The organism is Paenibacillus sp. HGF5 (assembly GCF_000204455.1).
GTDB lineage: Bacteria > Bacillota > Bacilli > Paenibacillales > Paenibacillaceae > Paenibacillus_AQ > Paenibacillus_AQ lautus_A.
This window is the reverse complement of the sequence record NZ_AEXS01000042.1, coordinates 1-56364: the sequence shown is the minus strand read 5'-3', so window position 1 is coordinate 56364 and position 56364 is coordinate 1. Positions and strand designations below refer to the sequence as shown.

The following is a 56364-nucleotide window of genomic DNA, read 5'->3' as shown; positions in this document are numbered from 1 at the left end:
ACGATCTGCATGCTATTCTCATTGTGCGTATCGGGCTCGTACTGGGAATGGCATGATGCGGCGAATGTAAGTGATTTCGAGTCGGTCCTTGCAGCGGAAGAGTCGACTGAACCCATGCCTGTTACTGCGTTCGGGGTGATTTCTTCTCCTGTCGAGGTGGATGGCGACCGGGCTGATTTCCAGGTAACCTTACAGCGGGCTGATCTGGTCAAAAACAAGCACCCGGCGGTGCAAAAACAAGCCGATCCGAATGGCAGCATGATGCTGAATACAAACGATATCATTATGGTCCAAGTAAAACTGCTGGATAAAACGGAGCTGGAGATTGTAAACCAATGGCAGCGCGGGGACCGCATACAGCTGAGCGGGGAAATGCAAAAGCCTGGAGTGGCCCGCAATTTTGGCGGATTTGATTACCTTCAGTATTTGCGTACTCAGAAGATTCATTGGATCGTCAAAGTGAAGGGCTCAGACCAAGCGGTGGTCGAACCGCCCGACAGCTGGAAATTAAGCCATGTTCTCAGATGGAATGATGCCCTTCGCGACAAGCTTGGAAGCAAGCTGGATCAATTGTACGGCGGCATCCATGCGGGTTATATGAAGGGACTCGTCATTGGCAATCAGGATGATCTGGATCCCGATACATTCATGGAGTTCTCGCGTTTGGGATTGACTCATATTCTTGCGATATCGGGCATGCATGTGGCCGTGGTTGTAGGTTGCCTGCTATTCGTATGCACAACCCTTCGAATGACGAGGGAGGCCTCGCTGACTGTGGTGATGTGGCTGATTCCCGTATATGTCCTGCTGACCGGGGCGAGTCCTTCCATAGTGCGCGCAGGCATCATGGGAATGATCGGTTTGTATGCTGCGCGGCGGCGGCTTTTGAAGGATGGGCTGCATATCCTCAGCGTGGCCGCGCTTGCCATGCTGGTGTGGAATCCGTATTTTCTCGTGAACGTCAGCTTTCAGCTGTCTTTCATCGTGACGGCGGGCTTGATGATATTCGTGCCGAAGCTGATGCCGCTGCTGACATTCTTGCCCCGCTGGCTGGGGGGAACCGTCGGCATAACGGTCGTGGCGCAGCTGATTTCATTTCCGCTCACCATCTATTACTTCAACCAGGTCTCGCTTATCTCCGTTTTCGCCAATCTGATCCTCGTTCCGGTCATTAGCCTGGTCGTCCTGCCTTTAGGCATGGTGTCTCTGTTGATGGGGTGGGTATGGATGCGCGGGGCGGGCTGGCTGGCCGCCGTGACCGAATGGTTAAACCATATCACGTTCCGGATCGTTGAATGGATGAATGGTTCCTCGGTTTTTATGACATTGTGGCCGTCTCCGTCGTTAGCCTGGATACTGTGTTATTTCGTTGTCCTGTATGCATTGCTGTCCATCCTGAACAAAAGATTCAAGAATCCCGAGGGAGGGCAGAACGCTTCGAATGATACGGAGCCGTTGGACGGACGCCCGCCATGGGGCGATAGAGCAAATTTGTCCGGCGTGGGCACGCTGCCGATCGTGGGCCGTTTGGCCGGTGCATTGCGATGGAGAGGGTTCCTTCGCGTCAGTGATGATATCGAACGGTATGCCCCGGGAGCTGCGATAGCCCTGCTGTCCGGGGTTTTAATTGTTTTGCTGTACGGCGGCTATCAGTCACCGTCTACACAAGGGGCTGGACTGGTGCAATTCCTGGATGTGGGACAGGGAGATTCGATATTGGTAACAACGCCTTCGGGCAAGCATGTTCTCATTGACGGTGGCGGGACGGTGAATTTTCGCAAGGAGAAGGACGCCTGGAAGGAAAGGAAAGCTCCGTACGAGGTAGGAGCGAAAGTAGTGGTGCCTTTGTTGAAAAAACGGGGCGTGCACCAGCTTGAAGCCGTCATCATGACCCATGGGGATCAGGACCACATAGGGGGACTCCTGGCTGTATTGCAGGAAATCCCCGTGAAATCCGTCGTGTTTAATGGGACCTTGACCGAATCCGCCTCCTTCCGAAAGCTGATGTTATCCGCGGTTGAACAGCGCATTCCCGTATATCAGGCAGGAGCGGATTCCGTATGGAGACTTGACGGTCATACGGAGATCCGATTTTTATCCCCTCTTTACCCAGAAAGTGGAGAAGTCATCAAACCATTACCGTTGATTAAGGAGCAAAATCATGCTTCACTAGTATTTGTTCTTCAGATAAACGGCAGCCGGGTCTTATTTACGGGGGATACGGATCAAGCAGCCGAACGGAAAATACTGCAGCACCTGGAGGGGCAATCCCAAGATGATGCTGCCTCACGGCTTACAGCTGCCGAAGATCGGATCGACGTCATGAAGGTGGCCCATCACGGAAGCAAGACATCCACATCCGCGCCATGGCTGAATGCATGGAAGCCGAAGGCTGCGGTAATTTCTGCCGGCGTCAACAATATGTACGGCCACCCTCATCCGGACGTGGTCGGCCGCTTGGAACGTTTTCGGTCCATCATCTATCAAACCAATCTTCATGGCGAAATCCAGATGAGGATCAAGAACGGGCATATTGAGACGCGAACGAAGATTCAATGAAGACGCCCGCTGTTCCTGGGACCGGGTTTCGTAGTATGATCTTTATAGGAAAATGCAGCGGATGACTATAATCTTTATATTTGGTATAGTTAGATGAAGTTTCCTGAAAAAATTAATAGGTTACATACTGCAACATTTTTTAATTCTATCCGTCTGTATGTATGCAGGGAGAGGGGGATCCACTGTGGTGGAGCAGGGACTCATAAGAGCCGCTCAATCGGGCGATCGCGACGCTCTAATCACCCTATTGCGAGAAATTGAGCAACATGTTTACCGAACTGCTTATTACATTTTAAACAATGAACAGGATGCCATGGATGCAGCCCAGGAAGCACTGATACGTGTATATACGAAGATCAACTCCTATGAGGAGAAAGCCCAGTTCAAGACTTGGGTCCAGCGGATCGTTACCAACATATGCATCGATAAATTCCGCAGAACGAAGCCGACGGTTTCCATCGATGAGCATGACATGGTGTTTCGGGATCATCTCGACGTGGAAAGGGAAGTGATGTCGGGCTATCTGGCCCAGGATATCCAGGAGGCCATTAACCAACTGCCGGATCATCATCGCACGGTCATTGTCTTAAGGTATTTGCAGGACCTGTCCTACAACGAAATCGCTGATTGTCTGAACCTCCCGCTCAATACGGTGAAATCCTATTTGTTCAGGGCCAGGCAGCAGCTGCAGAATATGCTCCAAGAGCATCAGAAAGGTGGTGTATCAGGATGAATTGCCAAGAGGTGGTGGAACGCATGCACCGCTATTTGGACCGGGACCTTACTTCCGATGAGACGGCCCAAATGTATCAGCATATTGCCGTGTGTCCCGAGTGTGCGGAGACCTTTAACATATTAAAGTCATTAAACAGAGAGCTTGAAGATCTTCCGGCCGTTACCCCGCCTGTCAGTCTGGTAGACGCTATCATGCCTAAACTGGATGCCATCGACCGTGATCGCGAGAGCCTTATCGCACCTCCGGCCGTGAAAAGCCAGGAGCCTGCCGAAATGATGCCGGACATTCGGCGTCCGCGGCGTGCGGGCAGCTGGTGGAGCACGGTTGGCGGAAGAACGGCGATCGGGGCTGCCGCCGCTGTACTTATTCTCGGCGTCGCTATTTTTAATTATGAACCGAAGATGTTGTCCGATGCGGAGATTCCGTACGAAGAGGCGAGCACGACCAGCGCGGGAGCGAATGAGGATTCGGCCGAGACGGAGATTCAGGATATGGTTCAGCCGTTTGCCGCCGATGGCGGCGCGGAGACTGGCAGTACGGCGAACGAGGGGAGCGATCCTTCCGCAGGTTTGCGGAGTTCGCCGCCGGAATCGTCGGAATCCGATCCGAATCCGGGCCCGAACGACGAATCGAAGGAGAAGACAGAGCCAGCGGATGGGGCTAAAGACACCAGGGAAGATGCAGCAGCCCCCGATGCTCCGGTTAAGAAGAACAATGACGGGGAGCCTCAAGCGCCAGACCAACCTGCAACAAGCAGCAATGAGGTACCCAAAAAAAATGACGCAAGCCCTTCGAACCCTCCGGCCGACGAGCCTGGGCAGAACTCGGAGAGCATGAGCATCCAGACTTCGCCTAATAATCATGAAGCAATGGACGTCCAAACCGAGATGGTGCCGCCGATCAGCGACCCTGCTGGCGATGCAGGCGCTGGAAACGCGGAATCTTCCGACCGTTCCACCGGATCGTACCAAGGGCTGGCGATGGTGCCGGAGCAATGGCCGTCCCCGGATGGTCTGTACAGAGCCTCCCTGGAGGCCGAATATCTGGTGATCTATCGCCTGCCGTCGGGAGACCAGACTTCAGCTGAAGCGGTCGAAACGGTCGAGAGGATTCCGCTTGGCGGAAGCTGGGTATCCGGTCAATGGTCCGAGGACGGCTTAACGTTCAAGTACAAGGTACAGACGAACAAAGAGCTGGTTGAATCCGTCTACTCCATAGAGAAGGCTCAGCCGCCGGCGTCTGCGGGGCAGAAGCAGCCTAAACCATAGAATTATACAGATATAAATACATTCGGCGCACCAATGCCGGGAGATATGAATACAATATATTAGAGAGAGCAATATACCAACTACAGTCGTATGACCGGCGGCGAGTTGTTTCTAGAGCATGCTTGCCGGCGTTTATATAGATGTGTTGGGACGAAGGGACCTTGCCGCTGCCTACAGCCGAGGTCTCTTTGTTTTCGCGTGGGCGATTTCGTTTTTTATGTTTGACGTCTATCGCATTCGGACACTGTTTTTTGGTATAGTGTACAGAGTAGAAAGGGGGGACGCCGATGGATGCCAAAGCGGCGGCCAAGGCGGTCAAGCAGGGAGATGTGTCTTCCGTCTATTTGCTGTACGGCAGCGAGAAATTCCAGATGAAGGAGTTCGCCGAATTTCTGAAAGCTCAGCTGATCCCGAAAGAAGACCGGGATTTTGCGCTGGTTCACATGGATTTAGGGGAAGTTCCGATACAAACCGTGGTAGAGGAAGCGGAGACGGTTCCTTTTATGGTTCAGAAAAAACTGATTTTCGTCCGGGATACGGCTTTTTTTACGGCTGCAAAAGATAACGGGAAAGTGGATCATCGTCCAGAGGCTTTGCTGGATTATTTGACCGATCCCGCAGATTATAGCGTGATTGTCTTTATGGTGGGGCAGGAAAAACTGGATGAGCGCAAGAAGGTAGTCAAGGCGGTCAAGAAGTCGGGGGTTGCCCTCTCCTTCATGCCTTTGGGCGGGGATGAACTTCTTCGCTGGGTGGACAAGCAGGTGAAGAAAGGCGGCTGCACGTTGCGCGCAGGCGCGGCGGAAGCGCTTGTTCGGAATGCGGGAACCAGTCTTCAGTCTTTATCGGGTGAAATCGAGAAGCTGTGTTTGTATGCGGGAGCCGACGGAGCCATTGATGTTGCAACCGTGGATATGCTGGTGGCGCGCAGCACGGAACAGAATGTGTTTGCGCTCGTGGAGGATATCGCCAATCTCCGATTGGACAAGGCGCTCGGGATCTATTATGAGCTGCTGAAGCAGCGTGAGGAGCCCATCAAGATTGCGGCCCTGATTACCAGACAGTTCCGAATCATTCTGCAGGTGAAGACGTTATCCACCCAGAGCTACTCGCAGCAGCAGATTGCTTCCCAAATCGGGGTGCATCCTTATGCGGTGAAGATTGCTGGCGAGCAGGCCCGCAAGTTTCAGACGGCACGTCTTGAAGGCATATTGAACCATCTCGCCAATCTGGATTACCAGATGAAGACCGGGGCCGTGGATAAGGTGCTCGGAATCGAGTTGTTTCTGCTGCGGCTTGGCGCGTAAGCGAACCGAAATAAGTCAAGAGCGTACGGGGACGCGCGAGCGGCCGTACGCTCTTTTTCATCTGGAGATCAGAAAGTATGACCGGCAGAGGTAAACCAACTTGATCTCGCAAGAAAAAACATCCGCTATAAGCGGTCAATCCTCGGAAGAGTGTGCATCGACGAACGTTTTCTAATCACAAAAAGCCCTGAGCAGCGTGAACTGTTCAGGGCTTTTTCCATGTCGTATTCAACAAACGTTTCTTACGCTTGGGACGTAAGAGCGTTTAGTCTTTTCGCCAGACGGGATTTCTTGCGGGCAGCTGCGTTCTTATGGATCAGGCCCTTCGTTACGGCTTTATCAAGCTTCTTGGAAGCAGCTTGGAAAGCTACTTTAGCAGCTTCGATTTCTGTACCGTTCAACGCTACGTCAGCAGTTTTAACAGCTGTGCGAAGCGCGGATTTTTGAGAAATGTTAAGCGCGTGGCGTTTGTCATTTGTCTTTACACGTTTAATCGCGGATTTGATGTTTGGCATTACATTCACCTCCTGTAAGGCATTTCAATAGAGCGAAATGATTCACAACTTAAAATATTTTAGCATGGGGGTGGACAAAAAGCAATACTCATTCGGACTTCTGCATAATCTCTCCCATACTCTCGCACACTACTAACAATATGAGGAGGAGTGTGAATTTAGATGGATCTGGATCTGCAAAAATACTCGGTCCGAACGGATCTGGCCGTGGAATCAAGAGAACTGGCTGGAGGCACAGGAAGCGCGCCCATTCCCGGGGTTATGGAGGATGTGGTGCAGGAGGACGGAATCAAGATTACAAGGCTGGATGTGGAGAACGATGCTGCCTCTCAGCAGATCGGAAGGGTGAAGGGGCATTACGTCACGTTGGAGGTACCTGATCTTCGCAAGGGCGATACGGGGCTTCAGGATCAGGTGTCCGTTGTCTTCGCCCGCGAGTTTGAAGCGTTCATGTCCCGGATCGGGATTGGACCCAAGGCAAGCGTGCTCATTGTCGGGCTCGGCAACTGGAACGTGACGCCGGATTCGCTTGGACCGCTCGTGGTGGAGAACGTGATGGTGACCCGCCAGTATTTCGAGCTCATGCCGGATCGGGTGGCGCCAGGCTACCGTCAGGTCAGTGCCGTAGCGCCGGGCGTTCTCGGCCTGACAGGGATTGAGTCGAGCGAAACGGTCCAAGGGATCGTGGAACAAATCCGTCCCGATCTGATCATCGCCATCGACGCCTTGGCTTCTCGTTCGCTGGAGCGTGTGAATACGACCATTCAGATCGCGGATATCGGCATCCATCCCGGCTCCGGCGTTGGCAACAAGCGCAAAGGGTTGACCCAAGAAATTCTTGGGGTGCCGTGTATTGCGATCGGCGTTCCGACCGTCTGCTACGCTTCCACCATCGTCAATAATGCGATAGAGCTGATGAAATCCCACTTCGGGGAAGGCGCGCCGGAGACGGGCAAGATTATGGGAATGCTGCACGATATCCCCGAAGGCGAGCGCCTCGCCCTGGTGAAGGAGGTTCTGGAGCCGCTGGGCCATGACCTTATCGTAACGCCTAAGGAGATTGACGAATTTATAGAAGATATCGCCAACATCGTGGCGACCGGCCTGAACGCGGCGCTCCATGAAGCCGTGGATCCCGGCAATGTAGGCGCGTATACCCACTGACCCATAGTAAAAGCTCCGAATCTATCGGAGCTTTTATATTTTTCCAGGATCTAGTTCTATCGAATCTCCCCGGTTCATAGATTTGAAGTATAAGAGATTACAGAGTCGCGGGAACGGCTGGATGAGGTCGGCATCTCCCGGCGAACCGAGGAGGACATCGCTATGAACAATCGCAAGTTCCGCATCTGGAATATTGCCAGAATGAAACGGAAGGTCATGGAAGGTCTGAGCATGGGGCGTACGTTAATTATACTGATGCTAGGCTCTCTTATATTTTTTATTTTGCTAGGGCTCGGGGGAATGGCGGAACAGCGGATGAATTCCTCGCCCGTGTCGTCGATGAAAGGATTGGCCGCTTCGTTATCCAGCCATTTTTTCATCGATATGATCGGCATGGAGATGCCGCATATGACGGCTTCCAAAGAGACCTCGAGCTTCTCCGGCGAGAAAATGTCCACGTTCGTCTTTGAGCTCCTGACGAGCGTAAACCCGAAGGATCCGAAGAGCCTCCTTGCGGGAGAGCTTCCCGGCATGAAGGCTAATCAACCGGTTCAGCTGTCGCACGGCTCCGGTAACGAGGATGGCGAGGCGCCGGCCGATTACCGGCCGGATCCGGCGGAAGGGCAGGCAGAGGGAGAGCCCGCCGAGACCGGGGAAGAGCCGACGCAAGGCGAACAAGGGAACATCGGCAATGAAGGAAAGGGCGAGGAAGCTCCGGATCAGGGCGCGAAGGACGAGCCCGGCAGCAAGAATGAACCCGGAAGCACCTCCAAGGACGGAAAGACAACGAACGGGAAGAAATCCGTCCTCATCTATCATTCCCACCCGCAGGAAGCGTATAACCCGCTGCTCTCGCATCCATCCGATAATCCGGGGGCGGTATCCCCGACCAAGAACGTCATGCTGGTGGGCAGCTTCCTGAGCAAAAGGCTTGAAGCCAACGGAATCGGCACCCTTCACGACAAGAGCGACTATCAATCTACCGTGGAAGGATATAACTATAACTATTCTTATAAATACTCGCGCCAGATGGCCATGGAGGCCATGTCCCAGAACGACGGCATCAACTATCTGATCGATATCCACCGGGATTCGCAGCGCTACAACAAAACGACGGCTACCGTAAACGGCGTCAATTACGCCAAGGTGTACTTCATCATCGGACATGCGAACGAGAACTGGAGACAGAACGAGGCGTTTGCAAGCAAAATCAATGCCAAGCTGGAGAAGTCCTATCCCGGCGTTTCCCGGGGCGTGTGGGGCAAATCGGCGGACCAGGGGAACGGAGAGTACAACCAATCCTTGTCTCCGAACAGCATCCTGATCGAAATCGGCGGCATCGACAATACGAAGGAAGAATTGCAGCGAACGGCCGAGGCGCTGGCCGACATCATCGCCGACGTGTACTGGCAGGAACAAGAAGCCGAGAAGGCCAGCGTGAAAAAAGAGAGTGATCCAGCGAAGAAGCAGTCGGCTTCAGCAGCCAAGGACGGCAGCGAAAAAGGTGCGGAGGATAAAGCGTCCAAAGCAGGTTGAAGGTTTGAAGGTAAGGGGTCATTTACGCAGCAGGAATGAAGGGGTAAATCAAGGAGGGGCTTATGATGTCGAGATTGGGAAAACGGTTTGTGGCGCTTATCATATGGACAGGCATCGGCATATTGGTCGGCATGCAGCTTGGAGGGGCCAAAGGGCCGGTGCCGGCCGACGGTACCGGGGGAACGCAGACCGTGGTGCAAGGCCAAGTTCAGGATCCTCAAGGCGGAACGTCTCAGGGGAATGGATGGGGAGGGACGCGCAAGCATCCTCCCGCCCCTGAATCCGCCGAGCAGGAACCAGACGCCCGTAAGACGGCTGTGCAAGAATACGAGCCGTCGCCCAGCGACATTCTGCTCCCCGAACGCTCCCAGCCGCCTGCCGATGTGCTTGCCGACAAAACGGCCGGACTGCTTCAGCAGCTCTCTGACCAAAGCATCCGCTGGGTCGTGTCGATGTTCGGATCGATTACGGAATAAATTTCGCCTTTATTCTCAGCATTGCTGTGCATCCCCTCAACTGGTATAATAAGTTGATTCAAACATCTGGTGGTTGTTGGGGGTTAGGCATGACAGACGTACAAGTAAGACAACAAAAAATTCGTAATTTCTGTATCATTGCACATATAGACCATGGGAAATCGACGCTTGCCGACCGTATTTTGGAATTTACGGGCGCATTAACTTCGCGTGAAATGCAGGAGCAGGTACTGGATCAGATGGATCTGGAGCGAGAGCGCGGAATTACCATCAAGCTGCAGGCGGTTCGCCTGAACTACAAAGCCGATGACGGCGAGGAGTATATATTGAACCTGATCGATACTCCGGGACACGTCGACTTCACGTATGAGGTATCTCGAAGCCTGGCCGCTTGCGAAGGCGCGCTGCTCGTTGTGGATGCCGCGCAGGGAATCGAAGCGCAGACATTGGCCAACGTATATCTGGCATTGGATAACAATCTTGAAATTTTGCCTGTCATTAACAAAATCGACCTGCCGAGCGCCGATCCCGAACGGGTGAAGCAGGAGGTCGAGGATGTGATCGGGCTCGATGCCAGCGATGCCGTTTTGGCTTCCGCGAAAGCGGGCATCGGAATCAAGGAGATCCTGGAGCAGGTGGTTCAGAAAGTGCCTGCGCCAACGGGCAATTCCGAAGATCCGCTGAAAGCGCTGATTTTCGACTCCCATTATGATCCTTACAAGGGCGTCATCGTATATGTCCGCGTCATTGACGGCAGCATCAAGGCCGGCTCCAAGATCAAGATGATGGCCACCGGCAAAACCTTCGAGGTGATCGAGGTGGGTGCCTTTAAGCCGCGCATGTCCATCGTGGACGAGCTTAACGTCGGCGATGTCGGTTTCATCGTGGCGGGCATCAAGAGCGTTGGCGATACGCAGGTCGGGGATACGGTAACGGATGCCAAGCGTCCGACGGCCGAGCCGCTCCCGGGTTACCGCAAAATCAATCCGATGGTGTTCTGCGGATTGTATCCAATCGAAACATCGGACTACAACGATCTGCGCGAGGCGCTCGAGAAGCTGCAGCTGAACGATGCATCGCTCAGCTTTGAGCCGGAGACGTCCAGCGCGCTCGGATTCGGCTTCCGCTGCGGATTCCTGGGCCTCCTTCACATGGACGTCATTCAGGAGCGGATCGAACGCGAGTTTAACATACCGCTGATTACGACCGCGCCGAGCGTGATTTACCGCATTACGCAGACGAACGGAGAGCAGATTCAAATCGATAACCCTTCCCATTATCCTGAGGTCGGCAAGGTCGATTATGTCGAAGAGCCTTATGTTAAAGCAGCCATTATCGTGCCGAATGATTATGTCGGAGCGATCATGGAGCTTTGCCAAAACAAACGCGGCGAATTCGTCAACATGGAATACCTGGACACGACGCGAGTCACCATTACCTATGAAATTCCGCTGTCGGAAATCGTGTACGATTTCTTCGATCAGTTGAAATCGAGCACCAAAGGATATGCTTCATTCGATTATGAGCTGTCCGGATACCGCCGGTCCAATCTGGTCAAAATGGACATTCTGCTTAATGCCGAGCAGGTGGATGCCCTGTCCTTTATCGTGCACAAGGACCGCGCATACCACCGCGGCCGGGCGATTTGCGAGAAGCTGCGTGAGCTGATTCCTCGCCAAATGTTCGAGGTGCCGATTCAGGCATCGGTCGGTACCAAGGTTGTGGCCCGCGAAACGGTTAAAGCGATGCGCAAGAACGTGCTTGCCAAATGTTACGGCGGCGACATCTCCCGTAAACGGAAGCTTCTGGAGAAGCAGAAGGAAGGTAAGAAGCGGATGAAGCAGGTGGGCAGCGTCGAAGTGCCGCAGGAAGCCTTCATGGCCGTTCTGAAAATCGACGACAAGTAATTAGGGAGCCAATGGCAGGGGAAGGCCTTTGAGTTAAAGAGCCGCTCCTTGCGTGTATAGCCTTCACGATGTAAATGATGGGAAAGCCGATTCTCGGCTTTCCTTTCTTTCATTCCAAGAGGCATAGCGTTATAGTAGAGAAGGAACTTTCAAGAAGTTACTTAAAGTAAGTCATGCCAGAGCGGTATATGAGGGGGCAAGAAAAGAATGACGGCAAACGATCAACGGACGGAAGCGGTGTACATCCACATTCCGTTCTGTACCAATAAATGTTTTTACTGCGACTTCAATTCCTACGTGTTAAAGGATCAGCCGGTAATGGATTATCTGCGAGCGCTGGATAAGGAAATGGAGCTGACCGTTCAGGCTAATCCGCCGGGACGAATCAAAAGCATCTTTGTAGGCGGCGGGACTCCAACCGTGCTGAAGCCGAACGAAATGGAATACTTCTTGCAGAGCGTGAAGCGCCATTTTCCGGAATGGTCCGATAGCATCGAATTTTCAATGGAGGCGAATCCCGGCACCACGGATCTGGAGAAGCTGTCCGTCATGCGCCAAGGCGGGGTGAATCGGATCAGCTTCGGGGTGCAGGCCTTCCAGAACACATTGCTGACCGGCATCGGCAGAATTCACGATACGGATGACGTATACCGGAGTCTCGATAACGCCAGAAGAGCAGGCTTTGACAACATGTCCATCGATCTGATGTTCGGTCTCCCGAATCAAACCTTGGACATGCTTGCGGAAAGCGTGGATAAAGCATTGGAGCTCGAACTTCCGCATTATTCAATCTACAGCCTGAAGGTCGAAGAGAATACGCTGTTCCATACGATGTACCAACGAAACCAGCTTCCGCTTCCGGATGAGGAGGATGAGCTGAATATGTACCTTCTTTTAATGGAACGGATGAAGGCTGCCGGATATAAACAGTACGAAATCAGCAATTTTGCGAAACCCGGCTTCGAGAGCCGGCATAATATGACGTATTGGCGCAATGAAGACTATTACGGCCTAGGCGCGGGAGCGCACGGATATGTCGGCCGTCAGCGCCATGTGAACATCAAAGGGGTCAATCCCTATAATGAAGCAGCCAATAAAGGCCTTCCAAGATTGGAGAGCTTTGAGATATCTAGGGAAGAAGCGATGGAGGATTTCCTGATGGTCGGGCTGCGCGTGCTGGACGGCGTCTCGCGCAGCCGCTTCCGGGAGCAGTTTGGGATCACCATGGAGGAGGTTTTTGCCGGTCCGCTGAATAAAATGGTAGGCGCGGGCCTACTCGATGCCACCGAAGACGGGTATAAGCTGAGCAGCAAAGGAATTTTGTTTGGCAACGATGTGTTTGGCGAATTCATAGGAAGCCTGACGACAAATTAATCTATTGAACTTATATGCGCTCTGTTGTATATTTATTCATAACATGACGGAGCGTGTAAAGGGGAGACGGACAACATGTCGGCGGTATGCAGAAAAGCAAAGTTAGAGGATGTCGAGCCGCTGTATCAGATGATTCAGGGTTATGCCGAGAAGGGGATTATGCTCCCCCGGTCCAAAAAAGTGCTGGAGAAACAAATTGGAGAATTCGTTGTAGCTGAATCCGAAGGGCACGTCATTGGCTGCGGTTCATTGTGTCAGCTGGGAAGCGATTTGGTCGAGATCCGTTCGCTCGGCATCTCGGAAGGATATAAAGGGCAAGGCATCGGCTCCATGCTGGTGGATAGCCTTCTGGAAGAAGCGAAACGCCGCGAGCTTCCGAAAGTGATGGCCTTGACGTATGAGGTATCCTTTTTCATCAAAAACGGCTTTGCCGTCGTAGAGAAGGAGATTTTTCCGGAGAAGGTATGGACCGACTGCATCCACTGCAAGAAGCAGCATGCTTGTGACGAAATAGCTGTTCTTAAAGTACTGAACTGACTTGACAATCCTCAGGTCGGTTTGGTATTTTTGTTATATCGGTTAGCACTCGATGACGATGAGTGCTAACGAAAGCGAAAATGAGCAGTCAGCAAGGAGGGAAGCGACATGTTAACAGATCGTCAGCGCATGATTTTGAATGCCATTGTGGATGACTATATCCGTTCTGCCGAGCCGGTAGGTTCAAGAAGCATTTCCAAGCGAGGGGACGTCGGCTACAGCCCGGCAACCATTCGTAACGAGATGGCTGATCTGGAGGAGCTCGGGTTTCTGGAGCAGCCCCATACTTCAGCCGGACGAATACCGTCGCATAAAGGATATCGATATTATGTTGATCATCTCACGTCGTCGTTTTCCTTGAACCCTGCGGAACTGCATATGATGAAATCATTTTTTGCAGAAAAGCTGAACGTGATGGAGCAGATGATACAGCATACAGCCGGCATTCTGTCTCAAATGACTAATTACACTTCCATCCTGCTGGGACCGGAAGTTTTTCATACGTCTTTGCGCCATTTCCAGCTTCTTCCTCTCCATGAGGATCAAGCGGTGGCCATCATCGTTACCAGCACAGGGCAAGTCGAGAACAAGGTTGTTTCGATTCCGCAGGGCGTGTCCGTAACGGAACTGGAGCAAGTGGTAAATCTTCTGAACAAGAAGCTGGTCAACGTGCCTCTATATAAACTCAAGACTCGTTTGTATTCGGAAATTGCCGAGGAAATGCAGCGGCATATTTCACATTATGAGGATCTGATGAGTATGCTGGATATCGCTCTCAACAACGAACCGGATCACCGGGGGGTATATCTGAGCGGCACGACCCACATGCTGAACCAGCCGGAGTTCAAGGATGTTGATAAGGTAAGGGAAATATTCGAGCTTCTGGAGCAGACTCCCGCACTGATGAAGCTCATGGCACCTGCTCCCGGGGAGCACGGTGTCCAAGTGAAGATCGGCACAGAGAATACGCATGAGGCCATTTCGAACTGCAGTTTGATCACTGCGACGTATTCGATCGACGGCAAAGCGCTTGGTTCGATCGGCATTCTCGGTCCTACAAGAATGGAATATGCACGGGTGATCGGCATCTTGAATGTGTTATCCCATGACCTGACGAAGCTGCTGTCACACTGGTACAAATAAAGGAGTGAGACAGATGAGCCAAGGACAACATAGCCAAGTGGACGGAGACGAGCGATATTCCACGCTGCTGAACAACAGCAATGCCGTCCGCGCAGTTACGTCTGCCGTAGAAGGCACGCTTGGCCCCAAGGGGCTCGACGTCATGCTGGTTGGCCCGCGCGGCGAAGTGGTCATCACCAATGACGGAGTGACGATTCTGGATAAAATGGATGTCACCCATCCCGCCGCGCGCCTTCTGATTCAGGTGGCTCGGGCGCAGCAGGAGAAAATCGGCGACGGCACTACAACGGCAACCGTGCTCGCGGGCGCCCTCGTGCAGGAAGGGGTATCCCGCATCACGCGCGGGGTGCCCGCTTCCAAGGTGGTTGAGGGCCTGCGCCAGGGAATCGAGAAGTCGATGCAGCTCTTGTCGAAGCGTGTCCGGCTGATCGGCGGATTGGATGACCCGCTGCTGGAACGGACGGTGCATGTCGCCGGGCGTGAACGGAAGGACATCGTGGAGCTGGTTATGCAAGCCGCGCGAAAAGCCGGAATCGGCCGTCTGCAGGATCCTTCCTACTCGCTCGCAGACAGTATAATTGCCCTGGAGAATGCCGAGAATGAAGTGTTCGAGGGGGTTCTGCTCCGGCAGCGGCCGATCTTCGCCAGGGAGTCCAAGTCCTACGACGATGCCAGAGTGCTGGTGCTGTTTGATTCCCTGGAGCCCGACGACATCGACGAAGAGGCGCTTACAACCGAAGCCGGATTCGCGCAGTATATGGATCTGCGAAAAGTGTTCGCGTCGGATTTGGACAGATTGTCCGAACTATCCGTAAAACTGATCCTGCTCGAAAAGGGCATTCATCCGGATGCGGAGCAGTTTTGCCTGGATCACGGGATGATGGTGGTACCGCGCGTATCGCGTGCGGATCTTCGCAAGGTAAGCGACATGACGGGAGCTACACCGATACGCCGCAAGGCGTTACATAAAGACTCGAAAGAGCTTGCGGCCCTTCTGGGTCATACCCCGCGCGTCGCTTATGATGAAGGCATCGAAAAAATCCGCCTCTCCTGCGGCAGCAAGGACCGCATTGTGACGGTGATCGTCGGGGCAAGCACCTCGGAAGTGGTAGGGGAGGCCGCCAGGATTGCGGGCGATGCCGCTTCGGCACTGCAGGCTGCCGTATCCGGCGGGGTGCTTCCAGGCGGCGGGACAAGCGAACTGGCCGTGTCTTATGAACTGGAACGGATCCGGGAAGCCCAGAAAGGCATGGAAGCCTTCGGCATGGAGGCAGTTTCCGCTGCGCTGCGAAAGCCGATGTCGCAGATTCTTCTGAATGCCGGTTATAATCCGCTTGAGAAGATGGAAGAGGTCCGAGCCGCACAAATCCGAGCCGACTCCGACTGCATGGGCATTGACTGCGACAGCGGGCGGGTTGTCGACTATGAAGAGCTGGGCGTGCTGGATCCGGCCCCGGTCAAACTTCACGGCCTGCGGGCGGCCGGTGAGGTTGCGGCTGCCGTGCTGCGGATTCATCACGTGATCAAGATGAAGGAAATAGGCGAATAACGCTAAGATAGATGAGTTATAGACCGTCTGGTTTAGAATATGAAGGAGGTGAAGGCGTCTTGAATAATGAGCACAAGGATGCTGTTCAAGATACAGTTACAGAAGAAACGATCGAAGAAACTTTGGAAAACACGCCAAACACGGGTGAGAGCGGGTCTTCGGAGGAGGCCGTGAATCCAGAGCAGGAGATTCCCGTAACGGAATCGGCTGATGAAGCCGCAGGTTCGGCCGAGCTTGAGAAGCTTCAGGCCGAGCTGCAGGAGCAGCAGCAGCGTACCCTGCGGGTACAGGCGGATTTCGATAATTTCCGCCGCCGCACGCAGAAGGAGAAAGAGGATCTGGGCAAATATGCTTCCTCCAAACTGATTACGGAGCTTCTGCCCGTCATCGACAACTTTGAGCGTGCCCTCCAGGCATCCGAGGAGAACCCGGAATTTGAATCCTTCTCCAAGGGCGTCAGCATGATTTTCCGTCAATTGGAATCCGTTCTTGCTACCGAAGGCTTGAGCGCAATGAAGAGTGTGGGCGAGCCGTTCAATCCGGAGTACCACCAAGCGATCATGCAGGTGGAGAGCGATGAGTACGAGGAAGGCATCGTGGTTGAGGAAGTGCAGAAAGGGTACATGTTAAAAGATAAAGTGTTGAGACCTGCCATGGTTAAAGTGAGCATGTAAACGACTTTCGATAGTCGTTTATCATATAAAAATGATGAATGTCATGCGGGGATTCGCATGAATGAATAAGGAGGAAAATTTTACATGAGCAAAGTTATTGGTATCGACTTAGGAACAACCAACTCCTGCGTAGCCGTCATGGAGGGTGGGGAAGCGGTAGTTATCCCGAATCCGGAGGGTGCCCGCACAACCCCGTCGGTTGTCGGATTTAAGAAAGACGGCGAGCGCATCGTTGGGGATACAGCTAAACGTCAAGCGATCACCAACCCGGATCGCACGATCATCTCCATTAAACGCCATATGGGTACGAATCACAAAGAATCCATCGACGGCAAAGACTACACGCCGCAAGAAATCTCCGCCATCATTCTGCAGAAGCTGAAATCCGATGCGGAAGCATACCTGGGCCAGCCTGTAACTCAGGCAGTTATCACGGTACCCGCATACTTTAATGACAGCCAGCGTCAGGCAACCAAGGATGCCGGCAAAATCGCGGGCCTTGAAGTTCTGCGTATCGTCAACGAGCCGACGGCTGCGGCATTGGCTTACGGCATGGAGAAATCCGAAGACCAAACCATCCTGGTATATGACCTTGGCGGCGGTACATTCGACGTTTCCATTCTGGAACTGGGCGACGGCTTCTTCGAAGTAAAAGCAACCAGCGGGGACAACCAACTGGGCGGCGACGACTTCGACCAAGTGATCATTGACTACCTGGTAGCCGAATTCAAGAAAGAGCAAGGCATCGATCTGAGCAAAGACAAAGCAGCCGTTCAACGTCTGAAAGACGCAGCGGAAAAAGCGAAAAAGGAATTGTCCGGCGTACTGACAACAACGATCTCGCTGCCGTTCATCACGGTTGCAGACGGCGTTCCTCAGCACCTTGAGATCAACCTGACTCGCGCCAAATTCGAAGAATTGTCCGCTTCCCTTGTAGAGCGTACGCTTGGACCGACTCGTCAAGCGCTCAGCGATGCAGGCTTGACAGCGAACGATATTCATAAAATCGTCCTTGTCGGCGGTTCCACTCGTATTCCTGCCGTGCAGGAAGCGATCAAGAAATTGACGGGCAAAGAGCCTCATAAAGGCGTAAACCCGGATGAAGTGGTTGCGCTTGGAGCAGCGGTTCAAGCCGGCGTATTGACCGGTGACGTTAAAGACGTCGTATTGCTCGACGTGACCCCGCTGTCCCTCGGTATCGAAACCGCAGGCGGCGTATTCACCAAAATGATCGACCGCAACACGACGATTCCTACAAGCAAATCCCAAGTGTTCTCCACTTATGCGGATAACCAGCCGAGCGTGGAAATTCACGTGCTGCAAGGCGAGCGCGAAATGGCAGCCGGCAACAAAACGCTGGGACGCTTCATGCTCGGAGACATTCCTCCTGCACCGCGCGGCGTTCCGCAAATCGAAGTTACCTTCGATATCGATGCCAACGGGATCGTAAACGTGTCCGCAACGGATAAAGGTACCGGCAAGAGCCAGAAGATCACCATCACGTCCTCCAGCGGCCTGAGCGACGCTGAAGTTGAACAAATGATGAAAGACGCTGAGCTTCATGCCGAAGAAGACCGTAAACGCAAAGAGCTGGTGGAGGCTCGCAACAATGCCGACCAACTCGTGTACACGACCGAGAAAACACTCAAGGACCTGGGCGACAAAGTCGATGCTTCCGAAGTGGAAAAAGCAAACGAAGCGAAAGACAAAGTGAAGAAGGCGCTTGAATCCGATAACCTGGAAGAGATTAACGCTTCGGTAGAGGAGCTTACTCAAATCGTACAGCAGCTGTCCGTGAAGCTGTATGAGCAAGCGGCACAAGAACAACAAGGTGCTGAAGGTGCCGAGTCCGGCGCTCCTAAGAAAGACAACGTCGTGGATGCAGATTACGAGGTTGTTGACGAAGATAAAAACAAAGGTTAATCTGAATAGATTGTATGGGAAGGTCAAAGCTGCGCATCTTCGCACTTTGGCTTTCCTTATGTAAAGAGTAATAAAGAGATTGGGGTGAAACCGTGGCTGATAAGCGTGATTATTATGAGGTGCTCGGTGTCGGCAAGGATGCATCGGACGATGAGATCAAGAAGGCGTACCGCAAAATGGCCCGCCAGTATCATCCGGACGTGAACAAAGCGGCGGACGCGGAAGCCAAATTCAAGGAAGTGAAAGAGGCTTACGATGTATTGAGCGATGGTCAGAAGCGTGCGCGTTATGACCAGTACGGTCATATAGATCCGAACCAAGGCATGGGCGGAGGCGGTTTCTCCGGTGATTTCGGCGGTTTTGGAGATATATTCGATATGTTCTTTGGCGGCAATGGACGCCGTGATCCGAACGCGCCTCAGCGGGGAAACGATCTGCAATACACGATGACGGTTGAATTCAAGGAAGCCGTATTCGGCAAGGAAACGGACATTACCATTCCGAGAACGGAGACATGCGATACATGTCACGGCTCAGGAGCGAAGCCGGGCACGCAGCCGCATACCTGCTCGGTGTGTAACGGCAGCGGGCAGCAGGAGGTCGTGCAAAATACGCCGTTTGGACGTATGGTGAACCGCCGCGCCTGCTCGAACTGTAACGGAACCGGGAAGATCATCAAAGACCGCTGCTCGACTTGTAACGGCAACGGTAAGGTGAAGAAACAGCGCAAGATTCATGTTCGTGTACCTGCAGGCGTGGATGACGGAGCTCAGCTGCGCATGACGGGCGAAGGCGAAGGCGGATTCCGCGGCGGTCCGGCCGGCGACCTGTATATCGTAATCCGCGTGAAGCCGCATGACTTCTTTGAACGCGAAGGGGACGACATTTATTGCGAAGTGCCGCTTACCTTTGCCCAAGCCGCGCTTGGCGACGAGATCGAGATTCCGACGCTCACCGAGAAAGTGAAGCTGAAGATACCGGCTGGCACGCAGACGGGGACTTTCTTCCGCTTGAAAGGCAAAGGGGTGCCGCGGCTGCGCGGTATGGGACAGGGTGACCAGCATGTCAAGGTTGTGGTCATTACGCCTAGCAAGCTCAGCGATGAACAGAAAGAGCTGCTTCGTCAATTCGCTTCGCTTGATGGCGAACAGACCCATGAACAGGAACAGTCCTTTTTTGACCGTGTAAAAAAAGCTTTCCGCGGTGATTAATCCACGATAGGGGTAATTCCCTCATAGCATAGCAAAATAGCAAAAAGCAGCAGGCTCTAAAGGTTTCCCTACCTTTGGCCTGCTGTTTTTTGGTTTGTGGCAGAAGAAGCAGAAGGGATATCCCACTGTTTTACAGGTTCGTATCGCTCAAGAATAAAAGGTTTGACAATGAAGCAACCTAGGATAGTTCCATCTCGGAAGATGCAATCTTGAATAGGAAATGCAGGTGAATGAAGTGGCAGAGAAAAACATATTGGCTTATTTCAAAAGTCCGGAAGAAGCCCGGCATGCGGCCCGCAAATTGCAGTCGCTGCGCGTTGCCGATATGTCCATCGACCGGTTTAGCGCCGATCCCGGCGGGGAGCTCAACAATCCGATGAATCCGTTGACAGGCAACATCGCAAGCTTAACAACGATGACCTTAAATGCGGATATTTCGGGGCCGGGGGCCGGAATTCTCGGAGCTGCGGACCCATCGGCCAGCGGGATGAGCACCGGCGGTGAGGATGGAACCGAAGGCCGGGATATTTTGCTGACGGTTGTACTGGACGAAAGCGTCTTCCCGCAAGCCATGCGGTTAATCGAAGAATCCGGCGGCATGATTTAAGGTTCCAGTCGCCGCTCTGAGTGTTTATATCGGAAAGGAGAATAACACCCATGATGAGACGCGTAAAAAAAGGGAAGATCTCGAGCAAAACCGAGAAGATGATTGCGCTGCAGTCTGCCAAGGCGGAGGATGTTGAGTTTTCGGCTATGGAAGCCGATCACGATGATGTGGAAGCGCTTCGCAGAAGCGAGGCAGCGGATGAACGCCAATTGAAGAAAATTTTGGATGAAACCAGCAAAAATGTAGATTAATCGCTACCGATGTGGAATGTGGAAAAGCCCTCTTGCCTTCTTTTAATGGAGGTTATAGCAGGGCTTTTTTGAATTTGATGAATGACTTTGAAAAGTTATCATGGTATTTTAGTGCAAACTTTGTATCCGGGGTCCTCAATATAGTACAATGATACTTACGTATGAAAGAGGAGGAACAATTGCACATGTTATGGCGTGAATTAACGATACATACCACGGAGGAAGCCGTGGAGATGATTACGAATTTCCTGCATGAAGCGGGAGCCGGGGGCGTTTCGATCGAGGAGTCCGGTACTACGAACAAAAAGCGGGACACCTCTCTGGGACAGTGGTTTGACGAGATCGTTCCGTTTAACGATATTCCTGAAGGCCAGGCCGTCATCAAAGGTTACTTCGACGAGACGGTGACCCTGGAAGCGATCCGCGATGAAATAACGCCGCGCGTCAATGAGCTGAAGGAATTCGGTATCGAAACGGGCGAAGTGCGGTATGAGATGAAGACGGTGGACGAGAATGATTGGGCTACGGCCTGGAAGCAGTATTTCAAACCGATCCGCGTCTCCGACAGGCTGACCATCAAACCGACGTGGGAAGAGTACACCCCGGAATCCGAGCACGAGTCCATCATCGAGCTGGACCCGGGCATGGCCTTCGGCACAGGAACGCATCCGACGACTTCGTTATGCTTGCGTACATTGGAGATGGTGATCAAGGGCGGAGAGGAAGTCATCGATGTCGGGACAGGCTCAGGCATACTCTCCATCGGCGCAGCGCATCTGGGCGCTTCACGAATTCTGGCTCTTGACCTCGATCCGGTCGCGGTATCCAGCGCGACGGAGAACACCCGCCTGAACGGCCTGGAAGACCGGATTACGGTGAAGGAAAGCGATCTGCTCTCCGTACTCACGGATTCGTCCGATGACTCGGATCTTGGCGTGACGCTGCCGGTGCAAATCGTGGTGGCAAACATCTTGGCCGAGGTTATTCTGCTGTTCGTGGACGACGTATACCAGGCTCTTCAGCCGGGAGGCGCTTATATCGCTTCGGGCATTTACAAGAACAAGGAAGAGATCGTGGAGAAGGCATTGATTGCTTCCGGTTTCGAAATTGCGGATATTTGCCGCGAGGATGATTGGGTTGCATTCGTGGCGAGGAAGAACTGATTATGGATTTTTTGGACCAACTGCTATTTTACCCGTTGGAGCAGCTTCCTTTTTACCTGATTGCTTTGATCATCGCATTTACCGTGCATGAGTTCTCGCATGCCTATTTTGCCAATAAATTCGGAGACCCGACGGCCAAGCTGCTGGGCAGGGTCACGCTGAATCCGGCGGTGCATTTCGATTTTCTGGGGATTCTTCTCCTGCTGATTGCAGGTTTCGGCTGGGCACGGCCGGTGCCGGTCAATCGGGAGAACTTCAGCAATCCGCGCCGCATGAGCATCATTGTGGCTGCGGTCGGTCCGCTGAGCAACCTTCTGTTGGGAATACTGGGGGCGCTCATTTATGCCATTTTGTATCAAACAGGGATGATTCCTCCTGTCGGATTAACCAAGACGGATCAAGCGGTGCATTTGTTCTTTAATATTTTTATATTGCTCAATTTCTTTCTATGCCTGTTCAATCTGGTTCCACTGCCTCCGCTGGACGGCTACCGGATTCTGGAGAATGCGCTGCCGCCGCGTCTTAGCGCGAGGATTCAGAAGTTTGAGCAATGGTCGATCCTTTTCTTCCTGTTGATCATACTGTTGCCTGTGTTCCAGGATTATACGATCAAACCCCTGTACGATGCGGCACATGCACTGTCTTCCAAATTTTTGGACATGTTCATTATGATGACCGGCGGTTACCGGCTCTGATTTACTCTGGTCAGTTTGCGCGAAAAGTTGTATGATGGGGTTTGGCGATTTTTGAGTTAGGTGAGGATAGAGATGCAGCGATATTTTGTGACTCCCGCACAATTCGAGGGAGACCGTGTTGAGATTACGGGCGACGATGCCCGTCATATTGCCAAGGTCATGCGAGGCAGGCTTGGCGATAAATTGATCGTGAGCGACGGGGTATCCCGCGAGGCCTTGATGGAGATTGAGCGCATCGATGCAGGCAGCGTGTTTGCCGTTGTGATTGAACCCATGGAGATGTCGCAGGAACCGCGTCTGCAAGTGAGCATTGCCCAGAGTTTGCCGAAAGGCGACAAGATGGAGACCGTCATCCAAAAGTGCACCGAGATCGGCGCGGTGTCCTTTGTTCCCTTCCTGTCGGAAAGAACGATCGTTCAGTACGATGCCAAAAAGGAAGGAAAGCGGCTGGAGCGCTGGCGCAAAATCGCGAAGGAGGCGGCTGAACAGGCGCATCGCAACCGGATTCCGTCTGTTGAACAGCCTCTGACGTGGAAAAATCTGCTTGCAGCGTTTTCCGGCTATGATGCCGTATATTTTTGTTATGAAAAAGAGCAGGGCTCCCAGCTGAGGGACGTGCTGAAGCCTTTTGCAGAGCAGGCGCTGCGTGAATCGGCCAAGCCTGCCAGCTTGCTGCTGGTCGTTGGGCCCGAGGGCGGCTTTACGGAAGAGGAATGCCGAGCGGCCGAAGCTGCGGGAGCCGTAGCCGTTGGACTCGGAAGGCGGATCCTTCGCTGCGAGACCGCCGGCATGACGGCGCTGGCCTGCGCACTATACGAATCTGGAGAAATGGGGGGCGTTTGAACATGCCATCCGTAGCGTTTTATACGTTGGGTTGCAAAGTCAATTTTTACGATACCGAGGCCATCTGGCAATACTTCAAGAATGAAGGCTACGACCAGGTGGACTTCGAACAAACCGCTGATGTTTATTTGATTAACACCTGCCACGTTACCAACACAGGGGATAAGAAGAGCCGCCAGATGATCCGGCGCGCGGTTCGCCGAAATCCCGAGGCGATCGTGGCCGTAACGGGCTGTTATGCCCAAACCTCGCCAGCGGAAATTCTGGATATCCCGGGCGTGGATCTTGTCATCGGGAACCAGGATCGCGAGAAAATCATGGATTTCATTCATGACATCGAAAAGACGCGCCAGCCGATTAACGCCGTGCGTAATATCATGAAGACCCGGGTATTCGAGGAAATGGACGTACCGGATTTCGCGGAACGTACTCGTGCATTTCTGAAAATTCAGGACGGATGCAACAACTTCTGCACGTTCTGCATCATCCCTTGGTCCCGCGGTTTGTCGCGAAGCCGTGATCCGAAGAGCATCATCAAGCAGGCGCATCAGCTGGTCGGAGCGGGTTATAAGGAAATCGTGCTGACCGGTATCCACACCGGCGGATATGGGGATGATCTCGAGGATTACAGATTGTCCGATTTGCTGTGGGACCTTGACCGGGTTGACGGTTTGGAACGGATCCGCATCAGCTCCATTGAGGCAAGCCAGATCGATGAGAAGATGCTGGACGTGCTGAACCGCTCCAGTAAAATGTGCCGCCATCTTCACATTCCGCTCCAAGCGGGGGATGATACGGTACTGAAACGGATGCGCCGTAAATATACGACGGAAGAGTTCTATAACAAGATGGGCCTGATTCGTCAAGCGATGCCGGATGTGGGCATTACGACGGACGTCATCGTCGGCTTCCCTGGCGAAACGGAGGAAATGTTCCGGAACGGATATGACCTGATGAAGGCGATTCAGTTCTCGGAAATGCATGTATTCCCGTATTCGAAGCGTACCGGCACGCCGGCGGCACGAATGGAGGATCAGGTGGACGAGGAAGTGAAGAATGCGCGTGTGCACGATCTGATCGACTTGTCGGAGCAGCTCCAGCTTGCTTATGCCGAGCGTTTCGTGGGCCAGATTCTGAACGTGATACCGGAGCGCGAATACAAGGGTGCTCCCAAAGGCGGAAAGATGCAGGGTTACAGCGACAACTACCTGCAGCTTGTATTCAACGGATCGCCTGATCTCGAAGGCAAGCTGTGCCGCGTAAAAGTAACCAAAGCCGGTGTAAATGAATGCGAGGGCGAACTCCTCAGCGTCATGGATCATGGATTAAAGGCAGCTGCCCAGTAATATTCCATAGCGGCCATACCAGACAAGGATTTCATTTCCTGGCTACCGGAAGTGGAGTCCTTGTTGTACATGAAGGAGGAACAGGACATGGCATATACACAAATTTCCGCGGGCGGCGTTGTATACCGTTATCATGAAGGGGCGCTTCAGATCCAGCTCATTTTGGACCGTTATGGAAAAACCTCGCTTCCCAAAGGCAAGATGGAAGCCGGTGAATCCGTCGAGCAGACGGCTCTCCGAGAAATACGCGAGGAGACAGGTATAGTCGGATCCATCACTTCTCCAGTGGACATTATTGCATATAAATACCATCATCCCGAATTCGGCCAGGTCGACAAGGAAGTTCACTACTACCTGGTTAAGGCAGAAGGAGGCATCCTAAAACCCCAAATCGAGGAAATCAACGGGGTGGACTGGTTCGAGCCTCTTGCCGCATGGAGGAAGCAGCGGAGCAACGGGTACAATAACAACGATATCATCCTGCGTAAAGCGCTGATGCTGCTTGAAGTCGCTATTCCGGCGGATGAAGATATGAAATTTTAGGACTGCAACCGCTTATTCCAGAAAGGCAGATAGCATAGAGGTAGCGCGATCAGCGAGCATACGATGTTAAACAGAGTTTGCGCATGGGCGATTTGTCCGGCCGGATCTGCGGCTAACCATCCGGATACGGCGGTTAATCCCGCTGTGAACGGAATAAAGAGCAGGACTCCGCCGATATTAAGCCCCAAATGGGACCAAGCCACGAATCGTCCGGCGCGGCTGCTGCCAATCGCTGCGATGAGCGCCGTCACGCAGGTGCCGACATTGGAGCCCAGCACGATCGCGACGCCGATCTCGGGAGGCAGCGCTCCGCTGGCAGCGAGCCCCATAGCCATGGCGATGACGGCGGCGCTGCTGTGCATCAAAGCCGTCAGGATCGCACCGGCTGCAATGCCCCAGAGGACGCTTTGCGAGGCGTGGTCAAGAAACCATTGGAACAACCCGAGGCTTTGAAGGGTCGGCCCAATGGATTGCATGATTTGTATCGCGAGCAGCACCAGCGAAAATCCGGCGACAGCGAGGCATAAAAATTGGCTGCGGATCAACTGGTTTTTTAACTTGTCGTGACTCGCAGGTACGCGCTCGCTGACAAGAACGGCTCCGACCCACAGCATCAGCGAGAGGACAAGCAGAGGCATGGCGGCTTGTCCGATCTGCAGGCTGATGAGTTCGGTGGTTACCGTCGTGCCGATGTTCGTGCCGAGAATAACGCCCAAGGTACCGGACAGGCTTAACAATCCGGCATTGGCAAAGCCTATCGCCAGCACGGTTACGGCGGTGCTGCTCTGCAGCAGGGCCGTGACCGCCGTGCTGGCAATCATGCCTTTCAGGGGCGTGGATGTCGCTTTATGGAGCCACTTATGCAAGAGCGGTCCGGCCCAGCGTTGGAGGGCGACCTCCATGACCTTCATGCCGAACAGAAACAGGACAAGACCATAACAGACGGGAAACCAGAGCGTGGATAGCATGATGTTCTCCTTTTTGTAAAATAAGGTGGGAGCGGAGTTTCCAGCAAAGCCGAAAGTCATCGATCATCGCAAGAAAACGATCTCTTCACGCGGTCGGGTAACTGTGAAAGCACGTCGGTCGACGTTTTTCTTAATTACGTATATGACCCTTGGCGGACATGCATGCCTATTGCAATAAACCAGGGGATAACTTTAAGGAGTGAAATACAGTGCCATCGGTTATTTTGGAGCGCAGTCGAAAAAAGAGACTGGAGCAGGGGCACCCTTGGGTGTATAAAAGCGAGATTGCTTCTGTCGAGGGCGAGCCCGAGCCGGGCGATATCGTATCGGTGTTCAACCACCAAGGCCGTTTTCTTGCCTCCGGGTATTACAATCCGTTATCACAAATCACCGTGCGCACCGTTTCGTATGAGCCGGTCGAGGCGATGGACAAGGCTTTTTTCGCAGCCAGATTCCAGGAATGCCTGAAACACCGGGAGCGGTTTATCGGAGGAGAGAATGCTTACCGGCTGGTATACGGCGAGGCTGATTTTCTGCCGGGGCTGATCGTGGACCGTTTTGCCGACGTGCTGGTCGTGCAGCTACTGACGCTGGGCATGGATCGATGCCGTGCGGACATCGTGGAGGCGCTTGTCGAAGTGGTACAGCCGAAAGGAATTTACGAGCGCAGCGACGTTTCCATCCGGGAACTGGAAGGGCTGGAACAGCGCAAGGGAACTCTTTACGGGGAGTGTCCCCGCCACGTCATCGTGACGGAGAACGGCTTGAAGATCAAAGTGGATATCGAAGAAGGTCAGAAGACCGGATATTTCTTTGATCAGCGGGAGAACCGGGCATCCATCAAACCGTTAATGACCGGTTGGGGAAGCCGCAGCGGGATTACGCTTCAGCCCGTGGAGCGGGATGGCGAGACGAAGACCCTGCCGGTGAACAAAAGCGGAAAAGAAGTTACGTTCCCGTATTGGGACGGCGCAACGGTGCTGGAATGCTTTTCGCATACGGGCAGCTTCACGCTGCATGCATGCAAATACGGCGCCAAGAAAGTCACCTGTCTCGACATATCGGAGCATGCCATCGAAAGCGCCAAAGAGAACGTGGAATTGAACGGATTCCAGGATCGCGTGGAATTTGTGGTGGATGACGCCTTCCAATATTTGCGCAGCCAGGTAAAGGGTTTGGAAGAGCGCGAGCTGCGTGCACAAGGGGACCAGAAAGTGGATACCTCGAAACCGTTGACCGCGGGCGGGGGGCGATCCTGGGACGTGGTCATTCTGGACCCGCCGGCGTTTGCCAAAACCAGGTCGGCCGTCAAGGGGGCTTGCCGCGGGTACAAGGACATCAACCTCCACGGCATGAAGCTGGTCAACGAGGGTGGATATCTGGTTACGGCAAGCTGCTCGTACCATATGCGGCCGGATTTGTTCCTGGAGACGATCCAGGATGCGGCGAAGGATGCCGGCAAAATTCTGAGATTGGTGGAATGGCGTGCGGCCGGCAAGGACCATCCGCAAATTCTCGGGGTCGACGAGGGACATTATTTGAAATTCGCCGTCTTTGAAGTGCGCAGCAAATCAAAACTGTAGACAACCCCGTTTGGCGGTTCATGTAAAGGATCTTGCAATGGTGGATAACCACGATGGCAGGGTCCTTTTTTATATGTCCGAAATCGTTGGGAATGGGAATGAAATCCAAACGTATGTTCCACCAATCAGGACTTATGTTATACTAGTAATCAGCATCTTTTTTGATAGGGTCGAACCATCACGCAAGATTTGACATACATTTTTGATCTTGAACTACTAGATTCAAAGGGCATGATTTCACCTGATAAGCAGCTGGTTTTGAAGGTGAATGAGTCTCTTTCGGCAAGATGTAAAGGAGGCATAGCATGAGCGTTCAATTTGTTATCGGCAGGTCGGGCAGCGGCAAGAGCACGTCGATCCGCCAAGAGATGATCGAACGGTTGGAGCATAATCCCAAGGGGGATCCGATGATCCTGATCGTTCCGGAGCAAGGGTCCTATGAAGCAGAGCACGCGCTCGTCAATGCGGGAGGCATTCGCGGAATGATGCGCGCGCAGGTGCTTAGCTTCCGCCGTCTGGCTTACCGGGTCATGCAGGAAACCGGCGGAGCCGCGAAAGTGGCGATCAGCGAGGAAGGAAAGCGTATGCTCCTGTATAAAATTCTGCGGAGGCGCAAGGAAGAGCTCCACATGTTCGGTGCCTCGGGAGAGCAGCATGGCTTTGTCGGCAAGCTGAGCGAGCTGTACACGGAAATGAAGCGCTATTGCATTGACGCCTCATGCGTGGAGGAGCAGCTGGGACAGATGGTATCCGGCTCCGGGAATTCACCGATGCTGCGGCGGAAGCTGGAGGACATCGTGACGGTCTTTCGCGATTTCGAGCTTGAAATTTCACGCTTTTACATGGATGAGGAAGACACGCTGGTCTCATTGGCTGAGGGTGTGACCGAATCGGAATATATCAAGCGTGCCGACATCTGGATCGACGGCTTCCACGGCTTTACGCCGCAGGAGTACCGGGTGCTGCGGGAGATCATCGCACACGCCAAGCGGGTGACGATCGCGCTGACGCTGGATAAGCCTTACAAGAACGGGACGGTTCCGCATGAGCTGGATCTCTTTCATCCTACTGCGGTGACGTACATAAAGCTCAAAGGGATTATCGATGAGATCGGGCTGGAGGCGGAGCACCGCATTCTTCATCCCGATGTTCTGCCGCGGTTTCAGGAATCTTCCATGCTTGCCCATCTCGAGCGCGGTTATGATCGGAAGAGACGCTGGGCGGAACCGGATGAAGGCCCAGACACAGCGAGCAGTCCAAACCGCGGGAGGAAAGGTCTGCTTTTACACGCTGCCAGCCATCGCCGGGCCGAAATCGAAGGAGCTCTGCGCGAAATGCTGCGGCTGGCACAGGAGGAAGGGGCAAGATACCGCGAAATGGCTGTTTTCGTCCGGAATATGGGGGACTATGAGCATCTGATGGGTCCTTTGTTCAGGGAATACGGCGTTCCTTATTTTCTCGATCAGAAGCGGAGCGAGCTTCACCATCCGCTGGTCGAGTTCATTCGCTCTGCGCTTGATGTCATCGGTCGCCGGTGGCGTTATGAGGACGTATTCCGCTGCGTGAAGACGGATCTGCTGCTGCCGCTGGACGGTTCGCTTACCCGTGAGGACATGGATCGTCTGGAAAACCATGTGCTGGCCTCCGGGATCCAGGGCACGCGCTGGACGGATGGCCGTCCCTGGAAGGGAATTCCGAGCCTCTCTTTAGAAGAGGGGGAAAGCGAGATCCGCAATCAGGACGGCATGGCCGCGATCGAGTACGCCAGGAAGGTGATAACGGAACCGCTGCATGCGTTCGAGAAGCGGATGAAAAAGGCTGCGAGCGCGATGGATCAGAGCACCGCGGTCTATCGGCTGCTGGAGGAGTGCGCTGTGCCCGAGAAGCTGGAGCTGTTAAGCCGGGCTGCACTGGATGCCGGGCGCCCTGAGGAAGCCCGGGAACATCGCCAGGTATGGGGAGCCGTGCTCGGCCTGCTCGACCAAATCGTCGAGATGATGGGCGCGGAGAAGCTAAGCACCGAATTGTTTACCGGCGTGCTGGGTACGGGACTTACGGAAATGAAAATGGCTCTTGTGCCTCCGTCTCTGGACCAGGTGCTCATCGGCAGCATGGACCGGACGCGGACGGGCGGGGTGAAATATGCTTTTCTCCTCGGCATTAACGACGGCGTGCTCCCTGCCCAGTTCCAGGATGACGGCATCCTGACCGAGCCGGAACGAGTTCGTCTTGAAGACCGCGGGCTGGAGCTTGCCCCGAGCATATCCCGAAGACTGCTGGATGAACGGTTTCTGATCTACAATGCGCTGACTTCGGCCAGCAAACAGCTGTGGGTCAGCTACCCTGCAGCGGATGATGAAGGCAAGCCGTTACTGCCATCCGAGGTGGTGCGGCATCTGAAGATGATGTTCCAGCTGGAAGAGGAGCTTTTGTTTCCAAGACCGCATGCCGGGCAATCGGCCCTTGAGCAGGGGGGTTATGCGGTCCGTCCGGACAAGACGCTTGCTTATTTAGCCGGCCGGCTTCGCGACTGGAGGAATGGGGAGGAGATCCCGGATTTGTGGTGGCATGTTTACAACTGGTATGCGGAGCAGCCGGGTTTGCGGCCCCGCCTTACGACCATGCTCTCCTCCTTGTCTTACCGGAATGAAGCCCGGCCTCTCAAGCTGGAAACCAGCAGACAGTTGTACGGAACGAAGCTGCGGACAAGCGTATCCCGGATGGAGCGCTTTGTTGCCTGCCCGTTCTCCCATTTTGCCTCCCATGGCTTGAAGCTGAAAGATCGGCAGCTGTACAGGCTTCAGGCTCCCGACATCGGACAGCTGTTCCATGCTGCCTTGAGCAGCATGGCCGTCAAGTTCCAATCGCAGCATCGAAGCTGGGGAGACCTGACCGCCGAGGAATGCCTGCGCGAAGCGGAAGCGACCGTGGATCGGCTCGCACCCATGCTGCAGGGTGAAATCCTGCTCAGCTCCAAGCGGTACGGCTATATTTCGCGCAAGCTTAAAAACATCGTGGGCAGAGCGTCGGTCATATTGGGAGAGCAGGCGAGGCGCGGCAAATTCGAGCCGATCGGCCTTGAGCTTGATTTCGGTCCCGGAAAGCCGCTGCCACCCCTGGCGTTTGAATTGCCGAACGGGACCAAGATGGAGATTGTCGGGCGCATAGACCGGGTCGACATGGCCCGAGGCGAGCATGGCATCATGCTTCGGGTCATCGATTATAAATCGAGCCAGAAGGATCTGCGGCTGCATGAGGTCTATTACGGCCTATCCCTGCAGATGCTGACCTATCTGGACGTGCTGCTGACGTTTGCGGAGGAATGGCTGGGCGAGCAGGCCCTGCCTGCGGGAACCTTGTACTTCCACGTGCATGATCCGGTATTGCAGTCCGCCAACGGCATGACGCCGGAGCAGGCGGCGGAGGAGCTGCTCAAGCGCTACAAAATGAAAGGCCTGCTCCTGGCAGACCGCGAAGCGGTGTCCCTCATGGATTCGTTCCTTGAAAAAGGGCACTCTGCCATCCTGCCCGTCGCCGTCAAAACGGACGGCAGCTTCTACAGCAGCGCGGCCGTGGCAACGCCTGACCAGTGGGAGACCCTGTTGTCCGCCGTGCGGGAGAACATGCTGAACATCGGCTCCCGCATCACAGGCGGCGATGTCGCGATTAAACCGTACCGGATACAGCAGGAGACCGCCTGCACGTTCTGTTCTTTCCGGCCCGTATGTCAGTTCGACGACGCGATTGAGGGCAGCGAATACCAGCTGCTGGGCAAACCGGGCAAAGATCAGGTGTGGGATATGCTTGGACATCCGAAGGGAGGAGAGAGCCGGTGAGAGAGATGATAGCAAAACCCGAGGGAAGCATGTGGAGCGACGACCAGTGGAAAGCCATTGCGTTGTCGGGCGACGATATGCTGGTTGCAGCTGCGGCAGGTTCAGGGAAAACCGCCGTGCTGGTTGAACGGATCATTCGCAAAATCCTGGACGATGCCGCCGGGTTCAGCGTAGATCGGCTGCTTGTGGCTACCTTCACGAAAGCCGCCGCTGCCGAAATGCGGGGACGGATCCGGGAAGCGCTGGACCGTGAGCTGGACCGGGATCCGGACAATGAGCATATCCGGCGTCAGCTCGCTTTGCTTGGAAGAGCGTCGATTACAACGCTGCACTCCTTCTGCATGGAAGTCATTCGGCGATATTATCAGTTGATACCGCTGGATCCGGGATTCCGCATCCTGAACGAACATGAGGCGGATTTAATGCGGCAGGATATGCTGGAGGAGCTGTTCGAAGAGAAATACGGAGAGGCGGAGGGGGACCCGGAAAGTCGGTTTCTGCGCTTGGCGGACTGGTTCAGCGGCGAGCGAACGGACGATGCGCTGTACCGTCTCGTGCAGCGTCTATACGATTTCTCCCGCAGCCATTCATGGCCGTCACACTGGCTTAGGGAGACAGCCGCCGGCTTTCAGGTGGCCGATACGGAAGCCCTTGGTAACACGCCATGGGTCCAGAGCATCTTGGCTGATGCACGCCTGGCTTTGAACGGAGCGGCAGGGCTGCTGCAGCAAGCCAAGGCAATTGCCATGCAGCCGGGAGGGCCAACACCGTATGCGGACAATCTCGATGAGGACTTGCGAATGGTGGCTTCCCTGCTGGAGGCCATCGATACTTCGCCGTGGGAATCATTGTACGGCATTTTCCGCGAGGCGTCTTTTGGCAAGCTTAAATCCGTTCGGAAGGATGAGGTGCTGCCGGAGCTGCAGGAGCAGGTCAAGGAACTGCGCGACAACGTGAAGAAAATCGTGAATGAGCTGAAAAATGCATTGTTCGGCCGTCCGGCATCGGAGTTTTTGCGGGAGCTTCACACGGCAGCGCCGCTGATGATGGAGCTGTCCGAGACGGTTATCGCCTTTGGCGAGCGATACCGGGAGGCCAAGGCGGCCAAAGGCATGGTCGACTTTAACGACCTTGAGCATTACTGCCTCCATATACTTCGCCATCCCGATTCCGTGCCGGGACATATGATGCCTTCCGATGCGGCGATGGAATACCGCGAGCAGTTTGATGAAGTGCTGCTGGACGAATATCAAGATACGAACAGCGTGCAGGAAGACATCGTACGATTGATCTCCCGGGAAATGCCGGGCAACCGGTTTATGGTCGGCGACGTGAAGCAGAGTATTTATCGGTTCCGTCTGGCGGAACCGGGACTGTTTCTCGATAAGTACAAGACGTTTTCTTCCGGGACAGGCACGTCCCAAACGGGCATCCGAATTGATCTGGCCCGTAATTTCCGCAGTCGGATGGAAGTGGTGGACGCCGTCAATTTGCTGTTCCGGCAGATCATGAACGAATCGGTAGCCGAGATTGCCTATGATGAACGGGCCGAGCTTGTATGCGGAGCTTCTTTTCCGGAACGGGAAACGAACGGAGGCGCGAATCCCTACATGCCCGAAATGCTGCTGATCGACCGTGCCGGAAAAGGTCCGGAGGAGCAGTCCGATGAATCGGCTTCCGAAGAGGACGGGGTTCAGCTTGAGGCCGAGGCGCTCGAAATGGAAACCGCCCAGCTGGAGGCCCGTGCCATCGCCCGCAAAATCCGCGAAATGACAGGCGAAAGCGGAAAGCCGCTCATGGTTTACGATAAAGGGTTGAAAACGATGCGGCCCGCCGGGTATGGAGACATGGTCATTTTGCTGCGATCCGCCATGGTTTGGGCAACGTTAATTATTGAGGAATTAAGGCAGGAGGGAATACCGGCATTCGGCGAGCAGAACAAGGGATACTTTCAGGCTACGGAAGTGGAGATCATCTTATCGCTGCTGCAGGTGATCGATAATCCGCGGCAGGACATTCCTTTGGCTTCGGTATTGCGCTCGCCCATTCTCGGATTATCCGAGGAAGAGATGGCACAGGTGCGCCTGTGCGCGAAAGGGACTTATTACGATGCGCTGAAGGCGGCGGTCTCGTTAAGCGTCGCGCCGCCGGTCATGGATTCGGCACGCCCTAGGGACTTCGTCGACGGAAAATGGACGCCGGGCGCAGGACTGGAAGGCCTGGCCGAAGCCGCCGCCGGTCATGAACTCGTAGCAGGCAGCCATCTTTCGGATGCCCCGCTAACGGCGGAAGGCCATGCTATCGAAATATCGGCGGAGCTTGGCGCCAAACTTGGATTGTTTATGGATCGGCTGCAGCGCTGGCGGCAGGAAGCGCGTCAGGGAAGCCTGAGCGATCTGATCTGGGGGATCTACAGCGAAACCGGATATTTGGATTGGGTTGGCGGCTTGCCCGGCGGCAAGCAGCGTCAGGGCAATCTGACCGCCCTATATGACCGGGCCGTGCAGTATGAACAGGACACGGCCTCCAGAGGGCTCTTCCGTTTTCTGACCTTTATCTCGCGTCTCCGCGAGCGCGGCGGGGATCTTGGCACGGCCGGAGGCACGGAAAGCCAGGGCAACGCGGTGCGCCTGATGACCATTCACAAGAGCAAGGGCCTGGAGTTTCCGGTCGTGTTCGTGGCGGGATTGTCCAAAAATTTCAATCAACAGGATTTGAACGCCCCCTTCCTGATGCATAAGGAGCTTGGCTTCGGACCGAAGTTCGTGGATGAAGGCATGCGCGTAAGCTACCCGACGCTGCCAAACCTGGCGATTCGGCGCAGATCGCAGCTGGAGCTGCTGGCCGAGGAGATGCGGGTGCTCTACGTTGCGCTTACACGGCCGAAAGAGAAGATGATCCTGGTCGGCACGGTGAAGGATTTGCCGAAAAAGGTGTCCGCTTGGGCACAGGCCGATTTTAACCCGGAGCTGCTTCTGCCGGATTACGTCCTTGCCCGGGGACGGAGCTACCTCGATTGGATCGGTCCGGCCGTGATACGGCATCCGTCTGCGGGCCCGCTCCGCGGACAGGCGGGATTGCCGGAGGAGACGAGCTCGCGCGCGTTAGCGGCAGACCGATCGCAATGGATATTCTCGATTGAAACGCCGGAATCCCTGGCGCAGGGCATGACCGGCATGAGCGATGACGTTCAGGCGGACAGCGAAAATCGGATGATGAAGCTGAATGCCCTGCGCAGGCTCGAGCCTGTTCCGGAATCTGCGATTGCCGAAGCGGAAGAGGAGGGGACAGATGTTCAGCGGGTTCAGCGGGCTTCCATCGATCAGCGGTTGTCGTGGAATTATCGTTATGAAGCGGTCAGTCAAATATCGGCCAAAACGTCCGTAACGGAGATGAAAAAGCTGCTTGCCCTGCAGGACAGCCCCTCCTTGGATTTGTTGGAGGAACGGGCCGTGAAACGCCAGAGCAGGGAAAGTATCGACGCAAGCACTTCCTTCACGCTGAGCCTGCGGCGGCCGAAATTTATGGAGTCCACGAAGCTGACGCCCGCCGAGCGGGGAACCGTCTATCATACCATCATGCAGCATCTGCCGCTTCAACGGCTGGAAGACGCTGCAGAACCGACAGCGGAGATCGAAGAGACCATCCGTTACCTGGTGGAAAAGGAGATCATCACCGGTGAGCAGGCTTCCGCGGTGGAAGCAGCCGAGATTAGCAGCCTTTTTGATTGCGACCTTGGAAAACGGGTGCTGTCAGCAGAAGATGTCTGGCGCGAGATGCCGTTTTCCTATGCACTCCCAGCGGCAGAAGCTTATCAGGGGCTGGCTTTTCTGGACCCGATATCGGAACACTCGGCCCAAGGATTGCCCGAGATGGAGCTGCTGCGGGACGAAACGGTGCTGATCCAAGGGGTTGTGGACTGCATGTTCAGGCATAACGGCCGCCTTGTGCTGCTTGATTATAAGACCGACCGGGTGCTGGAGCATCGCGGCGGCCTGACGGCCTTGGCTGACCAGTATCGTTTTCAGCTGGACCTGTATGCAAAGGCTTTGGAGGATATTTTAGGCGAACCTGTGCATGAGAAATGGCTGTACTTTTTTGATGGGGGACATGCCGTACAGGTATAACCCTTCGGTAAGTTATGTTTTGTTAGACGTTTGAAGCGGGAGAGGAGATTATCGATGCGTATTTTGCATACCGGGGACTGGCATCTGGGGCGCACGCTCGAAGGCCGAAGCCGGCTTGCCGAGCAGGAGCGCTTTCTGGATGAACTGGTTAAGCTGGCGGACGATCAGCAGGCGGACCTGATCCTCATGGCGGGGGATGTTTATGATTCCGTGAATCCGCCTGCGTCAGCCGAGCAGCTGTTTTACGAAGCGGCCGCCAGACTTACGGAGGGAGGCCGCCCCATGGTGGTCATTGCAGGCAACCATGATCAGCCGGAGCGGGTTGCATCCGTTACGCCGCTTGTTGCAGCCAGAGGCATCACGCTGATAGGGACACCTATCGCCGATGCGGTAACGGTTGCCACAGCCCGTACCGGAGAAACGGCCAAGATCGCAGCTCTGCCCTACCCGTCAGAGGCCAGGCTCAACGAGCTGTTATCGGTCGACGGGGATGAGGATCAGCTTCGCCGCGCCTACAGCGACAGAGTCGGAAAACTGATGAGGATGATGGCAAGGGAATTTTCTCCGCAGACGGTCAATCTGGCGATGAGCCATATCTATGTCCTTGGCGGCGTCGAGAGCGATTCCGAGCGTCCGATTCAAGTCGGGGGAGCGTACACGGTCGATCCGTCGGCGCTCGCTGTCGGCGCTGCCTATACGGCGCTGGGTCACCTGCATCGTTCCCAGGCTGTGAAAGGGGAGGGGATGATCCGCTACAGCGGATCTCCGCTGGCCTACAGCTTCTCGGAAGCGGGACAGGCGAAATCGGTGACCATGGTTGACGTATCGCCGGGAGGAGCTCCCGTGATTGAGGAGCTGTTTCTCAGCAGCGGCCGCCCGCTTGTCCGATGGAAAGCCAAAGGCGGCTTGGATGAAGTCTACCGCTGGCTGGATGAGGGGCGCGATCCCGAGGCCTTCATTGATCTGGAGGTATCCTTAACGGAGGCCATGGGGCTTGCGGATATTCAGCGGCTGCGCAAGAGCCGGGACGGCATCGTCCACATTCGTCCGGTATACCCGGAGATGGAAGCGTTGGAGCTGGAGAGCGAGCGCTCAAGGCTGCCGCTGCCGGAACTGTTCCGAAAGTTCTACCAACGGCAAACCGGGGGGGCTGAGCCTGAGGATCACCTGGTCGATTTGTTTCTGGAGCTGGTTGAGGAAGAGGAGTCTGAGTCTGACGGAACGGAGGTGAAGTCTTAGAATGAAGCCGATTTTGTTGAAGTTATCCGGACTGCAGAGCTACCGAAGCACGCAGGAGATTGATTTCGAAACGTTGTGCGAAACCGGGCTCTTCGGTATTTTCGGACCGACGGGCAGCGGGAAATCCACGCTGCTGGATGCGATTACCTTAGCCATGTACGGAAAAGTGGAGCGCGCGGTTAACGGAACCCAGGGCATCATGAACCACTCGGAGGACGGCCTGTCCGTCTCCTTTACGTTTGAGTTGTCTTCCGCAGCCGGGCTGGAGCGATACCGGGTAGAGCGCAGGTTCAAACGGGTTAATGAGCTTTCCATCAGCAATACGGTGAGCCGTTTCATTCGCGTTACCCCCGAAGGGGATCAGGTGGTGGCGGATAAATTGGCCGAGGTCACCCGCTGCGTCGAAGAGAAAATCGGGCTCAAAATGGACGATTTTACCCGGGCGGTCGTGCTTCCGCAGGGAAAGTTCGCCGAATTCCTTTCCCTGAAGGGGAGCGAACGCCGGCAGATGCTGCAGCGGTTGTTCCATTTGGAACGGTACGGGGATCAGCTTGCGATCAAGCTCAGCCGCCGTGTTAAGGATACGGAGGGTTCTCTGAAATCGGTCGAAGCGGAACAGCAGGGTCTTGGAAGTGCAGGCAAGGAAGCTTTGGCGGAAGCGACGGCGGTGCTGGAACATGCCAAGAAACACGCGATGCTTTCCCGCAATCATCTCCAAGCCGCCATGGAAGCCCATGAAGCAATGGGAAAAATTCGCGAGCTGGATATGGAAAAGCGGCGGCTGCAGGGGAAGCTGGACGAGCTTGCCCAGCATGAGGAAGAGATGCAGCGGTTGGAACGCCGCCTTGAGCTGACAGGGGCTGCGGCCGCCGTTCTCCCCGCGCTTGAGGCATGGCGCGAATCCGGCAAGGCATGGGATCAGCGGCGGCGGACTGCCGAAGGGCTCCTGGCGCAAGCCGCGTCCGCCCAGCAGGCAGCCGAGCAGGCTGTGAAGGCGGATGAAGCCGCCCAAGCTGCGCTTCGGGCCGAGGAACCGAAGCTGGTGCTTCGGGAGCAGCAGCTGGAGCAGGCCGTTTTATTGCAGCGGGAACGTGATGCATTACGGGAAGAACTGGCCAAGCTGGATGCGCAGCGAACGAAAGCGCGCCAAGAGCGCGAAGGGATAACCGCTCTGCTTCATAAGGAGCAGGAGCTGCTTGAACGAGGCCGCAGGCGGCAGGAGGAGCTGCAGGGCAAGCTGAAAGGGCTGGAGACCCGTTCAGGGGAGCGCCAGGCGCTTCATCTGGCGATGCAGAAGGTTCAAGCCCTTGAGGCTGTCCGCAGGCAGAAGCAAAAGTCCGAGCTTGAACTGAAATCGCAGGAGGGCAAGCTGAGGGAGCTCGAGGCCAGAGTGGGCACCATGCAGAAGCAGGAGCAGGAGCTGCAGCGCGACTACATACAGCTCTCCATGCAGGCTGACAGCTTGCAGCGTGACGCAGCCGAAGCATCGGCATTTGCCGATCGGATCGCCGCTGCCGCAGTCGAGGTAAGCCAGGCGATGAGCCGATCGCTTCGGGACAGACAGCTTCATGCGTTGTCCCTTTCGCTGGCCGCCGAGCTCCGGGAAGGCGAGCCTTGTCCCGTGTGCGGAAGTCAGCATCATCCGCAACCGGCCGTTTCGGCAGGACAGCCTGAAGAGACTTTGGATGAGGACATGGACCGGCTGACGCGGATCACGCATCAAATTCAGGAAGCCAGATTGACCCTGCGGGGGCAGCATAACGAAGCGGAGTCGCTGGCGAGTCAATCGCGTTCGCAGATCGACACTTTCGCAGACGGCGAATTGATTGACGCGAGTTCCTTCAGGCAGAGCGGATCGATGGAAGCGGCGGTATCCGCCATGCCTGTCGCTGAAGGGCCGTATGACGCGGAAAAGCTTGCTTCGGATACAGCCTGGCTTATAGAAGCGGCTGATGTTCAAGCTGCTGCCATCGGGCAATGCCGAGCTGAAGTTTCCAAGGCACAACAGAGTCTTCTGGCATGTCGGCAGGAGCTTATGAAACAGAGCGCCGCGCTGGAGAATGGACAAGCGGCAGAGCACCAGATGCGGGATCAGTTAGCCGGATTGGAAATCGAAGCTGCGGACATTTTGGCTTCCTGGCAGGAAAGCAATCCGGAATTTCCTTTGGAAGAGGCAGCTGCCCGTTTTCAGCTCATGCAGGAGAAGGACGCGGAATCCGAATCGATTAAGGAAGGGCTCGAGCGCAGCGTTCCATTCATCGAAGAGAAAAAGGAGGCCGTCCTCCGCTTGGAGCAGCAGCTGCTTGAGCTCGAAAAGCTGCTGATTCAATGGGATGCGCAGCGGGAAGGAAAGGCGGATGGCCTGAAGGATAAAGAAGAGCGGCTTCAGGCTTGGATCGGAGACCGGTCGGCCGAGGAAATGCTGGGCGAGTGCAGGACCAGGATGAAGCTGCTGAAGGAGTCCGCGGAACAAGCCAGGAGCGAATGCAGGAAGGCAGAGGAGACGGCTCGGCATGCAGCCAAGGAAGCGGCGCTTGCGGAACAGGCGGAAATAGCCGCGCAGGAGCAGCACGGGGCTGCCAAGCTTGCCTGGGAGAACCAGCTGGCCGCCTCTCCGTTCGCTACGGAGCATGCCGTCATGGAAGCCTGCTTGACCCCGGAAGAAAGCGAACGATGTGCCCAGCTCGTGAAAGCGCATCGGGACGGGCAGCGGGAATGGACGCTGAGGCTTCGCGACGTCGAACTGAAGCTTGGCTCCCGCCCGTTCCAAGAAGAGGACTGGGAACGGTGCACAGCCGAGCTTCAGGCAGCACGTGCATCCGATGAGGAAGCGCTGCAGGCGAGAGCCCGGGCGGAGCGGGATTTGGAAGACTTGAACCAGCGTCACATCCGGTTCATGGAATTGGAAGAGCGGCGCCTAAACCTCCAGCGAGAGAGCGAGCGCTTGTCCAAATTGCAGTCCTGCTTGCGCGGCAACGCGTTTGTTGAATATATTGCGGAAGAACAGCTGATGCAGGTGAGCCAGTCGGCCTCCCAGCGTCTTCGCTATTTGACCAAGCAGCGCTACTCGCTTGAGGTGGATTCCGGCGGAGGCTTTGTCATTCGGGACGATGCCAACGGCGGCGTCCGGCGTCCGGTATCCACTTTATCCGGCGGCGAGACGTTCCTGACCTCATTGGCCTTGGCTTTGGCGCTCTCCGCCCAAATCCAGCTGCGCGGGCAATATCCGCTGCAATTCTTTTTCCTCGACGAAGGGTTCGGCACGCTGGATCCGGAGCTGCTGGAGACGGTCATCACCGCGCTTGAGCGCCTCCATACCGATAAGCTAACCGTCGGCATCATCAGCCATGTACCCGAGCTTCGGGCCCGCCTGCCGCGCAAGCTGGTGGTACAGCCGGCGGAACAGGCGGGAGCGGGATCCCGGATAACAATTGAATCGATGTAGCCGCAAAACATAAGGCGGTGTGATTTAAATCACGGAAACAGCAACAAGGCACTGTTATAGTACAGATAAGCCGACATATAGAAGAAGCACCGGGCTGGCGCTTGATCATGAGAGATTCCTTTCTTTTCCCTTGCTCTCGTGATGAAGCGCCTCCTTACTGGACAGCTGCGTTCCAGGGGTGCTTCTCTTTTTTTTATGGATCATCTTCCATCGATTGGACGCACTGCCCGTTTTCTTATATGATAAAAGCATGTACACGTATGAAAGGGGTAACCGCGAATGGATTGTGTTTTTTGTAAAATCGTAGAGGGTGAGCTTCCTTCCACGAAGATACTCGAGAATGATAAGGTGCTCGTATTTCAAAACATCAACCCGGAAGCGCCGGTTCATGTCTTGATCATTCCGAAGAAGCATATCGCTTCCATGAACGATATCGAGGATGAGGACCTGCTGCTGATTGGCGAGATGCACAAAGCGGCTAAAGAGGCCGCGGCCAAGCTGGGCATTGCGGAGAGCGGTTATCGGTTAATCAACAACTGCGGTCGCGATGGGGAACAAACGGTGTTCCACGTGCACTATCACCTGATGGGCGGACGCCGCTTAGGCGCATTAACCGGCATTTCCCCGGCTCATACATAATTTCTTGCATAGGAAGAAATATATCAGCCTCGCAGCGCATGGCCGCCGCGGGGGTGTTTCAATTGCACGGACTATCGTAAATTAAACGCCCAAGGTTGACACCCTATTTCGGTTTGCCCTATAATGAAGTTTGATGAACCGTGTTAATGCTCTTGGACGGTCTGGTCGGAGGGAGGGAAAACTGGTGTCTGAAACTAAAGTTCGCAAAAACGAGACAATTGATGCTGCACTTCGTCGCTTCAAGCGTTCCATTGCTAAAGATGGCGTATTGGCTGAAGTGAAGAAACGCAAGCATTATGAAAAGCCAAGCGTAAAGCGCAAGAAAAAGTCCGAGGCTGCTCGTAAGAGAAAGTTTTAGGAGGATCTGAACTAGCATGAATCTTAGCGAACGATTGAACGAAGATATGAAGCAAGCGATGAAGAGTAAGGACAAGTTCAAACTCTCAACGATTCGAATGGTTCGTTCGACGATAAAAAATCTTGAAATAGATTTGAAACGAAGTTTGGATGACAACGAAGTGCTTGATATTTTTAGTCGTGAAATCAAACAGCGCAAAGATGCCCTCCAAGAATTTGAAAAAGCGGGACGCGACGATCTTGCCGCCGATGCAAAAGCAGAAATTGAGCTCCTTAGCGCCTACCTCCCGGAACAGCTTACTGAAGAAGAAATTAAAGTCATTGTACAGCAGACCATCCAGGAAACCGGTGCTTCTTCAAAAGCCGAGATGGGTAAAGTAATGAGCGCTCTCATGCCGAAAGTTAAAGGGCGTGCAGACGGAAAGCTTGTCAATCAAGTTGTTCAACAATTTCTGTAACAACATAAGTGAAACACCCCTTGTTTTCTCAAGGGGTGTTTTTTCTTTGCCGTGAAGGAGCAGGGCTTGGAGAAGCCGAAGCGCCTTGATCGATGGTTTTTTCCATGGATGGGCATACTTTTTGAAACGAAATCGTTTCTGGTTCGTATTAACTACCATATGAGTGCAAGTAGATACATATGCTTATGCAAGAGGCAGGCCGCTGAACCCGTTTTGTCGAAATGAGGGTAGGGGTGGCCGAATGAAGTCGAAAAGGAGGGGGAAAAATGAGTGGAAAGTTGAGGATGCGCAGATTTCTGACGTTAACGGCAGCCGTCGTGATGATGCTGATATCGATCGGAATGTATGCAGCACCGATGAAATCCGCGATGGCGGCTAACATCGGGTCGGTGTACGTCATTCCGGTGAAGCAGCCGATCGAACGCGGCTTAACCAGCTTTATGGAGCGCGGTTTTAAGGAAGCCAAGGAAATGGCGGCAGGACTCATCGTCCTGGAAATCGATACGCCGGGCGGTCTTGTCGACCAAGCGGGTGAAATTGCCACCCTGATGAAGGACAGCGAGATTCCGATCGTGGCTTACATTACGGGCGATGCGGCATCGGCCGGCAGTTACATCGCACTCAATGCAGACAAGATTGCCATGTCCGAGGGCAGCATGATTGGCGCGGCTTACATGGTGGATGCCAGAGGCAATCGGATCGAGGATGCCAAGCTGGTTTCCTGGTGGAAGAGCAAAATGGCAGGAGCTGCCGAAGCGGGTGGTCGAAACAAAGAAATCGCGATGGGCATGGCAGATATCAATCTGAAGGTCGACATGCCTGAAATCGGTTTGACGAAGCAGCCTGGAGAGATTATATCCTTGACGCATGATGAAGCGCTGAAGACAGGTTATGCGGACACGATTGCGAACAGCACCGAAGAGGTCATCACATGGATGGACTATTCCACGCAGGACGTATTCCGGATGGAGCCGACTTTCTCGGAGAAGCTGGCTACATTTCTTACGCATCCCGGGGTCATGACGCTGCTGTTGTTCATCGGTATCGCCGGCGTGATTATCGAAGTCATTGTTCCTGGATTCGGCGTGCCGGGGATTCTTGGCGTGGTTGCATTCGTGCTTTATTTCTTCGGCAACCAGGTGGCCGGTTTTGCCGGTTGGGAGACCTGGCTGCTGTTTGTGATCGGTATCGTGATGCTGGCGATGGAGCTGTTTGTGCCAAGCTTCGGGATACTGGGCATCATAGGCTCAGCCAGCTTGATTGCCGGCGTCGTCATGGCGGCCTATAGCACCTCTCATGTTGCTCTGTCCCTCGGGGTTGCAGCGGCATCGGCCCTGGTGGCCATCATTGTGGTTGCCCTCGTATTCAAGGAACGGGGAGTATGGCGCAAGTTCATACTCAGTGACAGCTTATCGAAGGAACAGGGGTATGTTCCGAATGAAGACAGGGATGTGCTGATCGGCCTGGTTGGAACTTCGATTACGCCGCTACGGCCGGCTGGAACGATGGAACTTGAGGGACGGCGCCTTGATGTGGTTACCCTTGGCGGATTCATCGATTCCGGCCGACCGGTCCGCGTCATCAAGACGGACGGCACCCGAATTGTGGTAGAGGAAGAAAAAGGGTGAACCTCTGCGCGGAATTGTGTAGTATTAAAAGAGCCCGTGTTTAAACGTTCTACGTGATGAAGGCAAATATTCAATATTGGAGGGTAAACGAATATGGAATTGGATGGTTCTTTGGTACCGATTCTTCTAATCGGGGTTGTCGCGATTATCCTGCTTAGCGTGTTTTTCAGTTTTTTCCCGTTAATGCTCTGGATCTCGGCGCTCGCTTCCGGTGTGCGCATCGGGATTATTACATTGGTGGCCATGCGCCTGCGGCGCGTAACGCCAAGCCGGATTGTGAATCCGCTCATCAAGGCAACCAAGGCAGGACTTGGTCTTAACATCAACCAGCTGGAGAGTCACTATCTAGCAGGTGGTAACGTAGACCGGGTGGTCAATGCCTTGATTGCAGCCCAACGCGCGAATATTCCGCTCGAGTTTGAAAGAGCTGCTGCGATCGACCTTGCCGGACGCGATGTACTGCAGGCGGTGCAAATGAGCGTTAACCCGCGCGTGATTGAAACGCCGGTAGTAGCAGCCGTAGCAAAAGACGGTATTGAAGTCAAAGTTAAAGCACGTGTAACGGTACGTGCCAACATTGACCGTTTGGTCGGGGGTGCTGGCGAAGAGACGATTATTGCTCGTGTCGGTGAAGGTATCGTAACGACGGTAGGTTCCAGTAATTCGCATAAAGATGTTCTTGAAAATCCGGACCTGATCTCAAGAACGGTTCTGTCCAAGGGACTCGACGCAGGAACAGCGTTTGAGATTCTGTCTATTGATATCGCGGACGTGGATGTAGGCAAAAACATCGGTGCTTACCTGCAGACCGAACAGGCCGAAGCCGACAAGCGCATTGCCCAAGCGAAGGCGGAAGAACGCCGCGCTATGGCAGTAGCCCAAGAGCAGGAGATGAAGGCTCGCGTCGTAGAGATGAGAGCACGCGTCGTGGAATCGGAATCTCAAGTTCCGCTGGCGATGGCAGAAGCGCTTCGCAGCGGCCAGCTGGGCGTGATGGATTATATGAACCTGAAGAATATCGAAGCCGATACGCAAATGAGAGGTTCCTTCGGTAAGATGGGTGAGAATAATGACAACTCCGGAGACAACAAAACCAAGTAACCACGATGAGGTGAGCCTATAGTGAGCTGGTTAATCGAAAATTTTTACATTGTAGCTGTTATAGGCTTCTTCATTATCTCCGCCCTCGGAAGAAGGGGAAAGAACCCCGAGGAGGGGAAAAACCCTCGTATGCCATCCTTCGGCGGCGAAGGGGACCGTCCTGCAAGACCGGGGCAGCAGCGGTCACAGCGGCCTGAAGCAAGACGGGTACAGACGGCTCCACAAGTCTCCCGTCCGCCTGTTCAGGAAAGCACCCGGATCGAGCGGTTGGATGAAGAAGAAACGGATACCGGGAACGGATACTCTCTTGAACATCAAGAGATTGATCGAGCGAGACGTGAGGAAGAGATGAGGTTCCACCCTGACAGCATAGATCATAGAATCGAGATGATGGAGAAGGACTTGAACCGGATTCACTCTAATTTGAATCGGATGACCATCGCATTACCTGAAACTGTTGTCGAAAGCCAAGATGAAAATCGCGAACAGACTAGGAGCAGTCGATCGAATCTTGCAGAACAGGCTCGAAACGGCATTGTTTGGGCCGAAATTTTGGGACCCCCGCGTGCCAAACGCTCCATGAACTCTCGCCGGTAATCTTCGGACGCTTTGAGGGTTTCAGAAACTAAGATTGGGTGAGTTTTACGAAATTAGCTGCTGTTAATAGATTCATAGAAGCGGGAGACCGCCTCGTCAGATTTTTGACGGGGCGGTCTTTTTACTTTTCATCTCATAAAACGGCTGCCTGGGGCATAAGGTGTACAGTACAGGAAGGGGGAAAGTCTCCATATGTCCCGCATCAGCCGCAAGCTGCAGAAATGGACCCAAGAAATGCTTGATTTGCCACAGGACCTGTTATTTGATTTACCGCGGTTGACCCTGATTGGCAATAAAGAGCTGCATATCGAAAACCATCGCGGAGTCCGGCATTTTTCCGAGGAACGACTTGTGTTGTCATTAACGCAGGGTTCTTTGGAGATTTCCGGGACCGGGCTTGCGATTCAGGCCATTCAAAGCCACGAAGTGACCATCATTGGCACCATTCATAATATTCAATACATAGGATTGGGGGAGAAACCGTGAAGATTCCGACGATGATCCATCTTCGAGGATATTTGAAGCTCGCCGTTCGCGGTGAGCATGTGGAAGCATTCATCAATTCATTGGCGGAGGCCGGGACCCCGGTTTGGGACGTAACACCGACAGGGGCGCATTCAGCAGAGTTTAAGCTGCTGCTGAAAGATTTCAAAGGGCTCCGTCCGCTGTTAAAACGGACAGGCTGTCGTACGCGCATCAAGGAGCGGTTTGGTTATCCTTTTCAAGCACGACGTTTGTTCAAACGCAAAGCTTTTGTTATCGGCGTCGTTGCGTTTTTTATGATTCTGCTGACGCTTTCGTCCATGGTATGGAACGTGGAGGTCGAGGGCAATGAAACGATTGCGTCGGAAGATGTACTGGATGCGGCCAAACAGGAGGGCATTTATCCGTTTCAATGGATATTTAAGCTGCAATCGATGGACAAGCTGTCCGGCAATTTGACCGTCCGTCTTCCGGGAACCTCTTGGGTAGGGGTGGAACGCAACGGGACGCGCATACGCATTCAGATCGTCGAGGCAGCCGTGCCGGAGAAACCGCCTCTCCAGAGCCCAAGGCATATGATCAGTACCCAGGACGCGGTAATTACTCAAATGTACGCAGAGAAGGGGGTTCCTAAAGTAGGGATCAACAGCCGCGTGAAGAAGGGCGACATTCTGATCTCCGGGGTTCTTGGGGATGAGGAGAATTCGGAGAGAGTCGTAGCCAAAGGGGAAGTGAGGGGCCTGGTATGGCATGAATACGATATCGAAATTCCGTTGGTGAAAACGCATAAGGTCTATACGGGCGAAGGTAAGAAGCGTTCCTATATCGTATTTGGTGATCGTGCCGTTCAGTTGTGGGGCTACGGGGAAATCCCGTATTCGCAGCAGGAGACCCTGACCTTCTATGATCCGCTGACTTGGAGGACGCGCGTGCTGCCGCTCGGCTGGATGACGGAAAAAATCATGGAGGTCACAGAGGTCCAGCGGACCATTACCGAGGATGAAGCCAAAAAAGAGGGAATCGAGGGGGCGCGCCGCGATATTTTGGCGAAATATGGGACCGATTCAAGATTCGTAAGCCAAAAAATTTTGCATGATAAGAAAGAGAATGGTAAAGTTTATATGAAAGTGCTTTTTGAGGTGGAAGAGACCATCGCGAAAGAACTTCCCATAGTATACGATCAAGGAGAATGAGGCTATTTGTCACAGCAAACGACCAGCATTCAAATTTTACTTCAAAGCGCGTCAGAAGGTCTGTCCTTATTCGGACCACAAGATACATTTCTAAAATTAATCGAAAAAGAGATTCCTGCGACGATCGATTCACGGGAAGCCGTCATCACGATTCGGGGACAACATCGAAATGTGGAGAGTCTTCAGCAGCTGTTTGAAGTGCTGCTCCAGCTTGTGCGCAACGGCTACATTTTGACCGAGCGCGATATTCTTTATGCTGTAGAACTTGCCAAGGATCTGAGGGCTGATCAGCTGCTGGATCTGTACAAAGGCGAGATTACGACAACCTTCAAAGGTAAGCCTATTCGAGTAAAAACCATCGGCCAGAAGCACTATGTGACCACCATCAAGAAGCGGGACATCGTATTCGGCATCGGTCCTGCCGGAACAGGGAAGACCTATTTGGCCGTCGTTCTGGCCGTAGCCGCGCTGAAGGAAGGATCTGTCAAAAGGATCATTCTGACAAGGCCAGCAGTGGAGGCCGGAGAGAGCCTGGGCTTCCTGCCTGGAGACCTGCAAGAGAAGGTTGACCCTTATCTGAGACCTTTGTACGATGCCTTATACGACGTTATGGGCCCGGATCAAACGGCCAAGGCGCTGGAGCGCGGGTTGATCGAAATCGCGCCGCTCGCGTACATGCGCGGACGGACGCTGGACGACTCGTTTATTATTTTGGATGAAGCACAGAACACCACGCCGGAACAGATGAAGATGTTTCTGACCCGGCTCGGATTCGGTTCGAAGATGGTCATTACAGGGGACGTGACCCAGATTGACCTGCCGCGGGGGAAAAAATCAGGACTTATCGAAGCTAAAACGATATTAAGCGGAATTGAGGAAGTCGGATTCGTCTATTTCGCCGAACAGGATGTTGTACGTCATTCCTTAGTACAAAAAATCATCGTCGCTTATGATAAAGCAGCAGAAAACCAAGATTAAAGGGGATTGTCGCAATGGCCTCCAAAGAACCATCGACGGACAAGTCCATGTGGAGTAAAAACAGCGGATGGAAATATAGCGTGGCAACACGCTATATTCTGTTTCTGCTGCTTGCTTTGCTCTTTTATATCAGTCTAGCATCCAAGCTTTTGCCGGAACGCTATGACATCCAGGTCAATACGAAAAGCGAAAAGAATATCGTGGCGCCCGTTCAAATCGAGGACAGCAAGGCGACGCTGAAGGCACAGGAGGCGGCGGCGGAGAACGTCCAGCCGATTTACCCTCTCGTCCCGCTGCGGAACGACGTTCTGGTTACTCAGATCCTTGACCGCATTGAACGGTTGAACCAGGACGTGGATATCAGCTCCGCCGAAAAGGTGGAAATTTATCGCAAAGAAATTCCGCGGATGGCCAGAGAATTCGTGCAAAATTTCGTGTCGGCCAACAGCACGAATGAAGCCTACTCCAAAGAGCTGCTTCAGGAAATGCAGCGGGTTATCGAAGAACAAACCTATCGGATTCCCGAGGAAACGTTCATTAAGATACCGCGGTTGAATTCGGAAGATATTATCCAGATGAAGCCCGTAGCCCGCGAGATCGTCTCCAGGCTGATGCTGAACGAGATCGTGGATGCCGACACGGCCCGCACCCGCGTGGCGGAACGAGTGAACACCAGCTCGTTGAACGATCGGACCGCCAGGGAAGTCGTTCAGGAACTGGCGAGCTTAACGATTACGGCCAACAAGTTCTATGACGAGGTCGCCACGAAGAATGCGAAGGTTGAAGCTCGCGAGAATACCCCGCCCGTCTTTATCAAACAGGGGGACATCCTTGTGGCAAAGGGTCAGCTCATCACGCCGGAGCTGTACGAGCTGCTCGGCAAGAACGGGCTGCTGAAGGACGACATCAACTATTGGCCGGAGCTTGGCGTTTTGCTCCTGTCCGTTTTGCTGTCCCTCGGCATACTGACGTTCATCCGGCAGTCGGAGCCGGGCAAATTCAAATACAATAACTCGCAGCTGCTGATGCTGGTCCTGGTGTACGTCATCACGCTGATCACCATGCATTTGACCGCATTTCTGCAGAGCGATTCTCAGATGTACGTGGGGTATTTGGCGCCTGTCGCGATCGGCGCGATTCTGGTTACCCTGCTGCTGGAGACCTCGCTTGCCTATTTCAGCGTCATTATCTTCAGCATCATGGCAAGCGTCATATTGAACGTTCAAGGGGAACTGTTCGACTTCAAGTTCGGGTTATTCGCAGCCGTGACTTCCTGCGTGGCGATCTTCTCGATCCACCGCGCAAGCCAGAGGTCGACGATGCTGAAGGGCGGCATCATGGCTTCTCTCTTCGGCGCCTTGATCGTGTTCATTATGCTGCTGCTCAATAACGACACGTGGACTACGACGGAAACGCTGTATTCGATCGGCTTTGCCATCGCGGGCGGACTGTTAACGGCGATCCTGGTTATCGGGCTCATGCCGTTCTTTGAAGTCACCTTCGGCATTCTCTCGGCGCTGAAGCTGGTTGAATTGTCAAATCCGAACCATCCGCTACTCCGTAAACTGCTGACAGAGACGCCGGGCACATACCATCACAGCGTCATGGTCGGTAACTTATCCGAGGCTGCTGCGGAAGCGATTGGCGCCAACGGACTGCTGTGCCGCGTCGGTTCTTATTATCACGATATCGGAAAAACCAAGCGCCCGATCTATTTCATCGAGAATCAGAACAATATGGAGAATCCGCATGATTCCATAGAACCGAAGCTGAGCAAATCCATTATCGTAGCGCATGCAAGGGATGGCGTGGAGATGCTCAAGGAGTACAAGCTGCCCAAACCGATAAGGGATATTGCGGAGCAGCATCATGGCACCACGTTTTTACACTATTTCTATCATAAGGCGGTTCGCCAGGCGGAAGAGCAGGGCGTCGAGCCGGATTTCACGGAGGATGATTTCCGCTATCCGGGGCCGAAGGCCCAATCCAAGGAGTCTGCGATTGTCGGCATCGCCGACAGCGTGGAAGCGGCCGTCCGATCATTGCGTAAGCCAACGGTCGAACAGGTCGAATCGATGATCGAGAAGATTATCAAGGGGCGTCTGGATGACCATCAGTTTAATGATTGCGATTTAACGATGAAGGAACTGGACATCATCGCCAAGACGTTAAAGGAGACGGTGATGGGGATTTTCCATTCCCGGATCGAATATCCGGAGGATGTGAAGCGTCCCAAACTGCCCGCGCCGAACGGCGAAGGCTCGACCGCATCGGAGACGTCCGCAACGAGTGAGGAACAGAGAAGGAGCGTATAAGAATGAGCCTGCAGCTGGCATGGAATAATGAACAAGAGGATTTTCAGATTAGCGAGGAATTGATCGCCCTGCTTGAAGCGATTCTGCAGAAGGCCGGAGAGGCTGAAGGCGTAACCGATGGCGAGGTTGATCTGACCTTTGTCGATGATGAAGGGATCCATGAATTGAACCGGGAGTACCGGGGAATCGATCGTCCGACCGACGTGCTCTCCTTTGCAATGAATGAAATAACGAACGATGAGCTCGAGATCATTTATGAGCTGGAAGAGGGAGAAGAGCTGGAGAGCGTGCCGGATGTACTGGGCGATATCATTATTTCGGTCCCCCGGGCGAAGCTGCAAAGCGAAGAATACGGTCACTCCCTGGAGCGTGAGCTGGGTTTTCTGTTTGTTCACGGATTTCTTCACTTGCTCGGATATGACCATCAGGATGAGGCAAGCGAAGCCGAAATGATGGGCAAACAGGAAGCCGTACTTGCCGAAGTAGGATTGACAAGATAGTGAAGCCGCACAGACAATCGTTATACAGGGCTTTTAGATGCGCTATACGAGGCATCTTGACGGCTGTACAAACGGAACGCAATATGAAAATCCACATTGCTGCTGCCTTGATCGTGTTCATCGCAGCAGCTTTGCTGCAATTGGATCGAATCAGCTGGTTATTTTTGCTATTGGTGGTTTCCATTGTATTCATTGCGGAGCTGGTCAATACCGCGGTGGAGGCCATCATCGATTTGATCTCGCCAGATGAACATGAGTTAGCCCGGGTGGCTAAGGATACGGCAGCCGGTGCAGCATTCGTTGCAGCGGCGTTTGCCGTCGTGATCGGCATTCTGGTCTTCTATGAACCGGTATGGGAATGGATACAATCTTTAACAAGCTGAACGATATAGGAGGAACTAGACATGGATGCAGGTTTGTTGATGCAAGAAGCGATTAAAGCGCGCACGCGGGCGTACATTCCTTATTCGAAATTCGGCGTGGGAGCGGCCCTGCTGGATTCTCGCGGACAGGTGCATTTGGGCTGCAACGTGGAGAATGCCGCCTACGGACCGACCAATTGCGCGGAGCGCACGGCATTGTTCCGGGCGATTGCCGACGGTCATGAAGCGGGGAGCTTCCAAGCGATTGCCATCGTTGCGGATACGGACGGCCCGTGCACGCCGTGCGGCGTATGCCGACAAGTGCTGGTGGAGCTGTGCAAGCCGGATATGAAGGTCATTATGGGCAACATGAAGGGCGACATCAAGGAGACGACCGTCAGCGAACTGCTGCCGGGGGCGTTCGGTCCATGGGATTTAAACAAGCAGTAAGACTCCAAATCATATTGTACGGAATCATGTAGTACACAACACGCAGATACGGAACCGTAACGGAGGCATGGTATGAAAAAAAACAATTTAAATCCGGTTTTGTGGCAATTATCGGTAGACCGAACGTAGGCAAATCGACGCTGATGAACCAAGTGATCGGCCAGAAAATCGCCATCATGTCGGACAAGCCGCAAACGACAAGAAACAAAATCCATGGCGTTTATACGACCTCGGATTCCCAAGTGGTCTTTCTGGATACGCCGGGCATCCATAAGCGTCAGTCCAAGCTCGGAGATTATATGAATCAGACCGCTTTGAGCACATTGGGTGAGGTTGAAGCGGCATTGTTCCTGGTTGACGCGTCCGAGGGCATCGGCGGGGGAGACCGGTATATCGCCGAGCAGCTGCAGAAAATCAAGACGCCGATCATCCTGGTGATGAACAAAATCGACAAGATTGAGCCGCCCGCTCTGCTGCCTCTGATCGAGCAATATCGGAAGCTGCATGATTTTGCAGAAATCGTCCCGATTTCTGCGAAGCTCGGCAGCAATGTGAACACGCTGCTCGAGCAGATCCAGAAGTATTTGCCGCCAGGCCCGCAGTACTATCCTGAGGACCAAGTGACGGATCATCCGGAGCAATTCGTATGCGCCGAGCTGATTCGCGAGAAAATTTTGCACATGACCAGGGAGGAAGTGCCTCATTCCATCGCAGTCACCATCGAGGATATGCGGGTCGAAGAGAACGGAACCGTCTATATTTCCGCCGTTATTTTCGTAGAACGCGATTCCCAGAAGGGCATCATTATCGGCAAGCAGGGGGCGCTGCTTAAAGAAGTGGGCAGACAGGCCCGCCAGGATATTCAAAGGCTGCTGGGGTCCAAGATTTTCTTGGAGCTCTGGGTTAAAGTAAAAAAAGATTGGCGCAATCAAGAACGCGTTCTTCGCGATCTCGGATTTCACCGCGGGGAATAATGAAGCCGGTGCAGATTCTTGAGGAAAATCATACGCGGCAGTCGCCTGCCAACAATTGCATCTCATAAATCTGCTCTAGAGGCACATCCTAATTTTCGTAGATGATGCAGACGTCATTTCCGAAGAGAGGATGAATACGAATGCGAGATTTTTCGTGGAAGTATTTTGCGATGACTGGAGATGTCGATGCGTATTTGCTGTATAAGGAAGCCGAGGGTGAATCGGTCCTTGCAGCTGCATCCGTTGAAGACGAGGCGGCCCCGAATGAAGAAGACGAGTAATCATTGGTTGTTCCAGGAATGGTTGGGGGAAAGCGCATGCTATATCGGGCGGAAGGGATTGTCATCCGCAGCATGGACTACGGTGAAGGGAACAAAATCATTACACTTTGCACCAAAGAATCGGGCAAGGTAGGCGTGCTGGTCAGAGGAGCAAAGAAGGTGAAAAGCCGTCATGCTGCTCTGACGCAGCTGTTTACTTATGGAGAATATGTGTTCTTCCGGAATGGTACCGGGCTTGGCAACTTGAACGCCGGCGAGATTATGGAATCTCACCACGGGCTCAGGGAGGACCTTGTAAAAGCCGCCTATGCTTCTTATGCCTGCGAGCTCTTGGATCGGGTGCTGCAGGATGAGGAGACGGGCGCTTTTTGGTTTCATCAGCTCAAGGCCTGCCTGGAAGCCCTTCAGGAGGATAAGGACCCCCAAATTATCATCAATCTGTATGAGATGAAAATTTTGCAGGCGGCAGGGTACGGGCCGGAGCTGGATGTTTGCATTTCATGCAATCAATCCAGAAAAGACGAAGATATGCTGGTGAGCCCCCGCCTTGGCGGCGTGCTGTGCCGTTACTGCAAACATCTGGATCCGCCGGCGATGGCCATCTCGCCCAGAACGCTGAAGCTGCTGCGCCTGTTTGGACGCCTGGACTTGAGGCGGCTGGGCAATGTAGACGTAAAGGACGAAACGAAGGCCGAGCTCAAAAAAGTCATGCGAGCGTTGATGGATATGCAGCTGGGGCTGCGTTTGAAATCGCAAAACTTTTTGGACCAAATGGACAAGTACAACATTTGACGTAAAGTATGGAATGAGGTATTATATTTATCAGTTTATTAGTTTTTTGAATACTGACATGCATTGAACGGGAAAGTAGTGAATAATCGATCCAATGATAGCGAGCCGGGGGCGGTGGAAGCCTGGCGGGAGATATTCATGAACAGGGCACCCGGGAGCATGGTGTAACGATAAAGTGGGTTTTGCATATCGCTGGAGATCGTCAGATCGTCGGCAGCGAAAGCAAGGCCAAGTAGGGTGGAACCGCGGGAAGCTACAGCTCTCGTCCCTATGTCTGTACAACAGGCGTAGGACGAGAGCTTTTTGTTGTACAGAGAAATGCAAGCATGATGGATTGGATTCGAAAAAGAAAACAAAGGAGCTAAAATCATGAATTTCCAGCAGATGATTTTGACGCTGCAGCAATTTTGGGCGGAACAGAATTGCATCATCGTGCAGCCGTACGACACGGAAAAAGGCGCCGGTACGATGAACCCGATGACGTATTTGCGTTCGATCGGGCCCGAGCCGTGGAACGTGGCTTATGTTGAGCCTTCCCGTCGCCCGGCCGATGGCCGCTATGGGGAGAACCCGAACCGTTTGTATCAGCATCACCAATTCCAGGTCATTCTCAAACCTTCGCCTGACAATATCCAGGAGCTGTATTTGGAGAGCTTGAAGCGTCTTGGCATCAATCCGCTTGATCATGACATCCGTTTTGTCGAGGACAACTGGGAAGCGCCAACGCTCGGTGCATGGGGCTTGGGCTGGGAAGTATGGCTCGATGGTATGGAGATCACGCAGTTTACGTACTTCCAGCAGGTTGGCGGCATTGACGCCAATCCGGTGGCTGTGGAGATTACCTACGGCATGGAGCGCCTTGCATCCTACATCCAGGATAAAGAGAACGTGTTCGATCTGGAGTGGGTAGACGGCATTACCTACGGAGACGTGTTCCATCAGCCGGAATTCGAGCATTCGAAGTATACCTTTGAAGTGTCCGACGTGAAGATGCTGTTTACGCTGTTTAACATGTACGAGGAAGAAGCGAATAAAGCGATGAACCAGCAACTGGTGTTCCCCGCTTATGATTATGTTCTGAAATGCTCGCACACGTTCAACCTTCTGGATGCCAGAGGCGCGATCAGCGTAACGGAGAGAACGGGATACATCATGCGCGTGCGCAACCTGGCTCGTCAGGTAGCTGCCACGTATTTGGAGGAGCGCGAGAAGCTGGGCTTCCCGCTGATTAAGAAAGGGGGCGCAGAGCATGTCTAAGGATTTATTGTTTGAAATCGGCCTGGAAGAAGTGCCGGCGAGATTTCTGCGCGCCGCGATGGAGCAGCTTCAGGACAAGTTGGTCAAATGGCTGGATGCTTCCAGAATCGCGCATGGCGAAGTCACGGCATTTGCTACCCCGCGCCGCTTGGCGGTATGGGTTCAGAACGTTGCGGATAAACAAGAGGACGTCAGCGAGGAAGTGAAAGGGCCTTCCCGCAAGATCGCTCTTGATGACAGCGGGCAGTGGAGCAAGGCGGCTCTTGGTTTTGCCAAAAGCCAGGGCGTTGATCCCGAGAGCTTTACGTTTAAGGAGCTCGGCGGAGTCGAGTATATTTACGTGACGAAGAATAGCGTCGGCGTGGATACGAAGTCCATCCTGTCCGAAGGGTTGCTTGGAATACTGACTTCGATGACATTCCCGAAAAACATGCGCTGGGGAGCGCACGAATTCAAATTCGTCCGTCCGATTAAGTGGATGGTCGCGATGCTGGGCAGCGAGACGGTAGATCTGGAAATTACGGGCGTGAAGGCCGGTAACGTAACTCGCGGGCATCGTTTCCTTGGCGGAGAAGCCGTAATTCCGGAAGCATCTGCTTACCGCGACGTGCTTCGCGAACAGCATGTTATCGTCGATGTGGATGAGCGCCAAGAGATGATCGTTTCGCAAATCCAGGCGCTGGCCCAGGAGAAGGACTGGAATATCGCGATCAAGGATGACCTGCTTGAGGAGGTATTGTTCCTGGTTGAAACTCCAACCGTGCTGTACGGATCGTTCGACTCCTCATTCCTTCATATTCCGCAGGAAGTATTGATTACGTCCATGCGTGAGCATCAGCGGTATTTCCCGGTGCTGGATAAGCAGGGACAATTGCTTCCGTATTTCGTAACGGTTCGCAGCGGGGACAGCCGCTCCCTCGACGTGATTGCGAGAGGAAACGAGAAGGTGCTGCGGGCCCGGTTATCGGATGCGAAATTCTTCTATGAGGAAGACCAGAAGCTTCAGATCAAGGATGCCTTGTCGAAGCTGGAGAGCATCGTTTTCCATGAAGAGCTGGGGACGATCGGCGATAAAGTCCGCAGAATCCGCCGGATTTCGGATCAGTTGTCCGCGAAGCTTAACGTTTCTGCAGACGCAGCGGATTCCGTGAGCCGTGCGGCCGATATTTGCAAATTCGATCTGGTGACGCAGATGGTCTATGAATTCCCTGAATTGCAAGGGGTCATGGGAGAGGATTACGCAAGAAAAGCCGGTGAGAAGGAGCATGTAGCCAAAGCGGTGTTCGAGCATTACCAGCCTCGCTTTGCCGGCGATTCGGTGCCTTCCACGATGGTGGGTTCCATCGTGAGCATCGCGGATAAAATCGACACCATCGTGGGATGCTTCTCCATCGGTATTATTCCGACTGGCTCCCAGGATCCTTACGCACTTCGGCGTCAGGCTGCGGGCATCGTTCAGATCATTTTGGAGCAC

The 56364-nt window shown here is 53.9% G+C and carries 46 protein-coding genes and 1 pseudogene; 45 read left to right on the top strand and 2 right to left on the bottom strand.

The genetic code is table 11. The features are described from left to right. The 4 genes from HMPREF9412_RS07520 to holA all read left to right on the top strand — a co-directional run. On the top strand, nucleotides 1-2559 hold a 2559-nt coding region (locus HMPREF9412_RS07520; protein WP_036671588.1), incomplete at its 5' end, for a ComEC/Rec2 family competence protein. 184 nt (nucleotides 2560-2743) lie between these two features. Further along, nucleotides 2744-3292: an RNA polymerase sigma factor gene (locus HMPREF9412_RS07515; RefSeq protein ID WP_009590814.1), complete on the top strand. Its 549-nt coding sequence runs from the start codon at nucleotides 2744-2746 to the stop codon at nucleotides 3290-3292. Continuing rightward, a complete protein-coding gene (locus HMPREF9412_RS07510) occupies nucleotides 3289-4563 on the top strand; it encodes a zf-HC2 domain-containing protein (protein WP_009590816.1) in 1275 nt (424 codons plus the stop codon). The genes HMPREF9412_RS07515 and HMPREF9412_RS07510 overlap by 4 nt, the downstream gene beginning before the upstream one ends. 287 nt (nucleotides 4564-4850) lie before the next feature. Continuing rightward, nucleotides 4851-5870, top strand: coding sequence for a DNA polymerase III subunit delta (gene holA / locus HMPREF9412_RS07505; RefSeq protein WP_009590777.1), 1020 nt, complete (start codon nucleotides 4851-4853; stop codon nucleotides 5868-5870). A 242-nt stretch (nucleotides 5871-6112) separates the two neighbouring features. Here the strand turns inward: holA and rpsT are convergent, their stop codons facing one another. Next, the gene (gene rpsT, locus HMPREF9412_RS07500) at nucleotides 6113-6385 is read right to left on the bottom strand and encodes a 30S ribosomal protein S20 (RefSeq protein WP_009590780.1); all 273 of its coding nucleotides are present in this window, start codon (nucleotides 6383-6385) and stop codon (nucleotides 6113-6115) included. A gap of 162 nt (nucleotides 6386-6547) precedes the next feature. On the opposite strand from rpsT, the gene gpr reads away from it, so the two are divergent. From gpr to HMPREF9412_RS07410, 18 genes are all read left to right on the top strand, one after another. Further along, a complete protein-coding gene (gene gpr / locus HMPREF9412_RS07495; protein ID WP_009590794.1) occupies nucleotides 6548-7549 on the top strand; it encodes a GPR endopeptidase in 1002 nt (333 codons plus the stop codon). Nucleotides 7550-7711: 162 nt separating this feature from the next. Further along, a complete protein-coding gene (locus HMPREF9412_RS07490) occupies nucleotides 7712-9085 on the top strand; it encodes a stage II sporulation protein P (RefSeq protein WP_009590809.1) in 1374 nt (457 codons plus the stop codon). A 62-nt stretch (nucleotides 9086-9147) separates the two neighbouring features. Then, the gene (locus HMPREF9412_RS07485; protein ID WP_009590793.1) at nucleotides 9148-9561 is read left to right on the top strand and encodes a hypothetical protein; all 414 of its coding nucleotides are present in this window, start codon (nucleotides 9148-9150) and stop codon (nucleotides 9559-9561) included. Nucleotides 9562-9650: 89 nt separating this feature from the next. Then, nucleotides 9651-11468: a translation elongation factor 4 gene (gene lepA, locus HMPREF9412_RS07480; protein WP_009590787.1), complete on the top strand. Its 1818-nt coding sequence runs from the start codon at nucleotides 9651-9653 to the stop codon at nucleotides 11466-11468. A 207-nt stretch (nucleotides 11469-11675) separates the two neighbouring features. Further along, entirely contained in the window at nucleotides 11676-12842 is a 1167-nt protein-coding gene (gene hemW, locus HMPREF9412_RS07475; RefSeq protein WP_009590817.1) for a radical SAM family heme chaperone HemW, read from the top strand. Between the two features lie 75 nt (nucleotides 12843-12917). Next, complete coding sequence (locus tag HMPREF9412_RS07470) at nucleotides 12918-13379, top strand: N-acetyltransferase (RefSeq protein WP_009590796.1); 462 nt, start codon at nucleotides 12918-12920, stop codon at nucleotides 13377-13379. A gap of 108 nt (nucleotides 13380-13487) precedes the next feature. Beyond that, nucleotides 13488-14522, top strand: a complete 1035-nt coding sequence (hrcA, locus tag HMPREF9412_RS07465) for a heat-inducible transcriptional repressor HrcA (RefSeq protein WP_009590782.1) — start codon at nucleotides 13488-13490, stop codon at nucleotides 14520-14522. 13 nt (nucleotides 14523-14535) lie between these two features. After that, nucleotides 14536-16071, top strand: coding sequence for a TCP-1/cpn60 chaperonin family protein (locus tag HMPREF9412_RS07460; RefSeq protein WP_009590807.1), 1536 nt, complete (start codon nucleotides 14536-14538; stop codon nucleotides 16069-16071). A gap of 59 nt (nucleotides 16072-16130) precedes the next feature. Further along, complete coding sequence (gene grpE / locus HMPREF9412_RS07455) at nucleotides 16131-16745, top strand: nucleotide exchange factor GrpE (RefSeq protein ID WP_009590786.1); 615 nt, start codon at nucleotides 16131-16133, stop codon at nucleotides 16743-16745. An 84-nt stretch (nucleotides 16746-16829) separates the two neighbouring features. Beyond that, nucleotides 16830-18668 carry a molecular chaperone DnaK gene (gene dnaK, locus HMPREF9412_RS07450; protein WP_009590812.1) on the top strand — a complete coding sequence of 613 codons (1839 nt, stop codon included), beginning with the start codon at nucleotides 16830-16832 and terminating at the stop codon, nucleotides 18666-18668. 92 nt (nucleotides 18669-18760) lie between these two features. Further along, nucleotides 18761-19879 carry a molecular chaperone DnaJ gene (gene dnaJ / locus HMPREF9412_RS07445; protein WP_009590783.1) on the top strand — a complete coding sequence of 373 codons (1119 nt, stop codon included), beginning with the start codon at nucleotides 18761-18763 and terminating at the stop codon, nucleotides 19877-19879. Between the two features lie 235 nt (nucleotides 19880-20114). Continuing rightward, on the top strand, nucleotides 20115-20486 hold the full coding sequence (locus tag HMPREF9412_RS07440) for a hypothetical protein (protein ID WP_036666185.1): 372 nt from the start codon (nucleotides 20115-20117) through the stop codon (nucleotides 20484-20486). 50 nt (nucleotides 20487-20536) lie between these two features. After that, a complete protein-coding gene (locus HMPREF9412_RS07435) occupies nucleotides 20537-20737 on the top strand; it encodes a YfhD family protein (protein ID WP_009590798.1) in 201 nt (66 codons plus the stop codon). Nucleotides 20738-20922: 185 nt separating this feature from the next. Further along, complete coding sequence (gene prmA, locus HMPREF9412_RS07430) at nucleotides 20923-21900, top strand: 50S ribosomal protein L11 methyltransferase (RefSeq protein WP_009590801.1); 978 nt, start codon at nucleotides 20923-20925, stop codon at nucleotides 21898-21900. 2 nt (nucleotides 21901-21902) lie between these two features. Then, on the top strand, nucleotides 21903-22595 hold the full coding sequence (locus HMPREF9412_RS07425) for a site-2 protease family protein (RefSeq protein WP_009590815.1): 693 nt from the start codon (nucleotides 21903-21905) through the stop codon (nucleotides 22593-22595). A 72-nt stretch (nucleotides 22596-22667) separates the two neighbouring features. Further along, nucleotides 22668-23438, top strand: a complete 771-nt coding sequence (locus HMPREF9412_RS07420) for an RsmE family RNA methyltransferase (protein ID WP_009590785.1) — start codon at nucleotides 22668-22670, stop codon at nucleotides 23436-23438. A 2-nt stretch (nucleotides 23439-23440) separates the two neighbouring features. Continuing rightward, nucleotides 23441-24784, top strand: a complete 1344-nt coding sequence (gene mtaB / locus HMPREF9412_RS07415) for a tRNA (N(6)-L-threonylcarbamoyladenosine(37)-C(2))-methylthiotransferase MtaB (protein WP_009590818.1) — start codon at nucleotides 23441-23443, stop codon at nucleotides 24782-24784. 87 nt (nucleotides 24785-24871) lie between these two features. After that, nucleotides 24872-25327 (top strand): NUDIX hydrolase, encoded by a 456-nt coding sequence (locus tag HMPREF9412_RS07410; protein WP_009590811.1) that lies wholly within the window; start codon nucleotides 24872-24874, stop codon nucleotides 25325-25327. Here HMPREF9412_RS07410 and HMPREF9412_RS07405 read toward each other — a convergent pair. Beyond that, complete coding sequence (locus HMPREF9412_RS07405) at nucleotides 25324-26295, bottom strand: Na/Pi cotransporter family protein (protein ID WP_009590802.1); 972 nt, start codon at nucleotides 26293-26295, stop codon at nucleotides 25324-25326. The genes HMPREF9412_RS07410 and HMPREF9412_RS07405 overlap by 4 nt on opposite strands. Nucleotides 26296-26504: 209 nt before the next feature. Between HMPREF9412_RS07405 and HMPREF9412_RS07400 the strand changes: the two genes are divergently transcribed. The 23 genes and pseudogenes from HMPREF9412_RS07400 to glyS form a co-directional block, all read left to right on the top strand. Beyond that, nucleotides 26505-27878, top strand: a complete 1374-nt coding sequence (locus tag HMPREF9412_RS07400) for a class I SAM-dependent rRNA methyltransferase (protein ID WP_009590800.1) — start codon at nucleotides 26505-26507, stop codon at nucleotides 27876-27878. 305 nt (nucleotides 27879-28183) lie between these two features. Beyond that, nucleotides 28184-31714, top strand: coding sequence for a helicase-exonuclease AddAB subunit AddB (gene addB, locus HMPREF9412_RS07395; protein ID WP_009590781.1), 3531 nt, complete (start codon nucleotides 28184-28186; stop codon nucleotides 31712-31714). A 5-nt stretch (nucleotides 31715-31719) separates the two neighbouring features. After that, nucleotides 31720-35841, top strand: coding sequence for a helicase-exonuclease AddAB subunit AddA (gene addA, locus HMPREF9412_RS07390; protein ID WP_036671586.1), 4122 nt, complete (start codon nucleotides 31720-31722; stop codon nucleotides 35839-35841). 54 nt (nucleotides 35842-35895) lie between these two features. Continuing rightward, nucleotides 35896-37080, top strand: coding sequence for an exonuclease SbcCD subunit D (locus tag HMPREF9412_RS07385; protein WP_009590799.1), 1185 nt, complete (start codon nucleotides 35896-35898; stop codon nucleotides 37078-37080). Nucleotide 37081: 1 nt separating this feature from the next. After that, nucleotides 37082-40525 carry an AAA family ATPase gene (locus tag HMPREF9412_RS07380; protein ID WP_009590795.1) on the top strand — a complete coding sequence of 1148 codons (3444 nt, stop codon included), beginning with the start codon at nucleotides 37082-37084 and terminating at the stop codon, nucleotides 40523-40525. A gap of 279 nt (nucleotides 40526-40804) precedes the next feature. Next, nucleotides 40805-41164, top strand: a complete 360-nt coding sequence (locus HMPREF9412_RS07375) for a histidine triad nucleotide-binding protein (protein ID WP_009590808.1) — start codon at nucleotides 40805-40807, stop codon at nucleotides 41162-41164. A 184-nt stretch (nucleotides 41165-41348) separates the two neighbouring features. Continuing rightward, the gene (gene rpsU, locus HMPREF9412_RS07370) at nucleotides 41349-41522 is read left to right on the top strand and encodes a 30S ribosomal protein S21 (protein ID WP_005547957.1); all 174 of its coding nucleotides are present in this window, start codon (nucleotides 41349-41351) and stop codon (nucleotides 41520-41522) included. Between the two features lie 16 nt (nucleotides 41523-41538). Continuing rightward, nucleotides 41539-41979, top strand: coding sequence for a GatB/YqeY domain-containing protein (locus tag HMPREF9412_RS07365; protein ID WP_006209020.1), 441 nt, complete (start codon nucleotides 41539-41541; stop codon nucleotides 41977-41979). A 266-nt stretch (nucleotides 41980-42245) separates the two neighbouring features. Further along, on the top strand, nucleotides 42246-43607 hold the full coding sequence (locus HMPREF9412_RS07360; protein WP_009590779.1) for an NfeD family protein: 1362 nt from the start codon (nucleotides 42246-42248) through the stop codon (nucleotides 43605-43607). A 93-nt stretch (nucleotides 43608-43700) separates the two neighbouring features. Further along, nucleotides 43701-44708 (top strand): flotillin-like protein FloA, encoded by a 1008-nt coding sequence (gene floA / locus HMPREF9412_RS07355; protein WP_009590804.1) that lies wholly within the window; start codon nucleotides 43701-43703, stop codon nucleotides 44706-44708. Between the two features lie 129 nt (nucleotides 44709-44837). Continuing rightward, a complete protein-coding gene (locus HMPREF9412_RS07350; protein ID WP_254664014.1) occupies nucleotides 44838-45305 on the top strand; it encodes a hypothetical protein in 468 nt (155 codons plus the stop codon). A gap of 192 nt (nucleotides 45306-45497) precedes the next feature. Further along, nucleotides 45498-45791 carry a sporulation protein YqfC gene (gene yqfC, locus HMPREF9412_RS07345; protein WP_009590797.1) on the top strand — a complete coding sequence of 98 codons (294 nt, stop codon included), beginning with the start codon at nucleotides 45498-45500 and terminating at the stop codon, nucleotides 45789-45791. Then, nucleotides 45788-46981, top strand: a complete 1194-nt coding sequence (gene yqfD, locus HMPREF9412_RS07340; RefSeq protein WP_009590823.1) for a sporulation protein YqfD — start codon at nucleotides 45788-45790, stop codon at nucleotides 46979-46981. Before yqfC ends, yqfD begins: the two co-directional genes overlap by 4 nt. A 6-nt stretch (nucleotides 46982-46987) precedes the next feature. Then, nucleotides 46988-47959, top strand: a complete 972-nt coding sequence (locus tag HMPREF9412_RS07335; RefSeq protein WP_009590792.1) for a PhoH family protein — start codon at nucleotides 46988-46990, stop codon at nucleotides 47957-47959. Nucleotides 47960-47973: 14 nt separating this feature from the next. Then, on the top strand, nucleotides 47974-50274 hold the full coding sequence (locus HMPREF9412_RS07330) for an HD family phosphohydrolase (RefSeq protein WP_009590791.1): 2301 nt from the start codon (nucleotides 47974-47976) through the stop codon (nucleotides 50272-50274). Between the two features lie 2 nt (nucleotides 50275-50276). Continuing rightward, entirely contained in the window at nucleotides 50277-50774 is a 498-nt protein-coding gene (ybeY, locus tag HMPREF9412_RS07325) for an rRNA maturation RNase YbeY (RefSeq protein ID WP_009590805.1), read from the top strand. After that, a complete protein-coding gene (locus tag HMPREF9412_RS07320; protein WP_036671583.1) occupies nucleotides 50774-51157 on the top strand; it encodes a diacylglycerol kinase family protein in 384 nt (127 codons plus the stop codon). The genes ybeY and HMPREF9412_RS07320 overlap by 1 nt, the downstream gene beginning before the upstream one ends. A 21-nt stretch (nucleotides 51158-51178) precedes the next feature. Next, nucleotides 51179-51586 carry a cytidine deaminase gene (gene cdd, locus HMPREF9412_RS07315; RefSeq protein ID WP_009590810.1) on the top strand — a complete coding sequence of 136 codons (408 nt, stop codon included), beginning with the start codon at nucleotides 51179-51181 and terminating at the stop codon, nucleotides 51584-51586. Between the two features lie 77 nt (nucleotides 51587-51663). Beyond that, nucleotides 51664-52560: pseudogene (gene era / locus HMPREF9412_RS07310) on the top strand (GTPase Era); the annotation flags it as partial. A gap of 140 nt (nucleotides 52561-52700) precedes the next feature. Further along, a complete protein-coding gene (locus HMPREF9412_RS32000; protein ID WP_009590824.1) occupies nucleotides 52701-52841 on the top strand; it encodes a YqzL family protein in 141 nt (46 codons plus the stop codon). Nucleotides 52842-52877: 36 nt separating this feature from the next. Further along, nucleotides 52878-53633 (top strand): DNA repair protein RecO, encoded by a 756-nt coding sequence (recO, locus tag HMPREF9412_RS07305; RefSeq protein ID WP_009590819.1) that lies wholly within the window; start codon nucleotides 52878-52880, stop codon nucleotides 53631-53633. Nucleotides 53634-54002: 369 nt separating this feature from the next. Then, complete coding sequence (gene glyQ / locus HMPREF9412_RS07300) at nucleotides 54003-54890, top strand: glycine--tRNA ligase subunit alpha (RefSeq protein WP_009590803.1); 888 nt, start codon at nucleotides 54003-54005, stop codon at nucleotides 54888-54890. Beyond that, nucleotides 54883-56364: glycine--tRNA ligase subunit beta (gene glyS, locus HMPREF9412_RS07295; protein ID WP_009590789.1), on the top strand; the 1482-nt coding region annotated here is incomplete at its 3' end. The genes glyQ and glyS, both read left to right, overlap by 8 nt.

Excerpts from the sequence above, each read along its gene's own strand:
- rpsT (WP_009590780.1), bottom strand. The coding sequence starts at position 6,385 with ATGCCAAACATCAAATCCGCGATTAAACGTGTAAAGACAAATGACAAA.
- HMPREF9412_RS07510 (WP_009590816.1), top strand. The coding sequence starts at position 3,289 with ATGAATTGCCAAGAGGTGGTGGAACGCATGCACCGCTATTTGGACCGG.
- mtaB (WP_009590818.1), top strand. The coding sequence starts at position 23,441 with ATGCCATCCGTAGCGTTTTATACGTTGGGTTGCAAAGTCAATTTTTAC.
- recO (WP_009590819.1), top strand. The coding sequence starts at position 52,878 with ATGCTATATCGGGCGGAAGGGATTGTCATCCGCAGCATGGACTACGGT.
- HMPREF9412_RS07460 (WP_009590807.1), top strand. The coding sequence starts at position 14,536 with ATGAGCCAAGGACAACATAGCCAAGTGGACGGAGACGAGCGATATTCC.
- HMPREF9412_RS32000 (WP_009590824.1), top strand. The coding sequence starts at position 52,701 with ATGCGAGATTTTTCGTGGAAGTATTTTGCGATGACTGGAGATGTCGAT.
- HMPREF9412_RS07375 (WP_009590808.1), top strand. The coding sequence starts at position 40,805 with ATGGATTGTGTTTTTTGTAAAATCGTAGAGGGTGAGCTTCCTTCCACG.
- HMPREF9412_RS07365 (WP_006209020.1), top strand. The coding sequence starts at position 41,539 with ATGAATCTTAGCGAACGATTGAACGAAGATATGAAGCAAGCGATGAAG.
- floA (WP_009590804.1), top strand. The coding sequence starts at position 43,701 with ATGGAATTGGATGGTTCTTTGGTACCGATTCTTCTAATCGGGGTTGTC.
- HMPREF9412_RS07485 (WP_009590793.1), top strand. The coding sequence starts at position 9,148 with ATGATGTCGAGATTGGGAAAACGGTTTGTGGCGCTTATCATATGGACA.
- prmA (WP_009590801.1), top strand. The coding sequence starts at position 20,923 with ATGTTATGGCGTGAATTAACGATACATACCACGGAGGAAGCCGTGGAG.
- HMPREF9412_RS07490 (WP_009590809.1), top strand. The coding sequence starts at position 7,712 with ATGAACAATCGCAAGTTCCGCATCTGGAATATTGCCAGAATGAAACGG.
- lepA (WP_009590787.1), top strand. The coding sequence starts at position 9,651 with ATGACAGACGTACAAGTAAGACAACAAAAAATTCGTAATTTCTGTATC.
- addB (WP_009590781.1), top strand. The coding sequence starts at position 28,184 with ATGAGCGTTCAATTTGTTATCGGCAGGTCGGGCAGCGGCAAGAGCACG.
- holA (WP_009590777.1), top strand. The coding sequence starts at position 4,851 with ATGGATGCCAAAGCGGCGGCCAAGGCGGTCAAGCAGGGAGATGTGTCT.
- HMPREF9412_RS07470 (WP_009590796.1), top strand. The coding sequence starts at position 12,918 with ATGTCGGCGGTATGCAGAAAAGCAAAGTTAGAGGATGTCGAGCCGCTG.
- HMPREF9412_RS07380 (WP_009590795.1), top strand. The coding sequence starts at position 37,082 with ATGAAGCCGATTTTGTTGAAGTTATCCGGACTGCAGAGCTACCGAAGC.
- yqfC (WP_009590797.1), top strand. The coding sequence starts at position 45,498 with ATGTCCCGCATCAGCCGCAAGCTGCAGAAATGGACCCAAGAAATGCTT.
- hemW (WP_009590817.1), top strand. The coding sequence starts at position 11,676 with ATGACGGCAAACGATCAACGGACGGAAGCGGTGTACATCCACATTCCG.
- HMPREF9412_RS07405 (WP_009590802.1), bottom strand. The coding sequence starts at position 26,295 with ATGCTATCCACGCTCTGGTTTCCCGTCTGTTATGGTCTTGTCCTGTTT.
- HMPREF9412_RS07420 (WP_009590785.1), top strand. The coding sequence starts at position 22,668 with ATGCAGCGATATTTTGTGACTCCCGCACAATTCGAGGGAGACCGTGTT.
- cdd (WP_009590810.1), top strand. The coding sequence starts at position 51,179 with ATGGATGCAGGTTTGTTGATGCAAGAAGCGATTAAAGCGCGCACGCGG.
- HMPREF9412_RS07425 (WP_009590815.1), top strand. The coding sequence starts at position 21,903 with ATGGATTTTTTGGACCAACTGCTATTTTACCCGTTGGAGCAGCTTCCT.
- HMPREF9412_RS07350 (WP_254664014.1), top strand. The coding sequence starts at position 44,838 with ATGCCATCCTTCGGCGGCGAAGGGGACCGTCCTGCAAGACCGGGGCAG.
- HMPREF9412_RS07385 (WP_009590799.1), top strand. The coding sequence starts at position 35,896 with ATGCGTATTTTGCATACCGGGGACTGGCATCTGGGGCGCACGCTCGAA.
- HMPREF9412_RS07410 (WP_009590811.1), top strand. The coding sequence starts at position 24,872 with ATGGCATATACACAAATTTCCGCGGGCGGCGTTGTATACCGTTATCAT.
- hrcA (WP_009590782.1), top strand. The coding sequence starts at position 13,488 with ATGTTAACAGATCGTCAGCGCATGATTTTGAATGCCATTGTGGATGAC.
- HMPREF9412_RS07360 (WP_009590779.1), top strand. The coding sequence starts at position 42,246 with ATGAGTGGAAAGTTGAGGATGCGCAGATTTCTGACGTTAACGGCAGCC.
- glyQ (WP_009590803.1), top strand. The coding sequence starts at position 54,003 with ATGAATTTCCAGCAGATGATTTTGACGCTGCAGCAATTTTGGGCGGAA.
- ybeY (WP_009590805.1), top strand. The coding sequence starts at position 50,277 with ATGAGCCTGCAGCTGGCATGGAATAATGAACAAGAGGATTTTCAGATT.
- addA (WP_036671586.1), top strand. The coding sequence starts at position 31,720 with ATGATAGCAAAACCCGAGGGAAGCATGTGGAGCGACGACCAGTGGAAA.
- HMPREF9412_RS07435 (WP_009590798.1), top strand. The coding sequence starts at position 20,537 with ATGATGAGACGCGTAAAAAAAGGGAAGATCTCGAGCAAAACCGAGAAG.
- HMPREF9412_RS07330 (WP_009590791.1), top strand. The coding sequence starts at position 47,974 with ATGGCCTCCAAAGAACCATCGACGGACAAGTCCATGTGGAGTAAAAAC.
- dnaK (WP_009590812.1), top strand. The coding sequence starts at position 16,830 with ATGAGCAAAGTTATTGGTATCGACTTAGGAACAACCAACTCCTGCGTA.
- gpr (WP_009590794.1), top strand. The coding sequence starts at position 6,548 with ATGGATCTGGATCTGCAAAAATACTCGGTCCGAACGGATCTGGCCGTG.